The sequence below is a fragment of the Burkholderia sp. PAMC 28687 genome (assembly GCF_001577465.1).
In the GTDB taxonomy this organism is placed as follows: domain Bacteria; phylum Pseudomonadota; class Gammaproteobacteria; order Burkholderiales; family Burkholderiaceae; genus Caballeronia.
The window spans coordinates 855820-912685 of the sequence record NZ_CP014507.1 but is presented as its reverse complement, the minus strand read 5'-3'; the positions used below and the strand labels follow the sequence as shown (position 1 = coordinate 912685).

Sequence of the window (56866 nt, the reverse complement as noted above, 5' to 3'; positions counted from 1 at the left end):
CGCTGGGCTACGGGCGCGAGGCCGACTTGCCCACGCAGTTGCCCGCGGTTGCGATCTATCATCCGGCGCGGCAGATTGCGACCATCGACGACTGGAAGGACAGATGGACGCAGGGCGCCCCTGTCGTTGCCGTGCTGTTCTACCGCGCGCATCTGCAGTCTGGCAATACAGACGTATTCGACGCATTGATCGATGCGCTCGAAGCGCAAGGCCTGAACCCGTTGCCGATCGCGATGGCGTCGCTGAAGGACCCGTTGAGCCGCGAAGTCGTGCAGACATTGTGCGCGGATAACAATGCGTCGCTCGTGTTGAACACGACCTCGTTCGCGGCCGGCGTGATCGATGACCCCGCGCCATTCGAACTCGCTGGCGACGCGCCCGTGCTGCAAGTGATCCTCAGCGGCGGGAATCGCGAGGACTGGGTCAAGGACAACCACGGGCTGACGTCTCGCGACATTGCCATGCACGTTGCGCTGCCGGAAGTCGATGGGCGCATCATCACCCGCGCGATCAGTTTCAAGGGCCTGGCGTACAGATGCAAACTGACGCAAGTGGATGTCGTGCGTTATCAGCCCGACCTCGAGCGTGTGCGTTTCGTCGCCGAGCTGAGCAGGCGCTGGTGTCGCCTGAGGCAGCTTCCGAACGCCGGCAAACGCATCGCGCTCGTGCTCGCGAATTATCCGCTGAGCGAAGGGCGCATTGGTAACGGCGTGGGTCTCGATACGCCGGCATCGGTCGTGAATATTCTTTCGATGCTCGCACGCGAGGGATATACCACGCAGGTTATTCCCGTTAATGCCGACGCGCTGATGCAGGCGCTGACATCGGGCGTGACCAACGATCCCGTCGTGCGCGATATGCGTCCTGCGCTGCAGAGTCTCGCGCTCGATGATTATCTCGATGCATTCCGCAAGCTCCCCTCCGACGTTCAGCAAGACCTGAACGCCCGCTGGGGTCCGCCCGAAGCTGACCCGACTGTGCGGCGCGGCCGCTTCATGATCGCGGGCTGGCGGTGCGGCCATGTGTTCGTCGGCATTCAACCGGCGCGCTCGCGAGAACGCGGCGATTACGCAAGTTATCACGACGCCGAACTCGTGCCGCCGCATTCGTATCTCGCGTTCTACTTCTGGCTGCGTTTGCGCTTCAACATCGATGCAATCGTACACGTCGGCAAGCATGGCAATCTTGAATGGCTGCCGGGGAAAAGCGTGGCGTTGAGCGCGTCGTGCTGGCCCGACCTGACGCTCGGCGCCATGCCGCATTTATATCCGTTCATCGTCAACGATCCGGGTGAGGGCAGTCAGGCGAAGCGGCGCGCGCAGGCGGTGATCATCGATCATCTGATGCCGCCGCTCACGCGCGCTGAAAACTATGGGCCGTTGCAAGACCTCGAACGTCAGGTCGATGAATATTATGAAGCGCTGATGGTCGATCCACGCCGCGCGAAGCTCTTGCGAAAGACGATTCTGGCGAGCATCGTGGAGCATCGGCTGCATGAAGAACTGGGACTCGAGAAACCGCGCGACTCCGATACGGAGGACGCGTTGCTCAACCGTGCCGATGCCTATTTGTGCGAGCTGAAGGAAGCGCAAATCCGCGATGGACTGCACGTGTTCGGTGCTTCGCCGCAAGGCGTTCAACGCCGCGATACCTTGCTCGCATTGGGCCGTTATCCGACAGGCGACGGACTCGGCGCCAATGCGAGCGTGCTCACGGCGCTGGCTCGTGACCTGCAGCTCGGCGACACATTCGATCCTTTGGACTCCGACTGGACTGCGGCATGGACGGGGCCGCGTCCTGCTCGACTGATGCAAATGATCGATGCCCCCTGGCGTCATCATGGCGATACGCGCGAGCGTCTTGAGTTGCTTGCAACGTCGCTGCTGGACGGTCCCGCGAATACGGTCGGCCCAAACACATCGCAGGTGCTCATGCGATTGAACGGCGATCTTTTATCTCGCCTCGATGCATGCGGTCCGCAAGAGCTGCTGCAACTTCAGCGCGGCCTCGACGGACGCTTTGTGCCGCCGGGTCCGAGCGGTTCGCCTTCACGTGGACGACCCGATGTCCTTCCCACCGGACGCAACTTCTATTCCGTCGACACCCGCGCCGTCCCCACGCGCGCAGCCTGGACGCTCGGTCTGAAGTCCGCGAACTTGCTGATCGAACGACATCTTCAAGAGCACGGCGATTACCCGCGTGCGATTGGTTTGTCGGTGTGGGGAACGGCCACGATGCGCACGGGCGGCGACGATATTGCGCAAGCCATGGCGCTGATCGGCGTGCGTCCGAAGTGGGCCGCGGGCAGCAATCGTGTGACGGACTTCGAGGTCTTGCCTATCACGATCTTCAACCGGCCGCGTATCGATGTCACGCTGCGCGTTTCGGGTTTCTTCCGCGATGCCTTCGCGAACCTGATGCATCTCTTCGACGCAGCCGTTCAGGCCGTCGCCGAACTCGACGATGAAGACGAAGACATCAATCCGATCCGCGCACGCATCATGCGCGAACGTGATGAACACATCGCTCGCGGACTGGACGAAAAAGAAGCGCGTCTGCGCGCGGGCTGGCGCGTGTTCAGCACGAAACCCGGTGCCTACGGTGCGGGGTTGCAGGAGATGATCGACGCGAAGCAATGGCAGAACGATGCCGACCTCGCGCGTGGATTCCAGGACTCGGGCGGTTACGCGTACTCGCAAATGGGCGCTGGCGTCCATGCACGCGATTCATTTGGCGCGAGGTTATCGACTATTGACGTGGTGGTGCAGAACCAGGACAACCGCGAACACGACCTGCTCGATTCCAACGACTATCATCAGTTCCAGGGCGGCATGGTCGCGGCCGTGCGGCATCTTTCGGGCGCGCAGCCGCAGGCGTACAACGCCGATCACAGCAACCCCGCGTCGCCGCGCATACGCACCTTGCAGGAAGAGATATCGCGCGTGATCCGCTCGCGCGTGGTCAATCCAAAATGGATCGATGGCGTGAAGCGGCACGGCTACAAGGGCGCATCGGAACTCGCGGCCACGGTGGATTATCTCTTTGGCTACGACGCCACCGCACGCGTGGTGTCGGATCATCAATACGCGCTCGTCGCCGATGCTTACGTGAACGACGCCAATACCCGCGAGTTCATGCAGCAGCACAATCCGCATGCGCTGCATTCCATCTGCGAGCGTTTGACGGAAGCCATGCAACGCGGTTTATGGCAAAGCCCGGGCGACTACCAGACGCAGATCGAACGCCATCTGCTGGATGCCGAACAGCAACTCGAAGGGCAACGAACGTGAACGACATTCTCTTTCCTTTCACCGCATTGGTCGCGCAGGAGCCCTTGCAACAAGCACTTTTGCTCGCTGCGGTCGACCCCGCGCTGGGTGGCGTGCTGGTGAGCGGCCCGCGCGGCACGGCGAAGTCCACCGCAGCGCGCGCACTGGCCGAGCTGCTTCCCGAAAGCCGCTTCGTCACCCTGCCGTTGGGCGCGAGTGAGGAGCAACTGATCGGATCGCTCGATCTTGAAACGGCGTTACGCGACGGCGGCGTGCATTTTTCGCCGGGCTTGCTTTCGAAGGCGCATGAAGGCGTGTTGTATGTGGATGAAGTCAATCTGCTGCCGAATCAGCTCGTGGATCAATTGCTCGATGTCGCTGCAAGCGGCGTGAACTTGATCGAGCGCGATGGCATCTCGCATCGGCATGACGCGCGGTTTGTGTTGATTGGCACGATGAACCCCGAGGAAGGCGAACTCAGGCCGCAGTTGCTCGATCGGTTTGGGCTTGCGGTGGAGTTGCAGAATTGCTTCGATGCCAACGTACGTCGCGAGATCGTCAAGGCGCGGCTTGCATTCGACGCAAACCCTGATGCGTTCCGTTCGCGGTTCGCGGCGCAACAAGAAGCGTTGGCGCAAAAACTTCAACGCGCACGTTCAGCTCTTCCCGCCCTCGAATTCGATGACTCCGTTCATGCGCGTGTGAGCGAGCTTTGCATCGAGGCAAACGTCGACGGCTTGCGCGCCGATCTGGTCATGCTGCGTGCGGCGCGTGCGCTGGCTGCATTGGAAGAGGCCGATGCGGTCCGGGTGGATCATGTCGAACGCATTGCGGAGGCGGTGCTCCTGCATCGGCGGAAAGTCGGCAACGAACCTTCAGGCAAACGCGAACAGGAAAAGCAGCAACCCCAATCGCAAGACACCGATGAAGCCAACTTCGGCTACATGCCGCCCGAGCCCGTCGATATAACCGCCGTAAAAAACGTGAGGCCGCTCACGTCAAAAAAATCCTGAGCCATCGAAGGCCGGAAACATGCGCCGACCCCGGCCGCCTTCGATGGCTCGATCCTTTCGCTCCCGGCAAAGCGCGGTCACGCGAAGGCGAGAAGAGCGGGCGCATCGACTGGATGCAAACGCTGCTCGCGAAACGCAATCAGATGCTCGACGCGGCGCATCTGCGGTTTCATCGCGAGGAAGGCGAGGCGAGCGCGCTGCATTGTTTCGTGCTCGATTGTTCAGGTTCGATGCTTGGCGGCAAGCGGCTCGCGCTCGCGAAGGGGCTGGTTGTTGCGTTGTTCGATCGCGCATACCGGGAGCGTGCGGAGGTGGCGCTCGTGTGTTTTGGCGGCGCGACGGCCGAGGTGCGCCGCGAGCCAGGCGCCGCGCACTGGTGGAACGACCGATGGCTCGCGCCGATCGGCGGCGGAGGCGGTACGCCGCTCGCGTTGGGCGTGCGCACGGGCGCCAACGTATTGCTGCGCGCTGCGCGTCGCAAGCCTTCGCAGCGTCGCATTCTCTGGTTGCTCACCGATGGGCGAAGCGCCGAAACGCCAGCGCGTCCCGATTCGGCGGATCAGATCGTTGTCGTCGATTTTAAAAGCGAGGCCGTGAGTCTTGGCCGATGCGCGAAACTGGCCGAGTCGTGGCATGCGGATTACCGCACGGCCGCTGACATGACATCGGCTTAGTGGCTCATCAGCCGCTCATTCGTACCAGCGGGGCGTGTACGCCCACTCGCCATTGCCATCGCCGCGCGGAAAGCTTCGCGTCGTCGATGATCCGACGATCACCATGGTACGCATATCGACCTGATCAGAATGCAGGTTTGCGAGCGTGGTCGTGATCAACGTTTCACCCGGCCTGCCGATGTTCCTTCCCAGCACGACCGTGGTCGTTCCATCGCGATACTCACGTACGATCTCAAGCGCACGATCCAACTGCCAAGGCCTTGCACGCGAGACCGGGTTGTAGAACGCCATCACGAGATCGGCTTGAGCGGCATGTCGCAGACGTATCTCGATGACGGCCCATGGTTTCAGGTTATCGGAAAGCGAGAGCATGCAGAAGTCGTGACCGAGCGGCGCGCCGGCACGCGCGGCAGTCGCCAGCGCAGCCGACACACCGGGCAGGATGTTCAGGTCTACGGAAGACCACGCCTCGTTGGATTGTCCTGCGTCAAGTGCTTCGAGCACTGCGGCGGCCATGGCGAACACGCCCGGATCTCCTGACGACACAACCACGACCCTGCGCCCCGTGCTCGCCAGTTCCAACGCATGACGCGCGCGCTGCATTTCTTCGCGGTTATCGGTGCAATGGAGGATTTGATTCGGCTTGAATGGACCGGCCATGCGCACGTAGGTCTCGTAGCCAAGGATATCGTCGGCGAGGGACAACACGTATTTGGCCGCCGGTACCATCAAGTCCGCGCTGCCGGGACCCAGGCCGATCACGGTCAGCGTGCCGCGTGCTTGTCCGAGGTTCGTGACATCAACCGGATGCGATGCAATCGATATCGCGAGGTCTTCATCATGCGATCTCAGCGTTTCGAACCCGTCCGGAAAGGTGCCGAATCGCAGGGGTACATCGAGGACATGCGCAGCTTCGATCAGGCGCGCCGACGTCATCATGGACACGGGCGCAAGCATGGCGGCGACCGACAGCGGCGATATCTTTGCCTCAAGCAACGCACGGCGGATGCGTTCGGCGATCGGATCATCCGAACGCACCGCGTTCACGCAAATGATGACCGAGCGCGGGTGAATCATGAGTTCGCCGGCGTTTTCACTAACATGCGGCGAGATCCGGATTGCGCGGTTTGCATCGGAGGCACGGGGCAATTCGACCTGATCCAGCCACGGTGCGGTGCCTTCGATGCGCGTTGTGCTTCCCGCCAGAAGATCGGACACGAAGCGCTTTCCATGTTCGATATCCGCAAGCACATACCCCGCCGGAGGATTCAGCAGGCATGTGCCGAAACGCAATTCGCCGCTCGTCGTGATCGCGGGCGCGACCTGCAGGACCGCCGCGATTTCGCGCGCCATGACGTTGACGCCGCCAAGGCCGCCGAGCAGCGGCACGACCGCGCTGCCATCTTCGGCGACGGCAAGCACGGGCGGTTCGACGGTTTTATCGGCTAGAAGGGGAGCCAGGCAACGGATCACTATTCCCGCCGCGCACAACGCGACGATCGGCGTGTTGCTCGAATAGAGCTCGCGCAGATGAGCGCTCAGTTCAGTGAACGCGACATCGGCTTGCACGCGGTTCGCGAGGCCGTGTATCAACGCGCCGGAATAACGTGCCTGGATTCGCCGCGCAGTCTGCGATGCGCCCGTACCGAGCACCACGATTGCCGGCGGCTTCGCGTCGATCAACCCCGCCATTTTTCCCCCGGCACGACCAGCAGCGAGAAGTAGGGCGACGCCATAGGATCGACATCCTCCAGCGGCACGATGCGCTGGTTCGCCATGGTCGCGCGTTCGACATAGAGCGCGCGTTTATCGAGTCCGAGGTCTTTCAACACGCGCCGGACCTTGTCGAAGTTGCGGCCGAGTTTCATGATCACGGCGGCGTCGGTGGCGGCAAGCCTGTCACGAAGATCCGCCTCCGGCAGCACGCCCGATAACACCGACAAACTCTGGTTCCGGTACACGAGCGGCACGCCGAGCACGGCGACGCCGCCGAGCATCGAACATACGCCGGGTACGACTTCAGCTTCGAAGCGCTCGGCGAGCCGGTCGTGCAGGTACATGTACGAGCCATAGAAAAACGGATCGCCTTCGCAGATCACGGCGACATCGCGGCCGGCTTCGAGATGATCGGCAATGCGGATGGCGGATTCATCGTAGAAATCGCCGATGATCGTTTCATAGCAAAGCGGCGGTTCGAGCGCTTCGGTCGTCACGGGATACACGAGCGGCATGCGCGTCTGCGTGTCCTTCAAATGCCCTTCGATGATCCCGAACGCGTTGCCCTTCTTGCCTTTCGCCACGAAGTACGCGACCACCGGCGCGGATGTCAGCAAACGCAGCGCCTTCACCGTGATCAGTTCGGGATCGCCCGGACCGACGCCCAGGCCATAGAGACGTCCGCTCATCTATTCAGTCTCCGAAGCCAGCGCGTTCACTGCGGCCGCCGCCATCGCGCTGCCGCCGCGCCTGCCGCGCAACGCGACGAACGGGACGCCGCGGCTGTCGGCAGCAAGCATCGCCTTGGATTCCGCCGCGCCGATGAACCCCACCGGAAAGCCGAGGATCAACGCGGGCTTTGGTGCGCCGGCGTCGAGCATGTCGAGCAGATGGAACAGCGCGGTCGGCGCATTGCCGATCACAACCACGCTGCCTTCAAGATCCGGACGCCACAATTCGAGCGCGGCCGCCGAGCGCGTATTGCCGAGTTCGCGTGCGCGTTCGGGCACGGATGCGTCGTTGAGCGTGCAGATCACGCGGTTATCAGCCGGCAGGCGCGCGCGCGTGATGCCTTCGGCGACCATGCGGGCATCGCAGAGAATGGACGCGCCTTGCTTGAGCGCTTCGCGGCCCGCTGTTCCGGCGTCATTCGAGAACACGAGGTCATCGATCACGTCCGTCATGCCGCATGCATGGATCACGCGCACAGCCAGTTTTTCGAGGTCGGGGGGAATCGCGTCGAGGTTCGTTTCGGCGCGAATGGTCGCGAACGACGCACGATAAATCGCCTGCCCGTCGCGGATGTAATCAAGCATCGGTGGTGCTCCGGGCGAGCCAGCGGGCCGCCTCTTCAATGGTTATGCGCCGGGCGACCGGTTCAGACGCTTGCGTGTATAAATCGTAGCGGCCGGGCGCGACGGCGAGCAGGGTTGTGTCGACGTGATGAGCCGCCGCGCAGGAACGCGCGCAACCGCTCAAGTGGACGTTGCCTGTTTCGGGCATCAAGGACGCAAGTCGATGCGCGTCGGCTTTGGTATCGGAAAAACCTTTGGCGCAGCCTTGCGAACCCGTGCATGCGATGAGCCGCGCGAAGGGCTCGTTCGGCGTGGTTGCGAGGTCGAGCGCCTTGAGCCTGTCGATGGTCGACGCGGCGTCTGCCACAGGTACGTCGAGCAACATCACGCTTTGCCACGGCGTCATGCGCATGCGTGGCGCGATCTCGGCGAGCGCCCGGAGCGTGGTTGCATCCAGACGGCCCAGCGGTATCTGCGCACCGATGCACACCGCGCCTTCGTTGCGTCGCGGATGCACGCCGAAACGCAGTTGTGCATTGGACGAAGGGCGACGCCAATCTTTTGTGTCTTGCTTGAGCTGGAAATCGAGTTTCTGCTGCACGCGGTCAAGAACCGCTTCGGCTGAATACGTCTGCAGCAAGTCCCGCATTCTCGTCTGCTCCGGCAGCGCAAGATCGAGGAATGTATGCAACACCGCGTTCATCAAGTCGGGGACGTGCACGGACTCGACCGACGCGGCCGCAGGCAAATGCTCCGCGGAAGTCGGTGGACAACCGCCAAGTCCGAATGCAAACCGGTGCGCCGATAGCGCCGAAAACCAGACATCGTGAGGATGATCGAGCATGGCAAGACACTCGCCGCCGTCGAGCATGATTGCAAATTTCGGCGATAACTCGCGCAGACGCGCATCGTGCTGCATTTGTTCGAGCAACACGCGAGCGATCGGCGTGACGTCCACAATGGCATGCGGATCGAGACCGGCGAGCGGGCTGAGCATGAGGTTGCGCAGATCGTCCGCGTCCTGCGTGGCGGGCCCCAGTCCCGCTTCGATCAAACGGGATATCAACGCATCTTCAGCGTCCGGCCGCACGCCTCGAATCTGCAAGTTTGAGCGATTGGTTGCATCGATAAGACCCGATCCGCACGTCTTCGCCACATCCGCCACCACACGCGCCTGCGCCGCGCTCATCTCGCCGCCGGTCAGTCGAATGCGGCACAGGCCGCCGTCGCGCGCAGGCACGATCCGCATCAGGCCGGGACATGCCGATGGCCTCGATGCCGGTACCGACCCGCCTTCAGTAGTGAGTGTTTGCGATGCGTTCAAAGCGTGACCCGTCCGGTCTCGCGCGGCGCCTCGACCTTTGCCTTGTCAGCAGCACATGAAAACAGGCAGGATCGCGGCATCGGTACACCCCGCCCGATGTTGGCTTGCACGAAGAATTCCGGTCGGCAGGTCTCTTGGCTGGCAGGTCGCCGCCCGCGCCGGCCTTCCCAGTCGAAACCAGTGGCAGTGGAGCGCGGACTCGCTGCGTACAATTGCGGGGGCAGCCACAGTTTCGCTGTGTTCCCTGTTAGGCCCGTGAGGGCACCGACTAAACGCGATATTATGCCCGTTTTTGCAGCCGACAAAACCAATCGCCGCATGGCTCGGCAAGCGGCCGGGCAGCGTAACCTGCAAATGAATCATGCGAGGATCGGCGGATGGCAACGTGGTTGACGGTAGTGGGAATCGGCGAGGACGGCTGGCATGGGCTCAGCCGGACGTCGCACGAAGCGTTGCTTGCCGCCGATATCATCTTCGGTGGCAAGCGCCATCTCGACCTGTTGCCGGAGCAGATTTCCGCTGAGCGCCGCGCGTGGCCCACGCCGTTTTCGATAACGCCGGTGTTCGACTATCGCGGCAAGCGAGTCTGTGTGCTCGCAAGCGGCGACCCGATGATGTTCGGCGTCGGCGCCACGTTCGCGCGCGAACTGGAGCCCGGTGAGTTCACCGTATTGCCTGCGCCGTCATCGGTGTCGCTTGCTGCAGCGCGTTTGCGTTGGGCGATGCAGGATGTGGCCGTGGTCTCGCTCGTCGGGCGTCCGATCGCAGCGCTTGGCGTTCGCCTTCATTCCGGCACGCGCATGCTCGTTCTCAGCAGCGATGGTTCAAGCCCTTCCGAAGTCGCGCAGTTATTGAACCGGCGCGGCTTCGGCGCCAGCCGGATGAGCGTGTTCGAACATCTGGGCGGCGAGCGCGAACGTCGCACTGATGGCATCGCAAACACGTGGAACCCGCAAGCCGATATCGCTGCGCTGAACCTCGTGGCGATCGACTGCATTGCGGATGCCAACGCCTTGCGTCTGCCGCTCACACCCGGTCTTCCCGACGACGCATACCAGCACGATGGCCAGCTCACCAAACGCGACGTCCGCGCCATCACCCTCGCGCGGCTCGCCCCCGAACCTGGCGAATTGCTGTGGGACGTGGGCGCGGGATGCGGTTCGATCGGCATTGAATGGATGCGCTCGCACGCTGATTGCCGCGCCATCGCGATCGAAGCGGATAGCGGACGTCAGCGTTTTATCGAACACAATCGTGATGCGCTTGGTGTGCCCGGACTGCAACTCGTGGAGGGCGAAGCGCCGGCCGCGTTGATGGGGTTGCCATCGCCGGATGCGATCTTCATTGGCGGCGGTGTAACCGCGCCCGAGATGCTCGATACATGTTGGGCGCGTCTGAAGAAAGGCGGCCGGATGATCGTCAACGCAGTGACGATCCAAAGCGAGGCGGCGCTCGTCGCGTGGCGGGCGGTGCATGGCGGCGAGCTGACGCGTATAAGCGTGGCGCACGCGCAACCGCTCGGCGCCTTCGATACATGGCGTCAGGCGCTCCCCATCACGCTGCTGCATGCAGTGAAATCATGACGCGCGTCCTGCTGCTCGGCGGCACGGGCGAAGCATTGACGATCGCGCGGCGTCTCAGTCCGGAACACGTCTATAGCCTTGCTGGACTGGGACGCACGCCGGGCGATCTCGTGTGTCGCGTGCGAGTTGGCGGGTTCGGCGGAGTGGAAGGGCTGGCGGCTTTTATAAAAGCAGAATCAGTTGGTCTGATCGTCGATGCAACTCATCCCTTCGCCGCGCAAATGAGCCGTCATGCCGCCGCTGCTTCAGTGATGACGAGCGTCCCATGCTGGGCGCTTCGCCGTGCGCCGTGGCAACCGGGACCCGACGATGACTGGCGGAGCGCCTTTGATTTTGCATCGATCATGGCAGCCATCGCGCCATACAAACATCCGTTTTGGACGCTCGGCCGCGAGCCACTCGATCATCTCGACGAGATCCCCTCCGGGCAACACTGGACCATCCGTTGCCTCGATCCCCATGTTGGCCACGCACGCGCGACGATCATCGCGGCGCGCGGGCCGTTTTCGCTGGACGGCGAGCGCGCTTTATTCGACCAGCAAGATACCGATGTCCTCATCAGCAAGAACAGCGGCGGCGCGGCGACCGAAGCGAAACTCGCGGTCGCGCGTGAACGCGGTCTGCCCGTCGTGATGCTGCAACGTCCGTCACTTCCTCAAGTCGAACGCGAATTCACCGATATGGCCTCACTCCTGAACGCGCTCGACGCTTTACGGAAAGCCCCTTGAATGACGGTCTATTTCATTGGCGCCGGACCCGGCGATCCCGAACTCATCACCGTGAAAGGGCAGCGTCTCGTGCGCTCATGTCCCGTCATCCTGTATGCCGGGTCGCTGGTGCCGGAAGCGGTGTTGAGCGGCCATCGCGCGGAAATCTGCGTGAACACCGCCGATCTTCACCTCGATGAAATCATCGCGTTGCTCGAAACCGCGCATGCCAAAGGGCAGGACGTGGCGCGCGTTCATTCGGGCGATCCGTCGCTGTACGGCGCGATCGGCGAACAGATTCGCCGTCTGAACGCGCTTGCCATTCCCTATGAAATCGTGCCGGGCGTGACGGCAGCGGCGGCATCGGCGGCGGCGCTCGGGTGCGAATTCACGTTGCCCGGCATCTCGCAGACCGTGATCCTCACGCGCTTTGCGACGAAGACATCGATGCCTGAAGGCGAGCAACTCGCCGATCTCGCGCGCCACCGCGCAACCATGGCGATTCACCTGGGCGTGCGCCATATCGAGCGCATCGTCGCCGACCTGATCCCGCATTACGGCGCGGATTGTCCCGTCGCCGTGATCTTCCGCGCGAGTTGGCCCGACGAAGAGAAAGTGCTTGGAACGCTCGCGGATATCGCTGTGAAAGTGCTTGAAAAAGGCATCGAAAAGACAGCGTTGATCGTGGTCGGGTACGTGCTGAATGCCGAGGGATTCACGGATTCTTCGCTGTACCGGAAGGAACCTTGAGACATCGAAAAAACGCCGCGCGGTTTCAATGGCGCGCGGCGTTCCCACGGTCAACGCACCAGACTCAGCACGTCAGGCGCGTTTCTTCTTCGCCCTGCGCGACAGCATGTTCAACCCCTCGACCAGCGCCGAGAACGCCATCGCCGCGTAGATGTAGCCCTTCGGCACGTGAGACCCGAACCCTTCGGCGACCAGCGTCATCCCGATCACCAGCAGGAAGCCGAGCGCGAGCATCACCACGGTCGGGTTTCTATCGATAAACCGCGACAACGGACCCGCCGCGAACATCATCACGGCCACCGCTGCAATCACGGCGACGAACATGATGGGAATGTGTTCGGTCATGCCGACGGCGGTCACGATGCTGTCGATGGAAAACACCAGATCCAGCACCAGGATTTGCCCGATCGCCGCCAAGGGTGTGATCGAAGCGGTCTTGGCCGGGCCGCCGGATTCGCCGGAATCATGCGACACATGATGATGGATCTCCGTGGTCGCCTTCCATACCAGGAACACGCCGCCGGCAATCAGGATCAGGTCGCGCCACGAAAAATCATGCCCGAACGCCGTGAAAATCGGCGCCGTCAGCCGCACGATCAGTGCGACCGTGCCGAGCAAGCCAAGCCGCATGATGAGCGCAAGCCCGATACCCAGACGCTGCGTGCGCGCCCGGTGCGCTTCTGGCAATTTGTTCGTGAGAATGGAGATAAAAATCAGGTTGTCGATGCCGAGCACGACTTCCATGACAACGAGTGTCGCCAGGGCCGCCCAGGCGGTGGGGTCACTGGCAAGCGCTACGAGGTAATCCATGAGATGTGAGGGTTGTCCGGTTATAGGTCACGAATTTCACGCAATCATACGCGACGTTCGCATCGATAATGTAAGCTTATTGAAATGTTGAGAGTAGTTCGAGCTGAAAAAAGTTCTCCACCATTTCCGAGCGGGCACCGGCTTCGAAAAACTTTCTCGCACAAATACGGGTAAACTCTCGGTGCCGCACGCTATTCCTCAGTTGGAAGTTGGAATCGCGCCTTTCACGTTCGCTGCCTGATCCGGCAGTCTTTCGGGTTACGCATGCAGGGAAAATCGCAACGACTGGTTGAGCTGGACTTTTTTCGCGGCCTCGTCCTGCTCGTGATTCTTGTTGATCATATTGGCGGCAGCATGGTGTCCCGCATGACCCTGCATGCATTCGCACTTAACGATGCCGCCGAAGTCTTCGTTTTCCTCGGCGGTTTTGCGACTGCCACCGCGTATGTATCGATGTGCGCGAGGCGCTCGGAATCCGCCGCCCGCGCAAGATTTCTCCGCCGCGCTTTCCAGATATATAGAGCATTTCTGGTCACCGCTGCGCTCATGCTGCTCACGAGCTTCGTGTTGCGGCCGCTGTTCGGCAGCGCGCCGAATCTCGCCACGACCGACCTCGACGCGTTCATTGCCGCACCGTTCACGGCGCTCATCGATATCATGCTGTTGCGACGCCAGCCCTATCTCGCATCCGTCCTGCCGATGTACGTGTTTTTCGCGCTTGCCGTGCCGCTCGTGTTGCCGCTCGCGCGCAGCAAGCCGTGGCTTCTGCTCGCCGCGAGTATTGCGTTGTGGGCGCTCGCCCCTCCTGTCGCCGAGTATTTGCCGTCGGCGGAAGATTTGTTGTGGGACTTCAACCCTGCCGCATGGCAACTGATGTTCGTGATCGGCGTGATTGCCTGTTGCCAGCCGGTTTATCCGCGGGTGGGCGGGCACCGGTTCGGATGGATCGTTAGCGTGGCCGCGCTCGCAGTTGTCCTGGGCATGGCGTACTACAAGCTGCTCGTGCTCCCGACTTCCTTCGATGGCGATTTCAAGCGCAATCTGGCGGGCGCGCGCATTGTCAATTTCGTGGCTATCGCGTGGCTCGCCAGCGATCTGACGCGTCGCGGCGCGGTCCGGCGGATCGCGCAGCTTGCGCCCTGGGTGGGCGCGGTTGGACGCGACGGCCTCGTGTGTTTCGTGGCGGGCGCGGTGATCTCGCTGATCGTGGATTCGGTGTTGTTCACGCTGACGGGCGGTTTGCTCGACGTGCCGTATGGTTTCGCCGCCGATGCCATTGCGATCGGCTTGCTGCTTGCAATCCCGCACCGTCAGCGTCTGTTCGACGCGTTGGGCTTTGGATCGATGACGTCTGCGGCGAAGGCGAAGGGGTAGCGCGGCGATTTTCTGAGCTTCAGCCAGCTCATCTAAAACGCTACTAACGGTCTACATTTACCCCATCCGCCTGCTGGTTCGAGTGTCGATCCGCTTTCAAGAAACGTCCGGCAAGAACAAGCCGGGCATAGGCTTTGCTAAACCGTTGCGACTTCAACCATAACAACGGATTTACCATGCTCAAGCTTGCCATTCTCTTCGCGGTGATATCGGTTATCGCTGGATTCTTCGGCTTTGGACGCGTGTCGTCGGGCGCGGCGGGGATCGCCAAGATCTTCTTCTTCATTTTCCTCGTGCTGTTCGTGATCTTCCTGGTCGTGGCTATCTCGGCAGGTTCACTGGTGCTCTAACGGCTCACACACAGCACGCGTAGTAACGAATCGGGGCGCTTGCCAAGGCGCCCCGATTCGTTTTTAACGCCACTCAAATCATCAGGCCGGCGGCAGCGTGGTGCGCTCGGACGCCGACAACAGCGCATCGCTATCGTCCTTGAGGCTGACGCCGGTCAGCTTCAGACGGACCGCTTCGTTGAGCAGGTAAAGCAGCTTGAACGCGGCGGCATCGTAGGGAAGACCTTCGGGCCGGACGTTAGAGATGCAGTTGCGCTCGGCATCGCTCCGGCCGGCTCGCGGCTCGTAAGTCAGGTACACGCCAAGGCTGTCGGGCGAACTCAAACCCGGCCGTTCGCCGATCAGCACGACTACGATCCGCGCCCGTAAAAGCTCACCGATACCGTCGCCCAGCGCCACCCGCGCCTGCCGCGCCACGACGACAGGACCGATGCGCACGCCATCCAGCTTCGAGCGCATGCGCTGCAGCAACGGCACGGCATGGCGCGTTGCAGCGTAGGCCGACAAGCCGTCGGCGACGACGAACACCACATCGAAACCCTTGCCTTCGTGATCGCGAAGACGTGCCGTACTTTCATCGTTGAGCTTGCGGCCCAGATCCGGGCGACGCAAATAATGATCGCGATCGGGCGCTGCGCTCTCGGCATCGAGCGTATCGAAACCGGCTTCTTGCAGTGCTGCATGCAGCGCGTCCACATCGAGCGGCTGATGCACGGCGTCACGAGCCTGCGCGTGCGATAAATTGAACGCAAGCAAGGGCGCCGTCGGCAGGCTGCTGCCGGCGCGGCCCAGCGCGATGCGCGCGTTCGTGAAACGGCGCAGCGCGTCCCAGGGACTGGCGTTGGATGGCGCAGGCGCGTCCTTTGGATCTGCGTCGGTATCGGCCATTACGTCGTGATCCATTCAAGCAAGGGTTGCGGTGCGGACGGGCTGAGCAGGGCGCCGCGTGTATCGATGATCTGCATCGATTCAAGCCATGCCTCGAACTCCGGGGCGCGGCGCAGCCCCAGCACATTGCGCACATATAACGCGTCATGGAACGATGTGCTTTGGTAGTTGAGCATGATGTCGTCAGCGCCCGGTACGCCCATGATGAAGTTGACGTTGGCTACGCCAAGCAGCGTGAGCAAGGTGTCCATGTCGTCGGAATCGGCTTCGGCGTGGTTCGTATAGCAGATGTCGCAACCCATCGGCACGCCGAGCAGCTTGCCGCAGAAATGATCTTCGAGACCGGCGCGAATGATCTGGCGTCCATCGTAGAGATACTCCGGGCCGATGAACCCCACCACCGTATTCACCAGCAACGGCTTGAACTTGCGGGCGACCGCATAGGCGCGAACTTCGCAGGTTTGCTGATCGACGCCGTGATGGGCATCGGCGGAAAGCGCGCTGCCCTGGCCAGTCTCGAAGTACATGAGGTTGTCGCCGACCGTACCGCGCTTCAGCGACAACCCCGCCTCATACGCTTCCTGCAGCAGCGCGAGCGACACGCCGAAACTCGCGTTGGCTTTTTCCGTGCCCGCGATCGACTGGAACACGAGATCCACGGGCGCGCCTTTCTCGATCGCAGCGATCGTGTTCGTCACATGGGTCAGCACGCAGGATTGCGTCGGGACTTCGTAGCGTTGCCGGAAGTCATCGATCATCACGAGCAGTGTCGTAATTGCATTGAGCGAATCCGATGCCGGATTGATGCCGATCACCGCATCCCCGCAGCCGTACATGAGCCCGTCGAGCATGGACGCGGCGATGCCCTTGACGTCGTCGGTGGGATGGTTCGGCTGCAGGCGCACGGACATGCGTCCGGGCAACCCGATGGTATTGCGAAAGCGCGTGACCACCGGCCGTTTCTTGGCCGCGAGAATCAGGTCCTGATTGCGCATGAGTTTCGAAACGGCGGCGACCATTTCCGGCGTGAGCCCGGGCGCGATGCGCACGAGCGCGGCGGTATCGGTGGTGTCGGCGAGCAGCCAGTTGCGGAAATCGCCCACCGTGAGATGCGATATCTCCGCGAAGGCCTGCGCGCAATGTTCGTCGATGATCAGCCGCGTCACCTCATCGCTTTCGTAAGGGATCACGGTTTCGCTGAGGAACGTGCGCAGCGGCACTTGCGCCAGCGCCATCTTCGCGGCGACGCGCTCTTCCTCGGTGGCGGCCGCGACGCCCGCAAGCTGATCGCCGGAGCGCTGCGGCGTGGCTCGGGCCAGCAGGGTTTTCAGGTCGTCGAAACGATACGTCCGATGACCGATGGTCTCGTTGTAGCTCATCGCGTGATCCTTGATTTCGGGGCGGCCATCCAATACTGAAGTATGCGACGTATCCGTGCATGGTCAAAAATGCGGACCATCCACTGTCCGTTTTGCCCATGCGATAATCCGAAACCTCCGGTTTGTCCACCGTATTTGTTCACTTTGTAGCGTCGCACCTTGAAAAACCTGCTTGTTCCGCTCGACCGGCTGGCCGATTTCGACGAAATAATCGACGTCCGCACACCACTCGAATTCACCGATGACCACATTCCGGGCGCGTTGAACGCGCCGGTGCTGAGCAACGAAGAGCGTGTGCGCATCGGCACGATGTACAAGCAGGTTTCGCCCTTCGAAGCCGCCCGGGTGGGCGCGGCGCTGGTCGCGCGCAATATCGCGCAGTATCTGGATACGGTCTTCGCCGCCCGGCCCCGCAATTGGCGCCCGCTGATTTATTGCTGGCGCGGCGGTACCCGGTCCGGCTCCATGACGACCATGTTCAACATGATCGGCTGGCAGGCGCGGCAACTGGAAGGCGGATACAAGACCTACCGGCGCGCGACGATCGAGACGCTCGAGCGTCTTCCGGCGGCGTTTCGCTATATCGCGCTGACGGGCCCGACAGGCAGCGGCAAGACGCGCTTGCTGCATGCTTTGAGCGTTGCCGGGGCGCAGACGCTCGACCTGGAGCAGCTTGCGGCGCATCGCGGATCGCTGCTCGGCGCATTGCCTGGTGAGCCGCAGCCATCGCAGAAATGGTTCGATACGTTGCTGGTCAGCGCGCTGCGAGGCTTCGATCCGGCGCGGCCTGTGTTTGTCGAGGCGGAAAGCCGGCGGATCGGCGCGGTGGCGTTGCCGCTCGCGCTGGTGGACACGTTTCATCGCGGCGATTGCATCCAGGTCGAAGCAAGCCGAGACGACCGCGCCGCGTTCCTCCTGCATGATTACGCGCATCTGTTCCACGATCCCGACTTGTTCAAGCAGCAGTTATCGAAGCTGATCGGTTTGCATAGCCGGGAGCGGGTGCACAACTGGCACAAGCTGATCGATGAAAACCGGGGTCCCGAACTCGCTCGCGAACTGATCGACCAGCATTACGATCCCGCCTATACCCGCAGCAGCGGCGCGCATTTCACCGAGTTGCCGCGCGCTACACGTGTGCTGTTCCGCCCGAATGACGCCGATGTCGTCGAGCAGGCGAGGGCGCTGCTCGCGCAGATCGAGACCTCCGCGAGCGCGGCGTGACACCTTATTTTTCTTAAAAACCAAGACCAACCATGCAATCCACTCTTCGACAACCCCGCGTAGCGGCCGGCTGGATCGTCTTCCTGCTGATCGCCGTCGTCGGCCTGTTCTACGTCAAATGGTTTCCGTACTACAACCGTGCGTTCGTTGCGGCCAGCCAGCATTCCATCGGTAAATCGATCCTGATGGGCACGGCCGCGAGTGCGCCCGAGCCGTCGTGGAAAGCGGCTATCGATTACGCGTTTGCGTACGGCAAGGCGATCTGGCAAGCGATGGTCCTGGGCCTCTTGCTCGGCTCCGCAGTGCAGGCGCTGATTCCGCCGCAATGGGTCGCGCGTGCGCTGGGAAAAAGCGGCTTTGGCAGCGTCGTGAACGGCGGCCTGATGTCGCTGCCAGGCATGATGTGCACCTGCTGCGCGGCGCCTGTCGTCGCTGGCTTGCGTGCGCGTCAGGCGGCGCCGGGGGCGGCCATCGCGTTCTGGCTTGGCAATACCGTGCTCAATCCGGCTACGCTGATTTTCATGGGCTTCGTGCTCGGCTGGCAATGGATGGGCTTGCGTCTAGCCCTGGGGGTCCTGATGGTGTTCGGGCTCGGCTACGCCGTGAACCGCATGGTGACGCCGAAGGAAGCAGAGGCATCGCGCGGCGAGATGGCGAAGCTGGTGGCCGCTGAGGATCCGGGGACTGCGTTCACGCGCTGGGTTCGCATTCTCGGGCGCATGACCATCCGGCTGGTGCCGGAGTACATCGTTCTCGTACTGGTGCTTGGGGCGGCGCGTGCGTGGTTGTTTCCGCATATCGGACCGAACATCGACAACAGCGTGTTGTGGATCGTTGGTCTTGCCATTGCCGGCACCTTGTTCGTGATTCCGACGGCCGGCGAAGTGCCGATCATCCAGGCGATGCTCTCGCTCGGCATGTCTGTGGGGCCGGCAGGCGCGTTGTTGATGACGCTGCCGCCGATCAGCCTGCCGTCAGTCGCCATGCTGGGGCGCTCGTTTCCACCACGGGTGTTGACGATGGTTGCAGTTGCCGTGGTCGGGTTCGGGGTCCTCGCGGGATTGCTGGCAGTGGCGCTGGGGTTCTGAATCTGGTTGGCGACACGGGGCGATCGCTGTCGCCTCGCTTTCGTCATGCCGTCCTTTCGTCATGCCGTCATTACGCATGGGTATCGAGTGAGGGCTGCGGGTCGCGCGATTCCGTGCCATTGATACTTGAACGCGGCTTGTCGTCTTCTTTCTTGTACTGGAGCAGCACGCACAGGACACGGTCCAGTGCGTTGCCAGGACGCTTCAGCATCAGCATCGACTGCGCAATGCCGAGCGTGTCCAGGCGGACATGCCGATCCTGGCCATATTCGACCGTGTAGCTGAGTAACAGCCGCACTTGCCGCGCGAGACCGTCGGGAAATTCCGGGGCAACATCATCCACTCGCTGGCGAAGAGCGGCATGCCGCTCGAAGAGGCCGTTGAGGGTAGTCAGAGCGCTTATGGTCATGGTCCTAATCCAGTTATGAAATCTTGCGATTCGGGGCGTGGTTCTCGTCGCTCACTGCATTGATTGCTTCGGTCGCATCAGACTTCAGCGCTCACTTCCTTCGTGCAAAGGCCGCGCTTGCGCACGCTCGCCGTGCGCACCGACATCTGTCTGAATTCGATGACAGTAAGCAGCAGACCGACGAGCAGCAGCGAAAAGATGGCTACGGCCGGGTAGAGCAAGGGGAACGTCATGTCTTTCTACCCAACAGGAAACACAGTTTGAAATAGATCCCGAAGCTCAGGATCGAAGGCACCCAGATTGCAGTGAAGATCGCCTGCTCCCGGTCCTTTAGAACGAACCAGAGATAGCCGGAAATGAGGAAGGACAAGAGAACAGCGGAGATGATGAAAAAGTCGGATTTTCTGAACATGCGTATTCCAGAGGTGAGTTTTAAATATTCTCTTTGAGGCCATATCCGATGGCGCTAAGCAAACACCCGGCAATGGCAACGGAACCCACGATCCGAACGCCAGCAGACAGGCCAAATGCAAAACGCTCTACATTCACTACGCCCAGGAAACCAAGCGCGAGCACGCCTATCCCGGTGCAAGCGAGAACGCACCCAAATCCAATCAGGAATTGAATAAGCTTTTTCAACATAGGCGGTCCTGGTTTTCACTCGTTATTGACGGTATGTCGTGTTCTTTGATAGTGAGTGCGCTCGTGAGATGACTCCCTCATTCATCAACCAGGCACAAGCTAATCGTCTGAACTACTTTTTGTTCGCAATACAGCGAAGACTTTGGTGTGAACCACATGAGATGTTGCTGAGAGTGAAGTGCAATCGGCAGTCCTGATCGTTGCTGATTGACTGATTCGCCGCGAGGCTGACGAGCGCATTGTGCGTGCACCTGTCACTGCAGACCCGATCACGACACCAAAGCACTCAAGACAGGATCGACGAGGTGGAGTAGGGTTGGGGTTCTACCACGTGCAGAGGAGCATCCATGAAAGATATCACGCGCCACTCAGCGGGCTATAAACTGGCACGTCAACTTTGGATGACCCGCTTCGAAATGGCGCTGATCGTCTACAAACCGGAGGCAGCGGTGGGTATCGATTGGAACACGGCAGGGTTGTTATACGAGGCTGACTTTCCCGAACAGACGGCTGCGCCCAGATACTGCGAACTGCTTGAGGCTGCGTGAGCGCCGTAACGTGCCATTTGGCTGACACAGGCTTGGCCCGGTGAGGATGGGGTACAGTGTCCGAATCGTAGCTTTGAATGACTTCAGTCTGAGGGCAAAATGCTGATTGCGCTTGGCGGACTGCCTGGAACGGGAAAAACGAGCATCGCGCGAAAGCTGTCACGTGAGCTGTGCGCGGTGCACTTGCGCATCGATTCAATCGAACAGGCGTTGAGCGACGTCTTATCGCGCTGCCGCCTGAATCAGCAACTTGAACGGCAGCGCCAGCAACATTGTCCCCGCCACACCTACGCCCCAAAGCGCGATAAACCAAAGCGTCTTTTTAAGTGCAGAACGCTTCCGCGGCTCAACGCGTGTTTCAGTGATAGTGATGTTCGCCATGGCGCACCTTGCCTCTGAAGACCCAGTAACCGAGCGTCGTATAAGCGATGATCACCGGCAAGATCACCGCCGCCCCTATCAGCGTGAACTTCTGGCTCGAATGCGGTGCAGCCAGTTCCCAAAGCGACACGCCAGGGAAAATGGCGTGAGGCGAAATGCTCAGGACCAGACCGCTATAACCCAGCAGCACGAACGCGAGCGCCATCATGAACGGCCGCGTTTCGTGACGTGAGAGGATGGACCGGCGCATCAGCCAGGCACAGCCGACCACTAGCACCGGCACTGGCAGGAACCGATAAAACCAGGGGGTATCGAACCAGCGCGACGCGATGCCCGCGTCCTGCAGCGGCGTCCAGATACTGACGACCGCAATGGTCCCAAGCTGCAACAGCGTGAGCGGCCAAACGATCCGGTAAAAGCGCCGTTGCAGGTCGCCTTCGGTCTTGGCAATCAGCCAGCAGCAGCCGAGCAGCGCATAAGTGACCACGAGCGCGAGCCCGGTGAACATGCTGAACGGTGTGAACCACGTGAAGGCATCGCCGGAATAACGGCCGTCGGCGACCGGTATGCCATTGAGAAACGCGCCGAGCGCCACGCCCTGGAAAAACGTCGCCCCCGCTGACCCGCCAATAAACGCAAGATCCCACATGGGCTTCGTGCGCGTTGCCTTCGAGCGGATCTCGAACGTGACGCCGCGAAAGATCAGGCAGACCAGCATGAAGATCAGCGGCAGGTAAAGCCCGGAAAGCACAGTGGAATAGATCATCGGGAACGCGGCGAAGAGACCCGCGCCTCCGAGCACCAGCCACGTTTCGTTACCGTCCCAGACGGGCGCGACGGTGTTCATCATCACGTCGCGGTCATATTCGTCCGGGAAGAACGGAAACAGGATGCCAATGCCCAGGTCGAACCCGTCCAGCACCACGTACATCAGCACGCCCAGCGCAATGATCGCGGCCCATGTCAGCGATAAATCCATCTCACGCTCCTTCTATCGAATGCGTCGCGACCGAGAGCGGCCGGCGCGCGGTGTGGTTGTCATCGTCCATGCTGGGCGCGTGCGTGATCGTGCCTGGCAACGCCGGCCCGGTCTTGAGCAGCTTGAGCAGGTAATAGATGCCCGTGCCGAACACGAGCGTATAAACGATGACGAAGATCAGCAGCGTCACGCCGACTTGCTGCGCGGTCACGGGCGACACGGCCTCCGACGTGCGCATCACGCCATAGACCACCCACGGTTGCCGCCCGGCCTCTGTCGTCACCCAACCGGCAAGCAGCGAGATGAAACCCGTCGGCCCCATGACAAGCACGAAACGCTGAAACAGCTTCGACTCGAACAGCTTGTCTTTCCGCCTGAGCACCCATCCCGCAGTGCTCATCAGGATCATCAGGACGCCCAATCCGGCCATGATCCGGAAGCTCCAGAACACGACTGTCGAGTTGGGCCGGTCTTCCTTCGGGAAGGACTTGAGCCCGCGGATCTCGCCGTCCCAGCTATGCGTGAGAATCAGGCTGCCCAGATGGGGAACGGATAGCGCGTACTTCGTGGTCTCGGCTTCCATATCCGGAATGCCGAACAGATTCAGCGCCGTGCCGCCTTTCTCGGTTTCCCACAGGCCTTCGATTGCGGCGATCTTCGCAGGCTGATATTTACGCGTGTTCAGTCCGTGCTGGTCGCCGACCATCGCCTGGAGGGGCGTAAGTACGAGCAAAAGCCAGAGCGCCATCGAAAACATCTTCTTGATCGCCGGGTCGCGGCGGCCCTTCAGCAGGTGATATGCGCCCGATGCCGCGACCACCAGCCCCGCGACAATGAACGCCGCGATGGCCATGTGTGCAAGCCGATAAGGAAACGATGGGTTGAAGATGATCCGGAACCAGCTCACCGGTACGACATGATCGCCTTCGATCCGGAACCCTTGCGGCGTCTGCATCCAGCTATTCGATGCCAGGATCCAGAACGTCGAGATCAACGTGCCGATCGCAACCATCAGCGTGGCGCCGAAGTGCGCTTTCCGGCCGACCTTGTTCCAGCCGAACAGCATGATGCCAAGGAAACCGGCCTCGAGGAAAAACGCGGTCATCACTTCGTAGGCGAGGAGTGGGCCCGTGATCGGACCGGCGAAGCTCGAAAAGCCGCCCCAGTTGGTGCCGAACTCGTAGCTCATCACCACGCCGGAGACCACGCCCATTCCGAAAGCAATGGCGAACACTTTCGACCAGAACAGGCACAGCTCCTTGTAGACCGGTTTCCCGGTTTGGAGCCACGCGCCTTCGAGCGCGGCGATAAAGCTCGCCAGCCCGATACTCAACGCCGGAAAAACGATGTGGAACGAAACGGTGAAGGCGAACTGGATACGCGCCAGGTCGAGCGCTTGTTGAGTGGCATGCATGACAGGTTGTGCAGCCATCGCGGGCGCACTCTGATGGAGTCGCGGGCGGGCGCTGGTTGGTTGGACTGGTTACTTCAGAGGCGACTGTAAGCCAATTTTTGAGACGTTTGCTGCGACGCGGCAGGCGCGGTCCAATGTGCGTAAATGTCGCGCTATCGGGCATGATTTCTCGATAACTTGCGCTTTATCAAGCACTTGCTGCCCTTCACGGAGTAGGCGCTCTCAACGTTTCAGGTGGAATTTACGCGACAATCAACCGCACTGCGTCAATCGGGCACCTTGTCTTCCGAAAGGTGTTTCGATTCGCGCGTGCCGAACTGAAGCGCACGATGTTTTACACGTTTCGTAACGCTTGCTGCAGCGCGCCGGGTACCATGGCGTCATCACGGCTGGCCCGTGTCGTGCTCGATCAGCGCATCGACAGCAGGGCCGCAAACGGAAAACGAGTCGAACAAGGTGAAGGGAGAAATATCATGCGTCTGGACGACGAACGAGAGAGCCAGAATGTCGAAGACCGGCGCGGCTCGGGAGGCGGGGGCGGCGGTTTCCGCATGGGCGGTGGTTCGATCGGTATTGGCTCCGTCGTCATTGCGCTCGCAGCGTCGTATTTTTTCGGCATCAACCCGATGGTCGTCCTGAATCTTCTGTCGGGGGGATCGGGCGGCTCGTCGAGCGCTTCTTACACGCAGCAGCAACAGCGTCCGGCGGACTCGAACGGGCAGCCACAGGCCGCTGCGAGCGACGCGGGCGCGGTGTTCGTGCGGCGCATTCTCGGGAACACCGAGCGTACGTGGCAGCAAATCTTCAAAACGCAATTCAACCAGGACTATCCGGCGCCCAAGCTCGTACTGTTCAGCGGAGGCACCGCGACCGCTTGCGGGACGGGCCAATCCGCAATGGGTCCGTTCTATTGTCCGAACGACCGGAGCGTATATATCGACTTGTCGTTTTATAAGGAATTGCGCGACCGCTTTGGCGCGGGCGGAGACTTTGCACAGGCGTATGTGATCGCGCACGAGGTCGGTCATCACGTGCAGAACGTGCTCGGCATCATGACCAAAGTCGATAACGCCCGCCGCCGCATGTCGCCGGCTCAGGCGAACCAGTTGTCGGTGCGCGTGGAATTGCAGGCCGACTGCTTCGCGGGCGTCTGGGCGAACGTGGCGCAGAAGAACAACGCGAAGCTGATCGAGCCCGGCGATTTCCAGCAAGGCTTGAACGCGGCGGGCGCCATCGGCGATGACCGGTTGCAAAAGGAAACGCGGGGACGCGTGGTGCCGGAAGCGTTCACGCACGGCACGAGCGCGCAGCGCCAGCGCTGGCTCAACCGGGGACTGGCAACGGGCGACCTGGGGCAGTGTGATACCTTCGGCGCCCAGTCGCTGTGAGCTTCTGGGCGGCATCGGTAAAATGCGGCTAGAGTAAAGCGCCATTTCGACGGATAATTCCGTCCGAAGATGTTGCGACAGGCGCGGATTCGCTTTCAGCGCTCCGCGCGCCAGTTCGTGCAATTCTGCCGTTCATAACAGATCGCCGCCGAGCCGCTTTTTGATCCGCAGAAAGCGCGCCGGTCAGGCGAGTCAGCCTCCGGCAGCCCGTCCCGCGCGTTGATCATGGCGCGCGTGAGCGCCGGCCGCCGGATGAATTAAAGGTCCCCCTGCATCCCCATGAAGCGAATCCTGATTGTCAAAGTGACGTCATTGGGCGATATCGTAGAGACGCAACCGGTCGTCTCCGATCTTCGCCGCGCCTTTCCTTCGGCCAGGATCGACTGGGCCGCTGACGCAGCGTTCGCCGATATCATCCGCTGGAATCCCGCCGTTGATCGCGTCCTGTGCGCGCCGTTGCGAAAGTTCAAGAAGGCTCGCGGCTGGGCCGACCTCAAGGAAATCGCAGCGTCCATCGGCGAATTGAGGGCCGAGAAGTACGACGTCGTGCTGGATATCCACGGCGTCTACAAGAGCGCGATCATCGCGTTTCTGGCGCGCGGACGTCGCCGTTATGGCTACAAGAACAAGGACCTGGGCGAGCTTGGCGCGGCGTTCGCGTATAACGCGCGCTTCGGGCCGCGCCCCCGCACCGATGCATGGCGCGGCATGCGCGTGAGCGTAGCGGACGCGCTGGGCTATACCTTCGACGATACCCCTGACTTCAACCTGCATCTACCGCCGCTCGCAACGCCATCGGCGTTGCCTCAGGGCGCGCGGGTCGCGATGCTGTTCCACGCTACATCCGCCGATGAAAAAAAATGGCCGATCGAGCGTTGGGCCGAAACCGGCCGATGGCTCACCGGGCGCGGCTACCGGATCGCGCTGCCGTGGGGCACGGAAGGCGAGCGCCGGGAGGGCGAGCAGATCGCCGCGCTCGTGCCCGGCGCGGTGGTGTTGCCCAAACTGAGCGTGACTGAATGCGCGCATTGCATCGATGAATCGGCGATCGTGGTCGGCATGGATACCGGTCTGGTTCACTTGGCCCACGCGCTTGGGCGGCCCACGGTCATGATCTTTACCGCAACCTCGCGCGAGCATTTTGGCTTCAGCGCGCCGGGACGCTCCGTATCGGTCGGCGATCACTTTGCACCGCCCGATGTCCCTGCAGTACTCAGCGCAATCGAAAGCGTGATGCCGGGCGCAGAAAGGTCGTCCGCAAGCCCGGCAAGCTTGATCGCTGCCGGTCAGGCAAGCTCGTAGCACCGCGGCACTTGACGCAGTCGCGGACTCATTAGACGATTGCCGCTTCCAGGCGGCCAGATCGACCCAAGCGACCCAAGCGATCCAAGCGACCATGTCCGAAGAAGAATCCGTTACGTTGACTCAAGCGTCTCCCGTCCGTCTCTCGCTGGCGGACGTTCCGATTGGCGAGCCGCTTGCATGGCCGATCGTCGCCGCCGACGGAGCGTTGCTCTTCAATGCCGGCGCTGTCGTCGCCGGCGTCCCTGAGCGCGCCTTCCTGTTTGCGCACTTCGAACCGCACAGGCTGGATGATTCGATCGAACCGGTCGCTCCGGAACCGCCGCCGGCGGATTCGTCGTCCGCATCGGCGGAATTACTCACGCTCGATACCATCGGTTCGACCATCGGTGCGCGTCTCGGTCTGCGCGGACCGGCCGGCTCTGCGACGTATTCCGCCCGCGTGATCGGGTTTTCGACGCCGGGATCGCATCGCACGCGGGCGGTGTTCATCACACAGCCGGTGATGGCGGGGCATGGGCCGCTGGCTTTGTCGCAAGGCGAGCGCGTCGAAATCGTCGCGCTCGGCACGCGCGCGGTGTTCCAGTTCGCGTGCACCGTCAATGCCGTCTGCCGCGAGCCGTTCAGCTACCTGGTGTTGTCGGAACCCGGCGCGATCCGCCGTTTGCGGGCGCGCAAGTTCGTGCGGATGTCCACGCGTTTGCCGGCCCGTTTTTCGGTGATCGACCCGGCGCAAAGCCATGAACCCGCATCCCAGCTCGGCTTGATCCGCGATATCAGCCCCTTCGGCATGTCGCTCGCAGTGACCGAGGCGCACGCGAAACTGGGCGACCGTCTGCGCTTAACGTTCCGTTTCAATACGGACGATACGGATGTCGATATCGATTGCCACGCGATCGTGCGGCACCTTCATGATGCCGATGCCCACGGCAGGAACGCCGGGTACGGGCTCGAGTTCGAGACGCTCGAGCCGTCGCAGCGCATTGCGCTGAAGTCGTTCATGGCGGAGCAGGTCTACTAGTCCGCCACGTCAGTCTGTTGCGTAAATTACGGCAGGTTCGCGCCGCTTGCGCCCGGAGGAAAACCATCGGGGAAAAGCCGCTCGACCGCGGCCTGGAAGTGCTCGATCGGCGCCGCGCCACGCAGTGCGATGGGCGGCGGCGGTTCCTGATCGCCCACGCCATCGCGCGACAGCACCACGAACGGCACGCCCGTCACGCCCAGCTTCTGCGCGAATTCCTCGTCTTCTATCACCGCGTCCGTGAGCTCGTCGCCAAGCAAAACTTCTTCCAGCGATTCCGGATCGATTCCGCACGTGGCCGCGATGTCGAGAAGCGCATCGGTATCACCGATATCAATGCCGTCCTCGAAAAACGCCTTGAAGATCGCCCGATGCACAACGTCGAACCGTCCCGACTCACGCGCAAAAAACGCGGTCTCGAACGCCTTGCGGCTGCGCGGTTGAACCGGCGGCAGGCGCATCAGCAGGCCGCGGTCGATCGCCATCGGATAAACGGAGCTGTCCCAGCTCTGTTGCAGAAGGTCGCTATCCGGTTCGAGCGGCGGCGTGGGTTCCGGGCGCAACTCGAACGCATGCCAGCGGACTTCGACGGCATCGCCATAAGCGTTCTGGAACTGGTCGATGACCGGCAGTTCCAGATAGCAGAACGGGCAAACATAGTCCGACCAGACGTCGAGGTACAGCGTGGGGCTTGTCATATGAGGCTCGTTGAAAATTCGTGCGAAATTTTACCCCGCATTCGGTTTTGTCTCAGGCGCCACGCAACAAGCGGCAACCCGGCCGCAATCGGGCCGTTTAAAACCCGCCGTCAAGTTCGATTTTCGATCCATCGCGAAACCGCGCCAGCCGAAACGCGTGCGGATTGACCAGCGGGGTATCGTTTGCAACGATGTCCGCCATCAGTTTCCCCGCGCCCGGCCCGATCCCGAAGCCGTGACCCGAAAACCCGGTCGCGACGAACATACCGCGCAGCGTGTCCGCCGGCGAGATGACCGGCACCGCGTCAGGCGTGACATCGATATACCCCGCCCACGCCTGCGCAACCTTCACGTGCGCAAGGGCCGGAAAGATCGCGCGGAATTCGTCGATGGCGGTCCGGTTGTACTTTTGCGTCGGCGCCGGATCGAGGGTTCGGACCGATTCGAAGATCGTCGGTTGATCGAGCTGCCATGAGCGTGGCTGGCGCAGCGCATCGAAGAAACGCTCGCCGAGGGCGAAGTCCATCGAACGGAAGTTGCTTTTGAGTGCCGGGAGGAACTGATCGAACAGCCGGAAGCTGTCGGGGGTGAGCTCGGCGAGACTGCGAAATGCGTTGGCGATCGTGTAGCCGCCATCCATACGTTTGCGATATCCAACAGTGTCCGTGCAGGCGCTGACTTCCGGGCCGCCGTCGATGGGCTCCGTGCGCAGCACCGACGAGCGTACGGTCAGTTGAGACACATCGATACCGAGGTTCCCGGCGAACAATCGCGTCCATGCGCCGCCCGCGACTACGACGCTTTGGCATCGGATCGTGCCGTGTTCGGTCACGACTGCGCTGACCGCGCCGCCACTTGTTTCAACGCCGCGCACGGCGCATGGCGTCAGTATTTTCATGCCGCGCGCACGCAACGCATTGGCGATCGCGGGTGCCGCGCGCTGCGGTTCGGCGCGGCCATCCGAAGGCGTGAAAATGCCGCCGGCGAACATGCGCGATGCGCCTCGCATGAGCGCGGCGGTTTCGCTGCCGGACGTGATGCGTGAATCGATGCCATCTCGACCCACCCGTTCCACCGCGCGGGCGAGCCAGCTTTCGTGATCGGCGAGCGCTTCTTCGTTATCGGCAGCGTAGAGAATGCCGCTTTGCCAAAAGCCGGTGTCTATCCCGAGCGTTTGATCCAGCCTTCGCCACAGCTTGAGGCTTTCAATGCTCAACTCGAGCTCACGCAAATCGCGATGCGTCGCGCGGCACCAACCCCAGTTGCGGCTCGACTGTTCTCCGCCGATATACCCCTTCTCGCAGACGGCGACCGAAATCCCTTTCTCGGCGAGGTAGAGCGCGGTGCTCACGCCGATGATCCCGCCGCCCACGACAACGACATCTACCTGCTCCGGCAACACCCGGTCTTCATCGACAACCACGACTTGCGGACCCATCCATTCTCCTGAGTGATTTGATGTTCGACGATCAATCAACCTGCCCGATGCGCTTTCGGGCATTCTGTGTGCTTGGTCCAACCCGATGGCACGCCAAGCCGGTTCGTACTGAATGCAGGCTTTGCGGTCGAATCCTTGCTGCGGCGGCACTGCGCGGCAATCCACCCTGACTTACTGGAGAACACTCGTGCAAAAGACAGCATCTGCAAAATGGAGTGGCGGCATCAAGGACGGTAAAGGTTACATTTCGACGCAAACCGGCGTACTGAAGGACGCGCCCTACGGCTTTGCGGCGCGGTTCGAAGGCGGTCCGGGAACGAACCCGGAAGAACTCATCGGCGCGGCGCATTCTGGCTGCTTCACCATGGCCTTGTCGCTGCAGCTCACGCAGGCTGGTCTCACGGCGGAAAGCATCGAAACGAAGTCTACCGTGACGCTGGACAAGGACGGCGAGGGTTTCTCGATCACGGCTTGTCATCTTGACGTGAAGGCCAAGGTCCCGGGCACTGACAAGGCCACGTTCGAAAAACTGGCGACCGCCGCGAAGGAAGGTTGCCCGGTATCGAAACTTTTCGCCGGCAACGCGAAGATCACGATGAATTCGGAATTCGTCGAATAAGTTCGTTAAACTGGGTATGACAAGAAGCGCGACTCATGAACTGGTCGCGCTTTTTTATCGTGATAGATAAGCCGCTCAAGCGCTCGAACTTAGAAAACCACAAAGCGTGGCATTTCGTGCATCAGCGAATGAACGCAACGTCCGAAGGTTGTCCACAGATTTTGTGGATAGCCGTGTGGACAACATGCTGAAGTGCTCATCAACTCACTGACGCGTAACGGTTTGTAGCTCTCCGGCAGATTGCGTGCAGTGATGCCTGTCTTTGCCCGACACGCATTCAACCCGCATTCCCGCAAGCGTTCAATTCGATTAATTTGAAGGAGGAACCTGTAATCTGACGGCTCTTCCGGCATTCAAGCCCGGCCACAAAACGTGATCTTTCGGACGCGTCATGTTTGAACCCGCCGGCCGCTTCTGCCACCCCTCTATCTGCATTACCGCTCTGGAGCATCGATGAAATTCAAGCTGGACTGGACGGGCATCGCACCATTTGCCGCACTCATCATCCTTGGACTTGCAGTCGCCATGCCGAACGGCTGGATACTCGGTCTGGCCGCAATCACCCTGGCCGCAGCCGTGTTTGCCGCCGTGCATCACGCGGAAGTGGTGGCGCATCGAGTGGGCGAGCCATTCGGGACCCTTGTACTGGCGATTGCGGTAACGGTCATTGAAGTGGCGCTGATAGTCTCCGTGATGCTCACGGGCGGTCCGGAAAAAGCTGCGCTTCCCCGCGACACCGTGTTCGCCGCGGCCATGATCTGCTGCAACGGAATCGTCGGAATCTGTTTGCTGGTCGGCGGCTTGCGCCATCACGAACAGAATTTCCAGCTAAGCGGTGCGAGCGCTGCCCTTGCCATTCTCTGCGCGCTGTCGGTGCTGACCATGGTGCTGCCGAACTTCACGAGTACTGTTGTCGGACCGGGTCTTTCGACATCGCAACTGGTGTTCGTCGGGGTGACATCGCTCGTGCTTTACATCGTATTCGTGTTCGTCCAGACCGTCCGGCATCGCGACTACTTCCTGCCGCCGGTGCCCGCGCTCGATCCCAACCGTCCCGACGATGTCCACGCGCCGCTGCCAACGAACGGGCACGCGCTGGCTTCGGGCGGATTGCTGTTGCTGTCGTTATTGGCCGTGGTTGGACTGGCCAAGATTCTTTCTCCGACGGTCGAAGCGGGCGTTGCCAGCGCAGGCGCACCGGAAGCGGTGGTTGGCGTGGTGATCGCGGCGCTCGTGCTGTTGCCGGAAGGCGTGGCCGCATTGCGCGCTGCACGACTGAACCGGCTGCAGACAAGCTTGAATCTCGCGCTTGGATCGGCGCTGGCCAGCATCGGCTTGACGATTCCAGCGGTCGCCGTCGTGTCGATTGCGATCAGCCAGCCAATTTCACTTGGCCTGGGCTCGAAGGAGATCGTATTGCTTGCGCTGACCTTGCTGGTCAGCATCCTCACGCTCGGAACTGGCCGTTCGACCGTACTGCAGGGCGTCGTCCACTTGGTGATTTTTGCGACGTTCCTGTTCTTGTCCGTTGTGCCGTAAGAGGGCCGCAGGGCGTGGCTTTGCTGTTGCATCGACACGACCCTGGCCACAATTTCCTGAAACTTTTTTGCAATGCAGCACGAAATGCGTATAATTAAGGGTATTCCCTAAGGGTAAATACCCTAACTACGCAAAGGTGCTCTATGAAAACCGCCGCTCAAGGTTCAGTTCTCGTCTCTTTCGGTTCATGGTTTCGCAAGACGAAAGCAGTTGTTCGCCGCGAAGCTGTTCGCGCATTGAACCTTCACCTGCAGAACTGCGCTGTTATGGCAGAGGCGTATCGTCGCAAGTAAATCCGTTTGCATTGGATCGACGCGCTGATCGAGCTTTTCACCGGCTCTCGCACGTCGATTTGCACAGATTTACAGGCTGAACGCAAAAAGCAGGGAGCTTGCAGGCCGATTAGCTGAGCGTCAGATCGCCCAGCCGCCGAGATAAAACGCGGCGAGTACGACTGCAATCACGACCGTACCCACGTTCAGCTTGCGGTATTCGCCCGCAATCACGCGTCCGATCACGAGCGTGCAGAAGCCGAGCATGATGCCGGTGACAATGTTCGCCGAAAGCACGATAAACACTGCGCAGACCAAGCCGGACATGGCATCGACGAGATCGTCCATGTGCAGTTTGCTCACGCTTGAAAGCATCAGCAAACCGACGTACATCAGCGCCGGCGCCGTCGCATACGAAGGCACAAGGCCCGCGATCGGCGAGAAGAACATCACGGCCAGGAACAGCAGGCCCACGGTCGCGGCAGCCAGGCCCGACTTCGCGCCCGCCGCTACACCTACCGTCGATTCAATATAAGCCGCAGCCGGCGCACCGCCCAGGCAAGCGGCCACGATCGAGCTCACCGAATCCGCTGTCAACGCGCGTCCGCCATTCACAATTCGGCCGTTTTCATCGATCTGACCCGCCTGGCCCGCGACTGCGCGAATGGTGCCGGTGGCATCGAAGACTGCGGTCATCACGAGTGCAAGAACGCTCGGCAGCACGGCCATGGAAAGCGCCCCACGAATATCCATTGCCCCAATCAACGAGGCATGGCCCGGCGCGCTCAGCGACGGCAGCGCGAATACCCCCGTGTAGTGAACGGACGGATCGAAGGCGAGACCCAGCACGGACAAGCCGATCACCACGATCAGAATCCCGCCCGGCACGCGGCGCCGCTCCAGGCCGAGAATCGCAGCCAACCCGAACACGGACATCAGCACCGGAAACGCGGTGATATTGCCGAGGGATATGGGCATGCCCGCGCCCGGGTTCTTCACGATCAGCCCGACATCGTTCGATGCAATCAGCAGCAGGAACAAGCCAATTCCAATTCCCGTCCCATGAGCGACCCCGGCCGGCAGGTTACGCAAGATCCACGAACGCACGCCGGTCACGGAAATCGCCGTAAAGGTGACACCCATCAGGAATACGGCGCCGAGCGCCACGGATGGCGAGAGCCCTTTGCCCAGCACAAGCCCGAATGCGGTGAAGGCGGTCAGCGAGATTGCGCAGCCGATTGCGATCGGCAGGCGTGCCCAAACGCCCATCAGCAGCGAACCGAAGGCGGTCGTGAGGCAGACGGCGACGAAGACGGCGCGGGTATCGAATCCGGCTTTTCCGAGCATGGCGGGGACGACGAAGACGGAATAAACCATCGCGAGAAACGTGGTAATGCCGGCGATCACTTCGCGCCGCTGCGTGCTGCCGCGTGCGCTGATCTGGAAATAGCGGTCGATTGCGCCGCCTTGCGTTTTGCTTTGCGTCTCGTCTTGAGTTCGGCCGTGAGCGGACGGGGATTCGTCCTGTTGAATATCGATGCCGCGAAGCGGCTGGGCGTGGGGTTCCATCATGAGCTGTTCTCCTTTATCAGCATGCTGAAACGGGCCGGGAACAAGCCGGAGAGCCGTCTTCAGGGGTCGTCTCGAAAGTCGTATTTTTAGTAGTGGCCAGAAAACGATGCGCTGGACTGGGCCAGGACAGAGACTAGGCGATCAGCACGCCGCATCCAATCTCAAAAATGGGATTCCAGTCATGCCGCGATCCTTATAAGCTTGATTTCAGGGGCTTATGGGCGGGTTTTATCGTGCGGCGGAAAATGCAAAGGCCAAGTCCGAAGACTTGGCCTTTGTGCTTGTCGAGGCTTCTTACAAGGCTTACTGGATCACGCGCGTCACGCCGCGGCCGCGGGGATCGGCGACGGGTTCAGGCGTTTTATCGTTGATCTTGATGGCCTGGATGTCTCCGTTGAAACCCTGCTTCTGCAGCGTATAACCCTTCGCTTCGAGCTCCTTCGCCAGATCACCGTCGATAGGCTTGTACGGCTCCCAGAAGATCGTGTTCGGCGGCAGCAACTGGTGATGCCAGCGCATCGCGGCGACGGCCTCGGGCAGCGGCATTGAGAAGTCGTACACGTTGTTGATCACCTGAAAGATCGAGGTGAAGATGCGCGAGCCGCCCGGCGTGCCGATCACCATTGCGACCTGATCGTCCTTCGTCAGGATGGTCGGCGACATGGAGGAGAGCGGACGCTTGCGCGGTTCGATTGCGTTGGCATCGCTGCCGACCACGCCGAACATGTTCGCGACACCCGGTTTCGAGGAGAAGTCATCCATCTCGTCGTTGAGCACCACACCCGTACCGTCGGCAATTACACCCGCGCCGAAATAACCGTTGATGGTGTACGTATTCGATACCGCGTTGCCCCATTTGTCCACGATCGAAAAGTGCGTGGTCTCGGCTTTCTCGGGCATTGTGGTGCCCAGGCCCGGAACAACACTCTTCGTGTCTGACGGCGTGTCCGGATTCACTTCGGATGCACGCTTCAGGATGTAGTCGTCGTTGATGAGTTGCGCGATCGGCACCTTGTAGAAATCAGGATCGCCGAGATACTGCGCACGATCGGCAAAGACGCGTTTCTCGATCTCTGCCGTCAGGTGGATGTATTGCGCCGAATTGAGCGGAACGTTTGCGTACTTGTCCTTGAGATCGGCCTTCATCTTGAGCAACTGGACGAGACCGATGCCACCCGAACTCGGAGGCGGCGCGGTGATGATCCGGTAGCCGTTCCAGCTTGCGAGAACCGGCGTGCGCCAGACCGCCTTGTACTCTTTCAGATCCTGTTCCGTGATGAGGCCGTGGCCCCGCATGGAGTCGGCAATCAGGCTTGCAGTCTGACCTTCATAAAAGCCCTTCGCGCCCTTGTCCGCAATGCGCTGCAACGTGGCAGCCAGTTCTGGCTGCTTGAAGTTCACGCCTTTATTCAGGGTTCCGAAGTAACTGTCGAAGTTCGTCTTGCCTGCAAATTCCTTGGATGCCGCGTCCTTGCGTTCCTGCAACTGGTCGCTGACTTCGAAGCCGTCCTGCGCGTACTTGATCGCGGGCGCGACCACTTGCTTCCACTTCAGCTTGCCAAAGCGCTTTTGCGCCTCCCACATGCCCGAGACCGTGCCCGGCACGCCGACCGCGCGATGTCCGTAAAGGCTCATGCCCTTGATGACTTCGCCTTTGTCGTCGAGATACATGTTCTTCGTGGCCGCGATCGGCGCGCGCTCACGATAATCGAGGAAGTACGGACGATGATCCACGTACAGCGTCATGAAACCGCCGCCGCCGAGATTGCCTGCTTCCGGATACGTCACGGCCAGCGTGAAGGCGACGGCAACGGCGGCGTCGACCGCGTTGCCGCCTTGTTTGAAGATCTGCTCGGCGGCATCAGCGGCGAACTTGTCCGCGACAGCAACAGCCGACGCCGTCAGCACCACCGGTTGCTGTGCAACCTTGGCGTATGCCGGCGTGCTTTCGACAAATCCCATCGATACCGCAAAAATCGCCGCCGCTACACTTCCAAGCGCAAACGAACGCGTGCGATGCAGTGAATTCATGGACATCTTCATTGCCATCTTTCTCCTCCTCTTGATTGGGTATTCGTCTCGTCTCGTCTCGTCTCGTCGTCACTTCCCGGTAGACAGCTTCACGGGAAGGGCATCCGGGCTTATACCACGAGGCGGAATTCTTTTGAAAGGCTGGCAAATCCGGTGTTTTTATGCGTCGGCGAGCACGGGGGCTTCATCGAGGGAATACGTTGCCACCACGCGCAGGACGGACTCGCGAAAAGAAGCGACCAGATCCGAACGGATGCCGCTGCTCGGATACGAAAGCACGTACTCGTATTCAATAGCCGCTTCGAACGGCCGCACGATCACGCCGTGCATGCGCCACACCTTCGCGGCGAACGGTTCGACGATCGACACGCCCAGGCCGCCCGCGACCATGGCGTATCGTGTATGCGCGGTGTCGGTCATCACCGTATAGTTCGCGCGATCCTCGCCGGCCGCGAACAACGATTGCTCGGCGGCATACGGTTGACGCGAATTCGGCAGCCATCCAATGATGCGTTCGCCACGAAGATCCGACGTACGCACGACCTTTTTCCTGGCCAACCGATGCGACGCCGGCATCGCGCATTGACCGCGCGCGCTCAGCAGTTTTTCCACTTCGATACCTGCAACCGGCGCGAACGCCTGGCTGATTGCCACGTCGGCCTTGTGGTTCTGAAGGATGGTAAGCACTTCGGGCACCTTTACCGAGTCCACGCGGATGGGCACGCCCGGATGACGCTCGACAAAATCGGCGAGTATGGGCGGCAGCAAGGTGCTTGCAAGCACCGGCAAGCATGCGACGGTCAGTCCTTCTGAGGCTTCATCGCGGATGAGTTCGGCCACTTGTTTCAAGCGGTCGAGCCCCAGGAAATTCTCTTCGACCGACTTGAAGAAACGCAATCCGGCATTGGTTGGATTGAGCCTGCCGCCAGTGCGGCTGAACAGACTGAAACCGAGGTCAGCCTCTAAATCTGCAATCAGACGGCTAATGGCGGGTTGCGTGACGTGCAAAGCACGCGCAGCGCCCACGCTGGTGCCGGTCATGATCAACGAACGGAATGCTTCTATCTGGCGAAAACGAATCATCGTAGCGAGCCTGCTGGTGAACCGTGAGGACGCCGATGGTAGCGCGATACGCCCATGCTTGCCGACCGAAGAAATACGCTCGTGCGAAAACACAAAACTTATGCACGGCGGTCACTCAGTCATACACAAAACACATGGCCTATAAGCACATGTGAGTGGATTCCACTTTATTGCTCTGAAATACTCCCGGCGAATTCGAATTTGTTGTGGATTCGTAGCGTCGGTAAAGCAGTTTGAAAGATAAGCAAAACAGCCACTGCGGATTGGAGACACACGCAGGGAGGCTGCAACGTCGTTCCTGATTCAGACGCAGACGCTGACACATTTCTGCACAGAACGCGCCGCCAAATAAGGTAAAAGCAGGCTTTGTCGGCGCGTGCATGCCTCGCTGCGCCGTTGTACAGATAAATAAAAAGGATTCCCATGATGTTGTTTGCAGGACTCGTTGCTCGTAGCGCACGCGTTGACGCTTTTTTTCGTCCGGGCGATGCTGTCGATCGCCGCATCTTCGGCACAAGCGGTAAATGGCTGCCGGCACTGGCCGCGAGCGTCGTTGTCGCCGCCAGCACGATTCCTGTAGCGCATGCGGCAAACGTGCCGGCCGGCGTGCAGCTCGCCGCCAAGCAGGAGCTGGTCCGCAACAACGCGTCTGAAGTCGAGACGCTCGATCCGAACCTGGCCGAAACCGTGCCGTCGAACAACGTGACTCGCGATCTTTTTGAAGGCCTGACCGCGACGAATGCCGATGGCGAAGTCGTCCCGGGCGTGGCGGAAAAATGGGAACAGAAAGATGCCACTACATGGGTCTTCCATTTGAGAAAGAACGCGAAGTGGTCCAATGGCGAACCTGTGGTCGCCAATGATTTCGTCTATGGATGCCAGCGTCTTGTCGACCCGAAGATCGCGTCGCCTTACGCAACGACGTTTGGCATCTTCCTGCTCAATGGCGCTGAGATCATCGCGGGGAAGAAGCCGCTGGATTCGCTCGGCGTTCGCGCGGTCGACGCCTATACCATCGAAGTCAGGACGCCGGGCCCTGTGTCGTTCATTCCCGAACTGATGTCGAATACGAACCTGGGTCCGGTCAACAAAGCCGCCATCGATAAATTCGGCAAGGACTGGACGAAGCCCGGCAAGCTGGTCGGCAACGGCGCGTTCGTGCTGAAGGACTGGCAAGTGAACAGCAAGCTGGTGCTTGCGCGCAACCCGAACTACTGGGACGCGGCGCACGTGCAACTGACGCAGGTTACGTATCTGCCGGTGGAAAGCGAAACCACCGACATCAAGCTGTTCCAGTCAGGCGACAACGACTGGGTCTACCAGTTGCCGTCGGGAACGTACGCGAAGTACAAGCAGGACTTCCCGAACGACATCAAGCTCTCGCCCATGCTCGGCCTGCGCTATTACTCGTTCAACAACAAGGACCCGCTGCTCAAGGACGTGCGCGTGCGCCAGGCGTTGTCGATGGTGATCGATCGCGACATCCTCGCGCAACGTGTCACCGCCGACGGCCAGATCCCGGCGTATGGCGTGATCGTGAAGGGTGTGAAGGGCGCCGACGTCACGGCCTACGACTGGTCGACGTGGCCGATGGCCAAGCGCGTGGAAGAAGCGAAGAAGCTGCTCGCGCAAGCGGGCGTGAAGCCCGGCACGACGATTCGCTTCGCCATGAACTCGAGCGATTACCACAAGAAGATGGCCATTTTCGCGGCATCGGAATGGAAGACCAAGTTGGGTCTCGACACGCAGATCGACACCATGGAATTCAAGGTCCTGACCAAAAAACGTCATTCCGGTGACTTCCAGATCGCGCGCAATGGCTGGGTTGCCGACTACAACGACGCGACCACGTTTCTCGGGCTCGTCTCATGCGGGTCGGAGCAGAACGACAACTTCAACTGCAATCCCAAGGCCGACGCGCTGATCAAGGAAGCGAACTCCACCACCGATCAGGCAAAACGCACGCAATTGCAGACGCAGGCCGCGAAGCTCGTGATGGACGACTATCCGATGTTGCCGCTGTTGCAATACACGATCGCGCGGCTCGTGAAGAGCTACGTGGGCGGGTATTCACTGAAGAACCCGATGGACCGTTATCGCAGCAAGGATCTGTATATCGTGAAGCACTGAGCGAGGCGCCACGCTTTCGCTACCGTTCCCGCAACACCCATGAGGCGGCCGTCGCGACGCACACTGATCGCGACGCCGCCAGGAGAGAAGTTCCATGTGGTCTTATACGTTGAGGCGTGTACTGCTGACCGTGCCGACGCTGCTGATTGTCGTCACGGTGTGTTATCTGCTGCTGCATGCAACGCCGGGCGGTCCGTTCGATGGCGAGCGCAAGGTCTCGGCCGAAGTGCTTGCGAACCTGCAGGCGAAATACCATCTCGGCGAACCGCTGTGGAAGCAGTATCTGCTGTATCTCAACAGCCTCTTGCATGGGGACCTGGGTGCATCGTTCAGATACGCCGACTGGAGCGTGAACGACCTCGTGCTGCGCGCTTTGCCGGTCTCGCTGACCATCGGCGGTGTGTCGATGGTGCTCGCGATCATGCTCGGCGTGATACTCGGCATCTTCGCGGCGCTCTACAGGAACAGCCCGGCGGATTACCTGCTGATGATCGTGGGGAATGCGGGCAGTGCGTTTCCGTCGTTCGTGATCGGGCCCGTGCTCATTCTCGTGTTCGCGATTCTTCTCAAGTGGCTTCCCGCCGGCGGCTGGAATGGCTTTCATGTGCGCTACATGGTGCTGCCCATTGCGCTCCTGACCATCATCAATGTGGCGACCGTCGGACGCGTGACGCGCGGCAGTCTGATCGAAGTAATGAACACCAACTACATTCGTACCGCCTATGCCAAGGGCCTGTCGCAATGGACCGTCGTGCTGCGCCATGCGCTGCGCCCGACCATGATCCCGGTGGTGTCGGTGATCGGGCCGCTTGCCATTGGTTCGATCACCGCGGCTGTTGTCACGGAGTCCGTGTTCTCGCTGCCGGGTATCGGCAAGCTGATCGTGAACGGCGCCGCAAATCGCGATTACACGCTGGTGCTCGGACTCGTCGTGCTGGTGACCGTGGTTGCCGTCCTGCTCAATCTGCTGGTCGATCTCGCGTACGCGTGGCTCGATCCGAAAATCCGCTACTGATCAGTTAGCCCATGCGCATGAGGTCTGCAATGAAACAAGGAACGCTCGCCCCCGCGCTCGAAAGCGTGCTGGCCGTGCCGGTTGAAGGGCGCAGCCCGTGGCAGGACGCGCGCTTGCGCTTTGCGCGCAACAAGGCGGCCGTCGCGAGCCTCGTGATTCTTGTTCTGATCACGCTCGCCTGCATCATCGGTCCGATCGTATTGCCCAACGCCTTCGATTCCACCGACTGGAACATGATGAGTTCCACGCCGACGTTTGCCAACTGGCATTTGTTCGGCACCGATGAAACCGGCCGCGACCTGCTCGTGCGGTGTCTCGTGGGCGGACGTGTGTCGCTGATGATCGGCGCGTTGGCGACGCTCACGTCCGTGACGCTCGGCATTGTATGGGGCGCGATTGCGGGGTTCGTGGGCGGACGCGTGGACAACGCGATGATGCGCATTGTCGACATGATGTACGCCATTCCTTACCTGCTGATCGCGATCCTGATGGTGACGCTGCTTGGCCGCGAGTTCTACCTCGTGGTGTTGACCATCACCGTATTTTCGTGGATGGACATGGCGCGGGTGGTGCGTGGCCAGACCCTCGCGATCCGGTCGAAGGAATACGTCGAGGCGGCGCGTGCGATCGGTGTATCGACGAGCGGCATCATCTTGCGGCATATCGTGCCGAACCTGCTGGGCATTGTCGCGATCTATACGACCGTGACCGTGCCGGGCGTGATTCTCACGGAGTCCGTACTATCGTTTCTCGGGCTCGGCGTGCAGGAACCCATGACAAGCTGGGGCGTGCTGATCCAGGACGGCGTGGGCGTGATGGAAACGTCGCCGTGGATTCTCCTGTTCCCGGCGGCGCTGTTGTCGGTGACGCTGTATTGCATCAACTTTGTCGGCGACGGTCTGCGTGACGCGCTCGACCCAAAGGATCGGTAAGCATCATGTCATTGCTCAAGGTACACAATCTCGAAGTCGCATTCGATACACCCGACGCCGTCGTTCGCGCGGTGAACGGCGTGAGCTTCGATCTGGAAGAGGGCAGCACGCTTGGCATCGTGGGCGAATCGGGCTCGGGCAAGAGCCAGAGCGTCCTCGCCATGCTCGGACTGCTCGCGCGCAACGGCCGTGTCAAAGGTAACGCGATCTATCAGGGCGAAGACCTCTTGACCATGCCGTCGAAAAAGCTGAACCGGATTCGCGGCAACCGCTTGTCGATGATCTTCCAGGACCCGATGACATCGCTCAATCCGTATCTGACGATCGAACGCCAGATGACGGAAGTGCTCGAACTGCACAAGAACATGACGCGGCGGGCCGCGAAAAAGCGCGCGATCGACATGCTCGAAGCGGTGCGGATTCCGGAAGCGGCGCATCGTATCGACCAATACCCGCACGAGCTTTCCGGCGGCATGCGCCAGCGGGTGATGATCGCAATGGCGCTCCTGTGCGAGCCGCAAGTGCTTTTCGCCGATGAACCCACGACCGCGCTCGACGTCACCGTCCAGGCGCAGATTCTTCAACTCCTGCGCAATCTGCAGCACGACTTTGGTACAGCAATCGTCCTGATCACGCACGACCTGGGCGTGGTTGCCGGCCTGTGCGAGAAGGTCATGGTCATGTACGGCGGCCGTGTGATGGAGCATTGCAACGCGGACGATCTGTTTGCGCGTCCGTCGCATCCTTACACCATCGGTTTGTTGCGGGCGCTGCCGCGTCTCGATCAAAGCGACGCGCCGCTCGTCGGCATTCCGGGCAATCCGCCGAACATGGCGCATCCGCCCTCGGGTTGCCCGTTCCAGGAGCGGTGTATCGATGCCAGCCAGGGCTGCGCCGAATCAACGCCGCCGCTCGAAGCGTTCGCCGGCGATCCCACCTGGCTGCGCGCGTGTTATCGCCCGGTCGAGCAAATGAAGTCGTTGCACGAGGTCGCCCATGCCTGAGCAAACCATTCTGTCCGTACGCGACGTGCAGGTCCACTTCAGCGTCAAGGCAAAGAGCAAGCTGCCGTGGGCGCCGAGGCGCACCTTGAAGGCCGTCGATGGCGTGAGCTTCGATCTGAAGGCGGGCGAAACGCTCGGCGTGGTCGGTGAGTCGGGCTGCGGCAAGTCGACGTTGTCGCGCGCAATCCTCAACCTGATCCCCGCGACGCACGGCAAGATCGTGTGGATGGGGCAAGACCTGAGCGGCGCGACGGTCAAACAATGGCACGGCGTGCGGGCCGACATCCAGATGATCTTCCAGGACCCGCTGGCATCGCTCGATCCGCGCATGACAGTGGGACAGATCATTGCGGAACCGTTGCGGGAACATCGGCCGGGGATCTCGAAGGACGAGATGAACCAGCGCGTGCGCGCGATGATGGCGAAGGTCGGCCTGCGCGAGCAGATGATCAACCGCTACGCGCATGAGTTCTCCGGCGGACAGTGCCAGCGGATCGGCATTGCGCGTGCGCTGATCGTGGAGCCGAAGCTGATTGTCTGCGACGAGCCTGTATCCGCGCTCGATGTGTCCATCCAGGCGCAGATCGTCAACTTGCTCAAGTCGCTGCAGCAGGAAATGGGGCTCGCGCTGATTTTCATTGCGCACGATCTGGCCGTGGTCAAACACATCTCGGATCGCGTGATGGTGCTGTATCTCGGCCACGTCATGGAGCTCTCCGATAAGCATTCTCTCTATGCCCGGCCTCGCCATCCCTACACACGCGCGTTGCTGTCCGCCGTGCCGGTGCCGAATCCGGCCATCGAGCGGACGAAGGTCGTGCAGATTCTTTCGAGCGATATCCCGAGCCCGATCAACCCGCCGACCGGCTGTGTGTTTCATACTCGATGTCCGATCGCGGAGCCACGCTGTTCGCAGGAAGTACCGGCATTGCGAACCCTTGAACATGGAGTTGCCGCCGCCTGCCTGCTCGCCTGATCCACGACTGATTTCGTCCATTGCCTAGACATCGCTCGTTTCGCCGTTTTTCAACGGCGGAATGCGGCGGTGCTTTGCTAACCCCGTATTTCCCGCGGTAACCCTCCGATGCTTCGCTCCTTGAACAGGCGCGTTTATAAACTCGCGCCGGTTTTATTGAGATGGTTGTCGGCCTTTAATCACAATCCATAACAAGTCAGAGACAACAATAATGAAAATACAGAAACATTCGCTTGCACTCACTTTAACTGTCGCCACCGCGTTGATGGGTCCGTCCATTTCCGCTTTTGCGGATGATGACGATATCTCAACGCGTCATACCGAAGCACCACCGAGTTCCCCGCCTAATACAGAAGCCGACGCGCCTATCAGCAATCAGTCGAAATCACAGGGGTTTATCGAAGATTCACATTTGAAGCTGCTCTTCCGCAGTTATACCGAGCGCCTGGAATCGGATGGGGCGAAGAACAAGGACGCGTGGGTATTGGGTAATCAGGCAGTATTTGAATCGGGGTATACGCGTGGATTATTCGGCGTCGGCTTGGATGCGTCGTTGTTCAGCGATTTGAAATTGAATGGCGGACAAGGCGCGGGTAACCGCGTGCATTTGAATCACGATGGCCAAACCGGGCAGAACCAACTGGCGTGGACTTATCCGGGAGTGTGGGATGTGAAGGCACGCGTATCGAATACCGTGCTCAAGTACGGCTTGCAACTCTTCGATGACCCCTTCCTCGTTCCCCACGATAACCGCGCGTTGCCGCCAAGCTATCGCGGCTTCTCTCTTGCCAGCGAAGAGATCAAGAACGTGACGCTCAAGGCGGGAAGCGTGGACGGCGTGATGGCCCGCGGCCAGACCAGCGTGACCACGTTGAAGACGGAATACGGCGGCACCCGGTTCAGCCGCTTTACGTTTGCGGGCGGCGATTACGCGCCCAATGACGACACGTCCGCGTCGTTATATGGAAGCCGCGCAGAGAACGTATGGGACCAGTATTACCTGACGCTCGGCCACAGTATTGGCGATCCGGCCCAGATTCGCTGGACCGGCAACCTGACTTATTACTACACGCACGATGTCGGACAAAGCAGGAATGGTCCCATCAATAATCATGCGTATAGCTTGTTGCTGTCGGGTACGCACAACGCGCATACCATTTCCGTTGGTTTCCAGCAAATCGCGAGCAACCAGTTCTTCGATTATGTCGGTCAGTCGGCGGGCGATTATCTGGCGAACTCGCTCGATGTGGACTACAACGCGCCGCATGAAAAGTCGTTGCAACTCGGTTATACGTTGAATCTCGCCGGCTATGGTTTGCCCGGCGCGAAGGTGACGACGTGGGGTGCGTACGGCTGGGGCGCGGATGCATCGACCATGGCAGACCGTTATGCCGATCCCGCCAGTTCGCTTCACGATTTGTACTGGAAAAACGGCGAACCGGTTCACGGGACGCATTATGAATTTGGCGTCATTCCGTCCTATACCATCGGCTCGGGCAAGCTGAAAGGCGCGAGCGCCAAGTTCTATTACATGCATCACCACGGCGGCAAATACTATTCGGATTCGTCAAGCGATGTGTATCGCCTGATGGTGAACGTGCCGGTCAACGTGTTCTAAAGTCATCACGCGTAAAAAAGCCCGCGAGACGCAATCCTGCGGGCTTTTCCATGTCTGTGATCAAAATATCAATCGAAACGCTTACCGCTGTACGCCCCAGCGGCGCACTGTCAGGCGCTCGAAAGTATCGAAGACGAGATGTTCGACGACCAGGCCGATCACGATCACCGCCGCGAGTCCCGCGAACACCCGATCCGTATAAAGCTCGTTGCGGTTCTGGAAGATGTACCACCCGAGGCCGCCGTTGCCTGAGCTTGCACCGAACACAAGTTCGGCTGCGATCAGCGTACGCCACGCGAATGCCCAGCCCACGCGCAGCCCCGCGAGAATCGAGGGCAACGCTGCAGGCACGAGAATCAGCAGCACATGCCGAATCCCTTTCAGTCCGTAATTGCGTCCTGTCATGCGCAGCGTTTCTGGCACGGATTGAAAGCCCGAATACGTGTTCAACGCGAGCGGCCAGAGTACGGAATGCACGAGCACGAACAGCAGGCTTCCAGTGCCAAGACCGAACCACAGCAACGCGAGCGGCAACAGCGCAATGGACGGCAGCGGGTTGAACATCGCGGTCAGCATGGAGAGCAGGTCGCGTCCAAATCGCGTCGATACCGCCAGTGAAGTCAGCACGAACGCAAGCACGACGCCAAGCAGATACCCCCGCAAAAGCACGGACAAGGAGATGGCGGTTTTTGCAATCAGCTCGCCCGACCAGATGCCCTGCACGAAGGCCTTGAGTGTATCGACGAACGTGGGGAGCAACAGATCGTTGCCGACTGCACGCGCCGCGATTTCCCAGATGCCGATCAGCACCAGCGCAATCAACGTCTTGCGCAACCAGGTCTGGTTCGTCACCCGCTTGGCGAACGGCAGCGGCGCTTCAGCGGCGACATCGAGCAGCGGCTCGGGAAACCGCTCGTATTCTTCGCGCACGGGCGGCGCCAAAGGCTCGGCGATGTGATCCACGGTGCTCATTGAACCGCCTCCGTTTCTTCGAACAGCAACCTGTGAATACGCGCGACGCTTTGCTGGAAGTCATTGCGGCCCGAGCTGTCTTTCGTGAACTGATGACTGTTCAGCTCGGCGCGGACACGGCCGGGATGCGGCGTCAGCAACAGGATCCGGTTGCCAACGATCAACGCTTCTTCAATCGAATGCGTGACGAACAGAAGGGTAAAACTCGCCTCCTCCCACAAGCGCAGAAGTTCTTCCTGCATCTTGCGGCGGGTGAGGGCGTCGAGTGCGGCGAAGGGTTCGTCCATCAGCAGCACGCGGGGTTGCATTGCGAGCGCGCGGGCGATCGCCACACGCTGCTTCATGCCGCCTGAGAGCGTGTGCGGATAGGCATCGGCGAAAGCGGCGAGGCCGACCTTGTCGAGGAAATGCAGCGCGCGCTCGCGGGCTTCGGCGCGGCTGAGTTTCTTCGCGACGCGCAACGGGAACGCCACGTTCTGCAGCACTGTTTTCCACGGCGGCAACTGATCGAATTCCTGGAACACGACAATGCGATCCGCGCCCGGACCACTGACGGCTTTGCCATCGATTTGAATCGTCCCCGCCGTCGGTTCGATGAACCCGGCCACCGCCTTGAGCAACGTCGACTTGCCGCAACCCGACGGGCCGAGCAGCACGAAACGATCGCCGCCATAGACGTCGAAACTGACCTGATGCGTCGCCCGCACGATGCGCTCGCGCGTGCGGTACTCCAGGCTGACGTGATCGACGGTGACCAGCTTGCCGCTCGTCGCCGCTGCCAGACTGGGTGTGATCGGCGGGTATAAAGCTGAAGGATTGGCGGCCATGGCGGTGGGTTCAGGCATAAAACACGACCTTAGCTGTGCGTTCTCGCCGCGTGAACCAATCATTGCGCATATTCAAAACACGCCGACGCATAAGCAGCGTTTTTGCGGTTTCAGTGGACGGATAAAAAAACCCGCCAGGCGGCGGGTTCGATGACTGACGTGCGGCTAACTTCCCGCGCCCAGCGCCGGGTCAGTGAAGAAATAGTCCTGCCATGACTTCGGTTCGTTCTTGATCGCACCCACGCGATACATGAACTGCGCGAGCCCCAGCGTGTTCTGCGGGGTGATCTTGAACTGCGTCTGCGGATTCTTGATGATCCCGAGCAGCAGGTTCCGGTCGATCTTCGCGTTGTTCACACGAATGTAGATGTCGGCCGCGGCTTCAGGATTGGCCGACACGAACTTCGCCGCGTCGGACAGCGCCGCGATAAATGCGCGATACGTCTTTGGATTGCTGTCGCGGAATTTTTCGGTTGCATACAGCACGGTCGACGAACTCGGGCCGCCGAGCACGTCGTAGGAGTTCAGCACGATATGCGCCTTCGGGTTGCCCGCCAGCTCCTGTTCCTGGAACGGCGGATTGCCGAAGTGGCCGCTGATCTCGGTGCCGCCCGCGATGATTGCCGCTGCGGCATCAGGATGCGGGACGGCCTGCGTGAATTTATCGAGCCGATCGTATTCCTTGTCGCCCCAGCGCTTTGCGGCGGCGTATTGCAGCACGCGCGACTGGACGGATACCGAAACGGCCGGCACGGCGATACGGTCTTTCCCGGTGAAGTCGGCAATCGTCTTCACGTTCGGATTATTCGATACCAGGTAATACGGAATGTTGCCAAGCGACGCCACGCCCTTGACGTTCTGCTTGCCGTGCGTACGGTCCCAGATCGTCATCAACGGGCCAACGCCGGCGCCGGCTATATCGATGGAACCGGACAGCAGCGCGTCGTTCACGGCCGCGCCACCGGAAAGCTTGAGCCAGTCGACCTTGATATCGACGCCTTCTTTCTTGCCTTCCTGCTCGATCAGTTTCTGATCGCGTGCAACGTTGAGGAGCAGATACACCACGCCGAACTGCTCGGCAATGCGGATCGTGCCTTCGGCTTGCGCCGGAACGGCCGCGCCAAGCGACATGATTGCTACAGACAGCGAGAGAAACGCCGCGCCAAGGCGGCGCGACGGCGTGCTGGTAAAAAGCGGCATCGTAAGTCCGAGGAAGGTTTTTGGAATTGGATCGAACTGGAAGCGCGGGATCAGAACGGCGTGTCGCCTTCAATCGTGGTCCGGTACATCTTGCGGCGCAGATGATCGGGCGTGCCGGCTGCGAGGTGCATCAACGAGCGGTTGTCCCAGAACACGAGATCATGTTCCCGCCATTGATGCCGGTACAGATGTTCTTCGCGCACGCTGTGGTCGAAGAGCGCTTGCAGCAGGTCGCGGCTTTCGTCCTCGGGCATGTCGATTACGCGCGTGGTGAAATGCTCGCTCACGAACAGAGCCTTGCGCCCGGTTTCCGGATGCGTGCGCACGATCGGCTGCACCACGGGTTTGACCTGCGCGATCTGTTCAGCCGACAAATTCGGACGCCACGGGCTGCGTTTCTGCAATTCCGCGTATTTCGCAAGATAGGTATGTTCCGCGAAGCGGCCCTCGACGGCATCGCGCAACGCTTGCGGCAAGGTATCCCACGCCAGATGCATGTTCGCGAAGAGCGTATCGCCGCCTTCGGCTGGCAGTTCCTGCGCGTGCAGGAGCGAACCCAAGCTGGGCGTTTCCTTATACGAAAGGTCCGAATGCCAGAAATGCCCGGCGTCGCCGAGACCGATCGGCTTGCCGTTTTCCATCACATTCGAAACGATCAGGATCTCCGGGTGGCCACTCAACTGGAACTGGTGAAGCACGTGGGTTTGCAGCGGACCAAAGCGGCGGCTGAAGGCAATGTGCTGCTCGGGCGTGATGCGCTGGTCGCGGAACACGATCACGTGATGATCGAGGTGCGCACGGTGAATGCGCTTGAAATCGTCGTCGGCAAGAGGCCGGCTCAGGTCGAGCCCGGTTACCTCGGCGCCTACGGGGCCTTGGAACGGCGTGATTTCAATGGTCTGGCTGAGAGTTTGGGTCGTCACGCGGGACTCGTTATTCGATTGGGAAATTGCTTTTGCAGATTATCGAATCTAAGTTTCCGCGCGTACAACGTCAACGAACCAAATCCCATACGCTTATCTGTTTTAGCGATAAACAAGCCGCTCCAGTGGAGGAACGGCTGTCGGGGCGAGCGCGCAGCTCAATGATTGTGCGATGCATCGCTGCAATGCGCACAGGAGCCCGGGCTGTCGTTCCACGCGGAGCCCAGAATCAGGCTGCAGAAATTCAAGCGTTTGTAAGTCGGGTCTTTCAGCGCGAGGACATCGGCTTTCACGTTGCCGAAGGTCGTTTCCGGCTTCTGGATCGTGCCGTGCGCGAATGCATCGATGATTCCTTCCTTGAAATTCACTTCACGCGGATGCACGGCAATGACCTGCTTGCGTTGTGTGTCGCTGAATTCGTCGTATGCAAGACCCAGCACGTCCATTTCCACGCCCGCCGTGACCAGCGCGACGACCGGCTTCTTGTGCTGCGGAATGCCCGGCGTCGTGTGCAGCGCGATCGAATCCCAGACCTGTTCAATGTCGTGTTCGCCAATGCCATAGCCCTTCAGGAAATCGCGCGCCGCGTTGGCTCCATCGACTTCGAAGCGGTCGTGCTTGCTGCTGTAGGCATCGATCAGGCCCATGTCGTGGAACATCGCGCCGATGTAGAGCAGCTCGGCGTCGTAGTCGAGCTTGCGGCGCTCGCCCGTCAGCGCGCCGAACAGGAACACGCGGCGCGAGTGGTTGTAGAGAAGGTCCGGCTCGGTATCGCGGACGAGTTCTGTGGCGGCGCGCGCCATGGCGCTGTCGGGGATGCGGATGCCGGCGATCGTGGTAGTCATGTTCGGTGCTCCTTGGTGTGAGGTTTGCCGCGGACGTCTTGTTAAACTGCGTGGGTTCGCCGGGCAAGCTGAAGAGGTTGGACGACCAGATCAGTGTCGCCCCGGCGGGTTGCTGCGGCAATCGATGTCATCCGTCGAAGCCTGCCAACCGCACGGCGTCTGCTGCCAAGCACCGAAAAACCCCCGCAAATTCTTGAGGAGCACGACTTCATGCGCAGCGTCGCCATCGCGATCTTTCCGCAAGTGCAGGCGCTCGATGTAGCCGGTCCACTCGATGTTTTCGCCGAAGCGAACGGGTTTGTCGCGCCGGACGACGGATACGCAATCACGCTGGTCGGTGTCGACGACACGCCGGTGCGCGCGTCGAACGGCACGCGCATGCTTGCGGATCTCACGTGCGATGCAGCGCAGGGCGGCTTCGATATCGCGCTGGTCGCGGGCGGCCCGGCGCTTCCCGTCGATCAACCCGACCCGCGCCTGACATCCTGGTTGCGCGATGTCGCGTCCCGCTGCGATCGCTACGGGTCGATCTGCACGGGCGCATTCGCCTTGGGTCATGCGGGTTTGATCGATGGCCGTCATGTGACGACGCACTGGCAGAACGCGCCGCAACTCGCACGGATGTTTCCCAAGGCTAACGTGGAGCTCGACCGCATTCATATTCGCGACGGAAACCTCGTCACGTCGGCGGGGGTGACGGCGGGTATCGATGTCGCGCTTGCACTCGTCGCAGAGGATCATGGCTCGACGGTCGCGCTGGCGGTGGCGAAACGGCTTGTGGTGTTTGCTCAGCGACGTGGCGGCCAGTCGCAATTCAGTCCTTACCTGAGTGCACCCGCCGACGAAACCTCACCCGCCGCCCGGGTCCAGGCTTACGTGATGGAGCATATCGGCGAGCGGCTCACGGTCGAGAAGCTCGCGCAGATCGCTGGCATGAGCGAACGCAATTTCGCCCGCGCTTTCGTGGAGGCGACCGAACTGACGCCGCATGATTTCGTGGAACGCGCGCGTATCGATGCCGCGCGCAACGCGCTCGAAAGCACGGTCACGCCGCTGAAGACCATCGCGTACGAGTGCGGCTTTGGGACAGCGGACCGGATGCGGATCGTGTTCCGGCAGCGGCTGGGCGTGTCGCCGAATGATTATCGGGTGAGTTTCCAGAAGCGCGAAAGCTGATCCTTGCATGGACGAACGCTGGACCGGTTCGTGCTCCGGTTTGTGCTCGCATCCACTCGCGCAATCACACGAACATTCCGGAGACGTTGATGAAAGATGATGCTTACGAACGACGTGCGCTGCTCCTGCATCTGGGCGATGTCCTCGAAGCGCTCTCGTGCCTGTCACGCAGCGGCGCACGGCACGCGACGCTTGGCGAGGCGCTGGTCGCGGAAGATTCGCTGGTGAGTTTTACATGGCTGGGTTTCATCGATTCCGCAATGTCGCCGCGAACCGTATCGGATCGCGCAGCCAGCGCGTTCTTTCTCTGGCCGAAGTCGTTGCTCGACGAAAACCTGAACCGTCCTTTATTGGCATCGACAGTGCAGCACGACCTTTTTGCCGGCAATCCGCAAGGGTGGTCCAGATACGTGGCCGAGCGCAGGAAAGACGTCGCGTGGTTCGCGGAAGGCCTGAAAGCACCTCCCGCCGAAGGCGAACCTGAACCGGAAGCCTCAGAGGCCTCGGGCCTCACCCGCTGGCCCTGGCCCGAAAAAACCTGAAAGCATTCAGGGCTTCTTGCTCATGCTGCTTGCGCCAGCATCGAGCCCCATTCCGTTCTCGCGGCCGCTGGGCGGTTCCTTTCCCGCCGACACCTTGCCCGGCGCGGGCTTGAGGGCGTTGTCCCGCGCCACGGACGAACTCGTGGCGCTCGCGGGCGACGTGGTGTTGTGCTCGTCGTAGGCTGGCGTGCTGTCGGACTCGAGCTTGTTGGGCTTTTGCTGCTGGCCATCGGCGTAAAGTGGGACAGCCGATGCCGCGATCAAACTGCCGATCATCAAAAGAACGCGTGGGGAGAATGTCATTGTTATTCGGCTGGAGTCGCCGCCCGGTTTTATCGATGAATTGAGTCAAGCAAGTAACGCTCCCGGCAAAAACGTCCTGGGTGCTTGGAACACGGCTTGCTGTGGACTTGTGACCTCAACCAGGACGCGATCATGAGCAATCAACCGAATCAGCCAGCCGATGAAAACCCCAAGAGCCATCCCACTTCAAACGCCGAAAAAGATCCTGCCGACTGGGTCACGGGCGACGAAGCAATGACCGGCGCGCAGGCATCGTATTTAAAGACGTTGTCGGAAGAAGCGAAAGAACCATTCGATGCATCGCTGAATAAAGCGGAGGCGTCGCGAAGAATTGAAGAGCTTCAGGCGAAGACCGGCCGGGGCACCTGAATCCATTTCAACCGAGGACTGAACCATGGCAACAGAATCATCACGCGACACACCGCCCAAACAACGTGACGACGATGCCACTGCAGCAGACCGGCAACTGAGCGACGCGGAGAAGGACTCGCCCAAGGGCGAGCCCGCACCGCCCAAACCCGGTAGCGGCACCGACTTGCCCGACCCGAAAGACGTTGGCGAGGCCGGCTGAAATCTTTGAAACCGAGGACCGAACCATGGCATCCAAACCCAAGCAGGCCGACGACTCCGCTCCGGCGAGCCTCGCGGCAAGTCTCGCTTACACCTTCAAGTTGTTCGCAACCGACCATCGCGTTCTGGCGCAAAACGGCGATGGCAAACTGATCGACATCGGCGCGATCGAGCATCGTGAAAAGAAGGGCTTTGTCGTGTCGCTGGACGTCGACGAACTGGAATCGGAGCCGGAAGCGAGCGAGAAAAAAGCGCTGCAGAACATTGCGTCGCAGATTACGTTTGATTACCTCGATGGTCTTTTCACCAGCGAGGATGTCACTGAATTCCACGGCAAGCTGGCCGACCTGCCGCATATTGAACTGACGCTCGATGAAACCCTTCCACGCAGCCTGACCGACCGCACGCCACCCCATCTTTTCTAAGTCACAGGCAAGCCAGTCTTGCCATTCCAGTCCAAATCCTGGATTTGCCGCACAATCCCGACGACGCCCGCGCCCGACATCAAGATTGAAACGCGCGGCTTTCTCAAGGATCGAGCGATGGACTATCTGACAAGCCTGAAAGTGTTCCGGGCGGTCGTGGAGGCGAAAAGCTTCACGCGCGCCGCCGATCTGCTTGGCGTCTCGCCACCGGTTGTATCGCGTGCCATCTCCACGCTCGAGCAGCGGCTCGGTAACCGGCTTTTTCATCGCACGACCGGACATATTTCGCTGACGGAAACCGCCGAGAAGTTTTTCGAGGGTTGCTCGCGCGTGCTCGATGAACTCGATGCGCTGGAAACGCAGGCGTCGAACCGTGCCAGCGATCCAAGCGGCAACCTGCGTGTGGTTTCCCATACCACGGCGACATTGAGCCGCCTCGTGCCGCTGCTCGCCACCTTTCGACGCCGCTATCCGCTGGTCGGCGTGGATGTCACCTTGACGGAGCGTCCCGTCGATCTGGTCGCCGACGGTTACGATCTCGGCATCGTGCTGCCTTTCATGCTGACCAGCGACACCACCGTCACGCGCCTGCTTGAACGCATCCCGCTCGTGATCGTGGCCACGCCCGAATACCTGGCGGACAAGCCGCGGCCCATTCATCCCGCGGACCTGGCCGGACATGAGTTCGTCGCAATGCATCCGTCCATCCGCAAGCATATGCTGACGTTCCGCTTGGGCGACGGCGACGAATTGACGGTGCAGACCAAGGCCGACATGACATCGAATAATGCGCTGCTTAACCGCGGCCTCGTGTTGCAGGGACTTGGCGTGGGCGTGCTGCCTTCCGCGCTGGTGCGTGACGAGCTTGCGGCCGGCACGCTGGTTTCGCTGATGGACGACTTCGAGATAATCGATGGCGCCATCGAGATCCGTCTCGCCTATAGCAGCCGGACCTTGTTGCCGGCCAAGGTGCGGGCGTTCATCGAGCATGCATCCGAGTTCTTCGAAGTCTGAAGCGTCGGTTTTCATCCTCCTTTTGCATCGATTCCATTCCATTGTTGACTGATTCAACATCAATTTGATGTGCGCGATGACGGTTAACTAGGTGCATATACACACTTAGTCTGTGCACATGCACACCCGTCCACCCCGACATGATGACTGTTTTGCCCTCCGGCAGGCCGCACGCCATATCTCGCAGCTTTACGAGCGGCATCTCTCGGCGGCCGGCATGACGCCGACGCAATTCAGCATCGTGTCGGCGCTGGAACGCGCGCCCGACATGACGATGGCCGAGCTTGCGCAAGCGATGGTGATGGAACGCACGACGGTCGTTCGCGTGCTGCAGCCGTTGTTGCGCAACGGTCTGGTATCGGCGGAACTGGGCGGTCCGTGCCAGAGGAGGCTGCAACTCACGCTCACACAGATTGGCCAGGCCAGGCTCGCCGATGCACTGCGCTACTGGCATGCGGCGCAGGAAGAATTCGAAGCGAAGTTCGGGCGGCGTCAGGCCGCGCGCCTGCGGCGCGAACTGTTCCGGCTGACGAGCGAATGACCACGCGCTTAAAAGATATCCGATGCAACCAACAGGAAACGACATGACCACGCCTTCCACGCCGCTTGCGTCCACCGCATCTCCCGCCGTTGAAGGAGGCGCCCGGCGCTCGTTCCGGATCGGCTGGATGCCGGCGGCGATCATCGTCGTGCTGGTCGTGGTGGCCGCTGCCACCACTTACTGGTACACCGTGCTGCGTTTTGTCCAGAGCACCGATGACGCCTATGTAGGCGGAAACGTGACCGTCATGGCGCCGAAGGTGAACGGTTTCGTGACCGAGTTGCTGGTCGCCGACAATCAGCGCGTGAAGGCCGGACAAGTGCTGGTCCGCCTCGATTCCCGCGACTACGATGCCCGTCTCGCCCAGGCCGACGCCGACCTGAAGAGCGCACGTGCATCGGTTGATGAACTGGTTGCGCGGCAGCAACTGCAGGCTGCCGTGATCAACCAGAGTCAGGCGCAGGCGCGGGCGTCGTCGGCGGAAGTCACGCGCAGCGCGTCGGATCAGGTGCGTTATCGGCAACTGGTGAAGGACGAGGCGGTATCGAATCAGGTAGTCGAACGTGCCGATGCCGACTTTCTCAAGGCCCGCGCGACGCTTGACAACAGCAACGCCGCAACGCTTGCCGCCACCCGTCAGCTCGCCGTGCTCGCCGCACAGGTCGAAGACGCGAAAGCAAAGGTGGCGACCGCCGTCGCGTTGCGTCGCGTTGCCGAGTTGAATGTGGAATACACCACCATTCGCGCGCCGGTCGATGGCTACGTAGGCAATCGCACGGCGCGCGTCGGCATGCTGGCAAACACGGGCGCGGCGCTCCTGACCGTCGTCCCGGCGGACGGCCTTTGGGTCGATGCAAACTTCAAGGAGGATCAACTCAAGAAGATGCGCGTGGGTGATCGGGTCGACGTGGCGCTCGATGCCGCGAGCGACGTGATCCAGGGTCACATAGAAAGCCTGGCGCCCGCGACCGGCGCGACGTTCAGCGTGCTTCCGCCCGAGAATGCCACGGGCAACTTCACGAAGATCGTGCAGCGCGTACCCGTGCGAATTCGCCTGGACGTGCCGCCCGGCAAGGAGAACGTGCTGCGCGCCGGACTCTCGGCAACGGTCACGGTGCACCTCGGCGGCGTGAGCCATTCATGAACGCCGCGCCCCTCACTCCCGCCGACCAGCCGGTCAAGCAACGCATCTTCGCCTTCGCGCTGATGTGCCTGGGCTTCTTCATGGCGACGCTCGATATCCAGATCGTGGCGTCGTCGTTGAAGGACATCGGCGGAGGCTTGTCTGCAAGCCAGGACGAACTCTCGTGGGTGCAGACGTCCTACCTGATCGCGGAAATCCTGGTGATCCCGATGTCGGGCTGGCTCTCGAAAGTCTTCTCCACACGATGGTTGTTCGTAGCCTCGGCGGTCGGCTTCACTATCACGAGCATGCTCTGCGGCCTCGCATGGGATATCAACTCGATGATCCTCTTTCGCGGTCTGCAAGGCGCGCTCGGCGCCGCGATGATTCCCACGGTTTTCACCACGGCGTTCGTGTTGTTCCCGGGTAAGCAGCGCGTGATTGCATCGACGACGATCGGCGCGCTTGCATCGCTCGCGCCGGCCATTGGCCCGGTGATCGGCGGCTGGATCACATCGCAATGGTCGTGGCACTGGCTGTTTTATCTGAACCTCGTGCCGGGCCTTGTCGTTGCCATTCTGGTGCCGAAGTTCGTTCATATCGATGAACCGAATCTGGCCTTGCTCAAAAAAGGCGACTACCTGGGCATTGCGCTGATGTCGGGCTTTCTCGGCTGCCTGGAATACGTGCTCGAAGAAGGTCCGCGCAAGAACTGGTTCGGCGATGACGTGATCGTCACCTGTACATGGATCTCCGCCATCTGCGCCTTTCTGTTCCTCGTCCGCGCGTTTACTGCAAAGGATCCTGTCGTCGACCTGCGTGCGCTCGCGGTCCGGAACTTCGCGATCGGCTGCCTGCTGTCGTTCGTGACGGGCATCGGCATCTTCGTTTCGGTGTTTCTCACGCCGTTGTTCCTGAGCCGTGTGCGCGAATTCGATTCGCTGCAGATCGGCATTGCGTTGCTTTCGGTCGGTGTGTTCCAGTTGATGTCGCTGTGCGCATACGCCTACATTTCCCGTCTCGTCGACATGCGCTGGTGCCTTATCTTCGGCATCGTGTGTTTTGGTGTCGGCTGTTATTTCTATGTGCCGCTGACCAACGACTGGGGCTGGCAGCAGTTGTTATTGCCCCAAGCGCTGCGCGGAATCGGACAGCAGTTCCTCGTGCCGCCCGTGGTCACCATGGCGCTTGGTTCGTTGCCGCAATCACGCCTGAAGTCGGCAAGCGGTTTGTTCAACCTGATGCGCAATCTCGGCGGGGCGATCGGCATTGCAGTGAGCGCGACCATGCTCAACGACCGCCTGAATTTCCACTACGAGCGCCTGAGCGAAAGCGTCACGACCGGCAACCCGCAAACCGAGGCATTCCTCACGCGCCAGTTCGCGCATTGGGGGTCGGCCGCCGGCGACGCGTTGAATGCGACCAGCGCCAGCCTTGCGAACCTGCATGCGCTCGTGATGCGCGAGGCGCTCGTCCTCACGTTCTCCGACACGTTCTTCGTACTCTCGATGTGCTTTGCCATCGGCGCAATCAGCGTGATTTTCGCGCGGCCAATCGGCGCTGCTCCGCCTTCTCCTGACGCTCATTAAGGTCGATCATGCATAAAAGATTGCTGGCGCTGATGGCGCTGATACCGGGGCTGATGCTCGCGGCATGCGCCGTTCAACCCGCGCAGCACGCGGACCTGCCATCGACGGTAAAGACGGTTGCACCCGAAAACTGGAGCGTCGATGCACCCCAGGACAACGCCGATACCGCCGCATGGTGGCTGCAATTCGGCGACCCGGTGCTGCACGAACTGGTGGCGTCGGTGCTGAGCCAGAACCTCGATGTGCAAGCGGCGATCGAGCGCGTGAAACAGGCGCAGGCCGTCACCACGCAACGTCGTGCGGTGCTCTTGCCCGAGCTCGACGCCACTGCGACGGCCGCGAACACCCGCCAGAACGCGCC

57 protein-coding genes and 1 riboswitch (2 of these 58 running past the window's edge) are annotated in these 56866 nt (G+C 60.9%); of the genes, 33 read left to right on the top strand and 24 right to left on the bottom strand.

What is annotated here, in order from left to right; translation table 11 throughout:
* The 3 genes from cobN to AX768_RS27010 all read left to right on the top strand — a co-directional run.
* A protein-coding gene (cobN, locus tag AX768_RS27020) for a cobaltochelatase subunit CobN (protein ID WP_062003137.1) crosses the window boundary here: on the top strand, positions 1–3290 show its 3' portion. The gene continues 484 nt to the left of window position 1, outside the view; only the last 3290 of its 3774 coding nucleotides appear in the window; the start codon falls outside the window, past its left edge; its stop codon occupies positions 3288–3290.
* Positions 3287–4282 carry an ATP-binding protein gene (locus tag AX768_RS27015; RefSeq protein ID WP_062003136.1) on the top strand — a complete coding sequence of 332 codons (996 nt, stop codon included), beginning with the start codon at positions 3287–3289 and terminating at the stop codon, positions 4280–4282. The genes cobN and AX768_RS27015 overlap by 4 nt, the downstream gene beginning before the upstream one ends.
* Positions 4283–4395: 113 nt before the next feature.
* Entirely contained in the window at positions 4396–4956 is a 561-nt protein-coding gene (locus tag AX768_RS27010) for a vWA domain-containing protein (protein WP_062003135.1), read from the top strand.
* A gap of 15 nt (positions 4957–4971) precedes the next feature.
* Here the strand turns inward: AX768_RS27010 and cobJ are convergent, their stop codons facing one another.
* From cobJ to cobG, 4 genes are read right to left on the bottom strand one after another with little or no spacing between them, the layout of a single operon-like run.
* Positions 4972–6648, bottom strand: coding sequence for a precorrin-3B C(17)-methyltransferase (gene cobJ, locus AX768_RS27005; RefSeq protein WP_062003134.1), 1677 nt, complete (start codon positions 6646–6648; stop codon positions 4972–4974).
* Positions 6636–7361, bottom strand: coding sequence for a precorrin-2 C(20)-methyltransferase (locus tag AX768_RS27000; RefSeq protein ID WP_062003133.1), 726 nt, complete (start codon positions 7359–7361; stop codon positions 6636–6638). Before AX768_RS27000 ends, cobJ begins: the two co-directional genes overlap by 13 nt.
* Positions 7362–7988, bottom strand: a complete 627-nt coding sequence (locus tag AX768_RS26995) for a precorrin-8X methylmutase (protein WP_062003132.1) — start codon at positions 7986–7988, stop codon at positions 7362–7364.
* Positions 7981–9291, bottom strand: a complete 1311-nt coding sequence (cobG, locus tag AX768_RS26990; protein ID WP_231941563.1) for a precorrin-3B synthase — start codon at positions 9289–9291, stop codon at positions 7981–7983. Before cobG ends, AX768_RS26995 begins: the two co-directional genes overlap by 8 nt.
* A gap of 107 nt (positions 9292–9398) precedes the next feature.
* Positions 9399–9575: riboswitch (cobalamin riboswitch) on the bottom strand.
* Positions 9576–9668: 93 nt separating this feature from the next.
* On the opposite strand from cobG, the gene AX768_RS26985 reads away from it, so the two are divergent.
* Genes AX768_RS26985 through cobM form a run of 3 tightly spaced genes read left to right on the top strand, consistent with a single transcriptional unit; the run spans position 9669 to position 12331 of the window.
* Positions 9669–10874, top strand: coding sequence for a bifunctional cobalt-precorrin-7 (C(5))-methyltransferase/cobalt-precorrin-6B (C(15))-methyltransferase (locus AX768_RS26985; protein ID WP_062003130.1), 1206 nt, complete (start codon positions 9669–9671; stop codon positions 10872–10874).
* On the top strand, positions 10871–11602 hold the full coding sequence (locus AX768_RS26980; protein WP_062003129.1) for a cobalt-precorrin-6A reductase: 732 nt from the start codon (positions 10871–10873) through the stop codon (positions 11600–11602). The genes AX768_RS26985 and AX768_RS26980 overlap by 4 nt, the downstream gene beginning before the upstream one ends.
* Positions 11603–12331, top strand: a complete 729-nt coding sequence (cobM, locus tag AX768_RS26975; RefSeq protein WP_062003128.1) for a precorrin-4 C(11)-methyltransferase — start codon at positions 11603–11605, stop codon at positions 12329–12331.
* 72 nt (positions 12332–12403) lie between these two features.
* On the opposite strand, the gene AX768_RS26970 is transcribed toward cobM, so the two are convergent.
* Positions 12404–13141 carry a TerC family protein gene (locus AX768_RS26970; protein ID WP_062003127.1) on the bottom strand — a complete coding sequence of 246 codons (738 nt, stop codon included), beginning with the start codon at positions 13139–13141 and terminating at the stop codon, positions 12404–12406.
* 264 nt (positions 13142–13405) lie between these two features.
* On the opposite strand from AX768_RS26970, the gene AX768_RS26965 reads away from it, so the two are divergent.
* Positions 13406–14515, top strand: coding sequence for an OpgC domain-containing protein (locus AX768_RS26965; protein ID WP_062003126.1), 1110 nt, complete (start codon positions 13406–13408; stop codon positions 14513–14515).
* Positions 14516–14691: 176 nt separating this feature from the next.
* Positions 14692–14865, top strand: coding sequence for a DUF1328 family protein (locus tag AX768_RS32250; protein ID WP_069638391.1), 174 nt, complete (start codon positions 14692–14694; stop codon positions 14863–14865).
* An 81-nt stretch (positions 14866–14946) separates the two neighbouring features.
* On the opposite strand, the gene eutC is transcribed toward AX768_RS32250, so the two are convergent.
* Together eutC and AX768_RS26955 are read right to left on the bottom strand one after the other, a co-directional pair.
* Positions 14947–15753: an ethanolamine ammonia-lyase subunit EutC gene (gene eutC, locus AX768_RS26960; RefSeq protein ID WP_062003125.1), complete on the bottom strand. Its 807-nt coding sequence runs from the start codon at positions 15751–15753 to the stop codon at positions 14947–14949.
* Positions 15753–17132 carry an ethanolamine ammonia-lyase subunit EutB gene (locus AX768_RS26955; RefSeq protein ID WP_062003706.1) on the bottom strand — a complete coding sequence of 460 codons (1380 nt, stop codon included), beginning with the start codon at positions 17130–17132 and terminating at the stop codon, positions 15753–15755. Before AX768_RS26955 ends, eutC begins: the two co-directional genes overlap by 1 nt.
* A 159-nt stretch (positions 17133–17291) precedes the next feature.
* On the opposite strand from AX768_RS26955, the gene mnmH reads away from it, so the two are divergent.
* Both mnmH and AX768_RS26945 read left to right on the top strand, forming a co-directional pair.
* Entirely contained in the window at positions 17292–18356 is a 1065-nt protein-coding gene (gene mnmH, locus AX768_RS26950) for a tRNA 2-selenouridine(34) synthase MnmH (RefSeq protein WP_062003124.1), read from the top strand.
* Between the two features lie 32 nt (positions 18357–18388).
* Complete coding sequence (locus AX768_RS26945; RefSeq protein ID WP_062003123.1) at positions 18389–19444, top strand: permease; 1056 nt, start codon at positions 18389–18391, stop codon at positions 19442–19444.
* Positions 19445–19514: 70 nt separating this feature from the next.
* On the opposite strand, the gene AX768_RS26940 is transcribed toward AX768_RS26945, so the two are convergent.
* The 4 genes from AX768_RS26940 to AX768_RS26930 form a co-directional block, all read right to left on the bottom strand.
* Entirely contained in the window at positions 19515–19853 is a 339-nt protein-coding gene (locus tag AX768_RS26940) for a hypothetical protein (RefSeq protein WP_155524348.1), read from the bottom strand.
* 77 nt (positions 19854–19930) lie between these two features.
* Positions 19931–20086, bottom strand: coding sequence for a hypothetical protein (locus AX768_RS33030; RefSeq protein WP_155524347.1), 156 nt, complete (start codon positions 20084–20086; stop codon positions 19931–19933).
* The gene (locus AX768_RS26935; RefSeq protein WP_062003121.1) at positions 20083–20265 is read right to left on the bottom strand and encodes a hypothetical protein; all 183 of its coding nucleotides are present in this window, start codon (positions 20263–20265) and stop codon (positions 20083–20085) included. The genes AX768_RS33030 and AX768_RS26935 overlap by 4 nt, the downstream gene beginning before the upstream one ends.
* 20 nt (positions 20266–20285) lie before the next feature.
* The gene (locus tag AX768_RS26930; protein WP_062003120.1) at positions 20286–20495 is read right to left on the bottom strand and encodes a hypothetical protein; all 210 of its coding nucleotides are present in this window, start codon (positions 20493–20495) and stop codon (positions 20286–20288) included.
* 347 nt (positions 20496–20842) lie between these two features.
* On the opposite strand from AX768_RS26930, the gene AX768_RS26925 reads away from it, so the two are divergent.
* Both AX768_RS26925 and AX768_RS34310 read left to right on the top strand, forming a co-directional pair.
* Complete coding sequence (locus tag AX768_RS26925; RefSeq protein WP_062003119.1) at positions 20843–21043, top strand: hypothetical protein; 201 nt, start codon at positions 20843–20845, stop codon at positions 21041–21043.
* A gap of 99 nt (positions 21044–21142) precedes the next feature.
* A complete protein-coding gene (locus AX768_RS34310) occupies positions 21143–21442 on the top strand; it encodes an AAA family ATPase (RefSeq protein ID WP_119024667.1) in 300 nt (99 codons plus the stop codon).
* Here the strand turns inward: AX768_RS34310 and cydB are convergent.
* Positions 21402–22403 (bottom strand): cytochrome d ubiquinol oxidase subunit II, encoded by a 1002-nt coding sequence (gene cydB, locus AX768_RS26920; protein WP_062003118.1) that lies wholly within the window; start codon positions 22401–22403, stop codon positions 21402–21404. The two genes, AX768_RS34310 and cydB, sit on opposite strands and share 41 nt — an antisense overlap.
* 1 nt (position 22404) lies before the next feature.
* Positions 22405–23817 (bottom strand): cytochrome ubiquinol oxidase subunit I, encoded by a 1413-nt coding sequence (locus AX768_RS26915; protein ID WP_062003117.1) that lies wholly within the window; start codon positions 23815–23817, stop codon positions 22405–22407.
* A 473-nt stretch (positions 23818–24290) separates the two neighbouring features.
* Here AX768_RS26915 and ypfJ point away from each other — a divergent pair, with 473 nt between their 5' ends.
* From ypfJ to AX768_RS26900, 3 genes are all read left to right on the top strand, one after another.
* Entirely contained in the window at positions 24291–25205 is a 915-nt protein-coding gene (gene ypfJ, locus AX768_RS26910) for a KPN_02809 family neutral zinc metallopeptidase (protein ID WP_062003705.1), read from the top strand.
* 279 nt (positions 25206–25484) lie between these two features.
* Positions 25485–26507: a lipopolysaccharide heptosyltransferase I gene (gene waaC, locus AX768_RS26905; protein WP_062003116.1), complete on the top strand. Its 1023-nt coding sequence runs from the start codon at positions 25485–25487 to the stop codon at positions 26505–26507.
* Positions 26508–26601: 94 nt separating this feature from the next.
* Positions 26602–27528, top strand: a complete 927-nt coding sequence (locus AX768_RS26900) for a flagellar brake protein (RefSeq protein WP_062003115.1) — start codon at positions 26602–26604, stop codon at positions 27526–27528.
* Positions 27529–27554: 26 nt separating this feature from the next.
* On the opposite strand, the gene AX768_RS26895 is transcribed toward AX768_RS26900, so the two are convergent.
* Together AX768_RS26895 and AX768_RS26890 are read right to left on the bottom strand one after the other, a co-directional pair.
* Positions 27555–28226 carry a DsbA family oxidoreductase gene (locus AX768_RS26895; RefSeq protein WP_062003114.1) on the bottom strand — a complete coding sequence of 224 codons (672 nt, stop codon included), beginning with the start codon at positions 28224–28226 and terminating at the stop codon, positions 27555–27557.
* A 97-nt stretch (positions 28227–28323) separates the two neighbouring features.
* Positions 28324–29664, bottom strand: a complete 1341-nt coding sequence (locus AX768_RS26890; RefSeq protein ID WP_062003113.1) for an NAD(P)/FAD-dependent oxidoreductase — start codon at positions 29662–29664, stop codon at positions 28324–28326.
* Between the two features lie 187 nt (positions 29665–29851).
* Between AX768_RS26890 and AX768_RS26885 the strand changes: the two genes are divergently transcribed.
* Complete coding sequence (locus AX768_RS26885; protein WP_062003112.1) at positions 29852–30283, top strand: OsmC family protein; 432 nt, start codon at positions 29852–29854, stop codon at positions 30281–30283.
* A 453-nt stretch (positions 30284–30736) separates the two neighbouring features.
* Entirely contained in the window at positions 30737–31822 is a 1086-nt protein-coding gene (locus AX768_RS26880; RefSeq protein ID WP_062003111.1) for a calcium:proton antiporter, read from the top strand.
* A 413-nt stretch (positions 31823–32235) separates the two neighbouring features.
* Here the strand turns inward: AX768_RS26880 and AX768_RS26875 are convergent, their stop codons facing one another.
* From AX768_RS26875 to AX768_RS26865, 3 genes are all read right to left on the bottom strand, one after another.
* The gene (locus AX768_RS26875) at positions 32236–33666 is read right to left on the bottom strand and encodes an NCS2 family permease (RefSeq protein ID WP_062003110.1); all 1431 of its coding nucleotides are present in this window, start codon (positions 33664–33666) and stop codon (positions 32236–32238) included.
* 303 nt (positions 33667–33969) lie between these two features.
* Positions 33970–35628: a gamma-glutamyltransferase gene (gene ggt, locus AX768_RS26870; RefSeq protein ID WP_439823410.1), complete on the bottom strand. Its 1659-nt coding sequence runs from the start codon at positions 35626–35628 to the stop codon at positions 33970–33972.
* A 228-nt stretch (positions 35629–35856) separates the two neighbouring features.
* Positions 35857–36780: a LysR substrate-binding domain-containing protein gene (locus AX768_RS26865; RefSeq protein ID WP_062003109.1), complete on the bottom strand. Its 924-nt coding sequence runs from the start codon at positions 36778–36780 to the stop codon at positions 35857–35859.
* A gap of 423 nt (positions 36781–37203) precedes the next feature.
* Here AX768_RS26865 and AX768_RS26860 point away from each other — a divergent pair, with 423 nt between their 5' ends.
* The 6 genes from AX768_RS26860 to AX768_RS26835 all read left to right on the top strand — a co-directional run bounded on the left by AX768_RS26860 (position 37204) and on the right by AX768_RS26835 (position 44455).
* On the top strand, positions 37204–38910 hold the full coding sequence (locus tag AX768_RS26860; RefSeq protein ID WP_231941561.1) for an ABC transporter substrate-binding protein: 1707 nt from the start codon (positions 37204–37206) through the stop codon (positions 38908–38910).
* 94 nt (positions 38911–39004) lie between these two features.
* Entirely contained in the window at positions 39005–39925 is a 921-nt protein-coding gene (locus AX768_RS26855; RefSeq protein WP_062003108.1) for an ABC transporter permease subunit, read from the top strand.
* A gap of 29 nt (positions 39926–39954) precedes the next feature.
* Positions 39955–40857 carry an ABC transporter permease subunit gene (locus AX768_RS26850; protein ID WP_062003107.1) on the top strand — a complete coding sequence of 301 codons (903 nt, stop codon included), beginning with the start codon at positions 39955–39957 and terminating at the stop codon, positions 40855–40857.
* 2 nt (positions 40858–40859) lie between these two features.
* Positions 40860–41861 carry an ABC transporter ATP-binding protein gene (locus AX768_RS26845; protein ID WP_269465470.1) on the top strand — a complete coding sequence of 334 codons (1002 nt, stop codon included), beginning with the start codon at positions 40860–40862 and terminating at the stop codon, positions 41859–41861.
* Positions 41854–42837 carry a murein tripeptide/oligopeptide ABC transporter ATP binding protein OppF gene (gene oppF, locus AX768_RS26840; RefSeq protein ID WP_062003105.1) on the top strand — a complete coding sequence of 328 codons (984 nt, stop codon included), beginning with the start codon at positions 41854–41856 and terminating at the stop codon, positions 42835–42837. The genes AX768_RS26845 and oppF overlap by 8 nt, the downstream gene beginning before the upstream one ends.
* Before the next feature lie 211 nt (positions 42838–43048).
* Complete coding sequence (locus AX768_RS26835) at positions 43049–44455, top strand: OprD family outer membrane porin (RefSeq protein WP_062003104.1); 1407 nt, start codon at positions 43049–43051, stop codon at positions 44453–44455.
* A gap of 81 nt (positions 44456–44536) precedes the next feature.
* Here AX768_RS26835 and AX768_RS26830 read toward each other — a convergent pair whose 3' ends face one another.
* The 5 genes from AX768_RS26830 to AX768_RS26810 form a co-directional block, all read right to left on the bottom strand.
* Positions 44537–45427 carry an ABC transporter permease gene (locus AX768_RS26830; protein ID WP_062003103.1) on the bottom strand — a complete coding sequence of 297 codons (891 nt, stop codon included), beginning with the start codon at positions 45425–45427 and terminating at the stop codon, positions 44537–44539.
* A complete protein-coding gene (locus AX768_RS26825; RefSeq protein WP_062003102.1) occupies positions 45424–46254 on the bottom strand; it encodes an ABC transporter ATP-binding protein in 831 nt (276 codons plus the stop codon). Before AX768_RS26825 ends, AX768_RS26830 begins: the two co-directional genes overlap by 4 nt.
* Before the next feature lie 165 nt (positions 46255–46419).
* The gene (locus AX768_RS26820; protein WP_062003101.1) at positions 46420–47454 is read right to left on the bottom strand and encodes an ABC transporter substrate-binding protein; all 1035 of its coding nucleotides are present in this window, start codon (positions 47452–47454) and stop codon (positions 46420–46422) included.
* Positions 47455–47504: 50 nt separating this feature from the next.
* Positions 47505–48377: a TauD/TfdA dioxygenase family protein gene (locus AX768_RS26815; protein ID WP_062003100.1), complete on the bottom strand. Its 873-nt coding sequence runs from the start codon at positions 48375–48377 to the stop codon at positions 47505–47507.
* A 158-nt stretch (positions 48378–48535) separates the two neighbouring features.
* Positions 48536–49222 carry an HD domain-containing protein gene (locus AX768_RS26810; protein ID WP_062003099.1) on the bottom strand — a complete coding sequence of 229 codons (687 nt, stop codon included), beginning with the start codon at positions 49220–49222 and terminating at the stop codon, positions 48536–48538.
* Between the two features lie 210 nt (positions 49223–49432).
* Between AX768_RS26810 and AX768_RS26805 the strand changes: the two genes are divergently transcribed.
* Together AX768_RS26805 and AX768_RS26800 are read left to right on the top strand one after the other, a co-directional pair.
* On the top strand, positions 49433–50398 hold the full coding sequence (locus AX768_RS26805; RefSeq protein ID WP_062003702.1) for a GlxA family transcriptional regulator: 966 nt from the start codon (positions 49433–49435) through the stop codon (positions 50396–50398).
* 89 nt (positions 50399–50487) lie between these two features.
* Positions 50488–50940, top strand: a complete 453-nt coding sequence (locus AX768_RS26800) for a hypothetical protein (protein WP_062003098.1) — start codon at positions 50488–50490, stop codon at positions 50938–50940.
* 6 nt (positions 50941–50946) lie between these two features.
* On the opposite strand, the gene AX768_RS26795 is transcribed toward AX768_RS26800, so the two are convergent.
* Entirely contained in the window at positions 50947–51243 is a 297-nt protein-coding gene (locus AX768_RS26795) for a hypothetical protein (protein ID WP_144022073.1), read from the bottom strand.
* A 132-nt stretch (positions 51244–51375) separates the two neighbouring features.
* On the opposite strand from AX768_RS26795, the gene AX768_RS26790 reads away from it, so the two are divergent.
* From AX768_RS26790 to AX768_RS26760, 8 genes are all read left to right on the top strand, one after another.
* The gene (locus AX768_RS26790; RefSeq protein ID WP_062003096.1) at positions 51376–51612 is read left to right on the top strand and encodes a DUF3072 domain-containing protein; all 237 of its coding nucleotides are present in this window, start codon (positions 51376–51378) and stop codon (positions 51610–51612) included.
* 25 nt (positions 51613–51637) lie between these two features.
* Positions 51638–51814 carry a hypothetical protein gene (locus AX768_RS33355; RefSeq protein ID WP_172812028.1) on the top strand — a complete coding sequence of 59 codons (177 nt, stop codon included), beginning with the start codon at positions 51638–51640 and terminating at the stop codon, positions 51812–51814.
* Positions 51815–51839: 25 nt separating this feature from the next.
* A complete protein-coding gene (locus tag AX768_RS26785) occupies positions 51840–52238 on the top strand; it encodes a hypothetical protein (RefSeq protein WP_062003095.1) in 399 nt (132 codons plus the stop codon).
* Between the two features lie 117 nt (positions 52239–52355).
* Entirely contained in the window at positions 52356–53252 is an 897-nt protein-coding gene (locus AX768_RS26780) for a LysR family transcriptional regulator (RefSeq protein ID WP_062003701.1), read from the top strand.
* A gap of 217 nt (positions 53253–53469) precedes the next feature.
* A complete protein-coding gene (locus AX768_RS26775; RefSeq protein ID WP_335340482.1) occupies positions 53470–53793 on the top strand; it encodes a MarR family winged helix-turn-helix transcriptional regulator in 324 nt (107 codons plus the stop codon).
* A 43-nt stretch (positions 53794–53836) separates the two neighbouring features.
* Positions 53837–54937 carry an HlyD family secretion protein gene (locus tag AX768_RS26770; RefSeq protein WP_062003093.1) on the top strand — a complete coding sequence of 367 codons (1101 nt, stop codon included), beginning with the start codon at positions 53837–53839 and terminating at the stop codon, positions 54935–54937.
* A complete protein-coding gene (locus AX768_RS26765) occupies positions 54934–56505 on the top strand; it encodes a DHA2 family efflux MFS transporter permease subunit (protein WP_062003092.1) in 1572 nt (523 codons plus the stop codon). Before AX768_RS26770 ends, AX768_RS26765 begins: the two co-directional genes overlap by 4 nt.
* 8 nt (positions 56506–56513) lie before the next feature.
* A protein-coding gene (locus AX768_RS26760; protein WP_062003091.1) for an efflux transporter outer membrane subunit crosses the window boundary here: on the top strand, positions 56514–56866 show its start. 1060 nt of this gene lie beyond the right edge of the window; 353 of the gene's 1413 nt are visible here — the first part of the coding sequence; its start codon is at positions 56514–56516; the stop codon falls past the right edge of the window.

Bases quoted from the DNA above. Each gene is read 5' to 3' on its own strand.
- AX768_RS27010 (WP_062003135.1), top strand. From the start codon at position 4,396: ATGCAAACGCTGCTCGCGAAACGCAATCAGATGCTCGACGCGGCGCAT.
- cobJ (WP_062003134.1), bottom strand. From the start codon at position 6,648: ATGGCGGGGTTGATCGACGCGAAGCCGCCGGCAATCGTGGTGCTCGGT.
- AX768_RS27000 (WP_062003133.1), bottom strand. From the start codon at position 7,361: ATGAGCGGACGTCTCTATGGCCTGGGCGTCGGTCCGGGCGATCCCGAA.
- AX768_RS26995 (WP_062003132.1), bottom strand. From the start codon at position 7,988: ATGCTTGATTACATCCGCGACGGGCAGGCGATTTATCGTGCGTCGTTC.
- AX768_RS26985 (WP_062003130.1), top strand. From the start codon at position 9,669: ATGGCAACGTGGTTGACGGTAGTGGGAATCGGCGAGGACGGCTGGCAT.
- AX768_RS26980 (WP_062003129.1), top strand. From the start codon at position 10,871: ATGACGCGCGTCCTGCTGCTCGGCGGCACGGGCGAAGCATTGACGATC.
- cobM (WP_062003128.1), top strand. From the start codon at position 11,603: ATGACGGTCTATTTCATTGGCGCCGGACCCGGCGATCCCGAACTCATC.
- AX768_RS26970 (WP_062003127.1), bottom strand. From the start codon at position 13,141: ATGGATTACCTCGTAGCGCTTGCCAGTGACCCCACCGCCTGGGCGGCC.
- AX768_RS26965 (WP_062003126.1), top strand. From the start codon at position 13,406: ATGCAGGGAAAATCGCAACGACTGGTTGAGCTGGACTTTTTTCGCGGC.
- AX768_RS32250 (WP_069638391.1), top strand. From the start codon at position 14,692: ATGCTCAAGCTTGCCATTCTCTTCGCGGTGATATCGGTTATCGCTGGA.
- eutC (WP_062003125.1), bottom strand. From the start codon at position 15,753: ATGGCCGATACCGACGCAGATCCAAAGGACGCGCCTGCGCCATCCAAC.
- AX768_RS26955 (WP_062003706.1), bottom strand. From the start codon at position 17,132: ATGAGCTACAACGAGACCATCGGTCATCGGACGTATCGTTTCGACGAC.
- AX768_RS26945 (WP_062003123.1), top strand. From the start codon at position 18,389: ATGCAATCCACTCTTCGACAACCCCGCGTAGCGGCCGGCTGGATCGTC.
- AX768_RS26940 (WP_155524348.1), bottom strand. From the start codon at position 19,853: ATGACCATAAGCGCTCTGACTACCCTCAACGGCCTCTTCGAGCGGCAT.
- AX768_RS33030 (WP_155524347.1), bottom strand. From the start codon at position 20,086: ATGACGTTCCCCTTGCTCTACCCGGCCGTAGCCATCTTTTCGCTGCTG.
- AX768_RS26935 (WP_062003121.1), bottom strand. From the start codon at position 20,265: ATGTTCAGAAAATCCGACTTTTTCATCATCTCCGCTGTTCTCTTGTCC.
- AX768_RS26930 (WP_062003120.1), bottom strand. From the start codon at position 20,495: ATGTTGAAAAAGCTTATTCAATTCCTGATTGGATTTGGGTGCGTTCTC.
- AX768_RS26925 (WP_062003119.1), top strand. From the start codon at position 20,843: ATGAAAGATATCACGCGCCACTCAGCGGGCTATAAACTGGCACGTCAA.
- AX768_RS34310 (WP_119024667.1), top strand. From the start codon at position 21,143: ATGCTGATTGCGCTTGGCGGACTGCCTGGAACGGGAAAAACGAGCATC.
- cydB (WP_062003118.1), bottom strand. From the start codon at position 22,403: ATGGATTTATCGCTGACATGGGCCGCGATCATTGCGCTGGGCGTGCTG.
- AX768_RS26915 (WP_062003117.1), bottom strand. From the start codon at position 23,817: ATGCATGCCACTCAACAAGCGCTCGACCTGGCGCGTATCCAGTTCGCC.
- ypfJ (WP_062003705.1), top strand. From the start codon at position 24,291: ATGCGTCTGGACGACGAACGAGAGAGCCAGAATGTCGAAGACCGGCGC.
- waaC (WP_062003116.1), top strand. From the start codon at position 25,485: ATGAAGCGAATCCTGATTGTCAAAGTGACGTCATTGGGCGATATCGTA.
- AX768_RS26900 (WP_062003115.1), top strand. From the start codon at position 26,602: ATGTCCGAAGAAGAATCCGTTACGTTGACTCAAGCGTCTCCCGTCCGT.
- AX768_RS26895 (WP_062003114.1), bottom strand. From the start codon at position 28,226: ATGACAAGCCCCACGCTGTACCTCGACGTCTGGTCGGACTATGTTTGC.
- AX768_RS26890 (WP_062003113.1), bottom strand. From the start codon at position 29,664: ATGGGTCCGCAAGTCGTGGTTGTCGATGAAGACCGGGTGTTGCCGGAG.
- AX768_RS26880 (WP_062003111.1), top strand. From the start codon at position 30,737: ATGAAATTCAAGCTGGACTGGACGGGCATCGCACCATTTGCCGCACTC.
- AX768_RS26875 (WP_062003110.1), bottom strand. From the start codon at position 33,666: ATGATGGAACCCCACGCCCAGCCGCTTCGCGGCATCGATATTCAACAG.
- ggt (WP_439823410.1), bottom strand. From the start codon at position 35,628: ATGGGATTTGTCGAAAGCACGCCGGCATACGCCAAGGTTGCACAGCAA.
- AX768_RS26865 (WP_062003109.1), bottom strand. From the start codon at position 36,780: ATGATTCGTTTTCGCCAGATAGAAGCATTCCGTTCGTTGATCATGACC.
- AX768_RS26860 (WP_231941561.1), top strand. From the start codon at position 37,204: ATGATGTTGTTTGCAGGACTCGTTGCTCGTAGCGCACGCGTTGACGCT.
- AX768_RS26855 (WP_062003108.1), top strand. From the start codon at position 39,005: ATGTGGTCTTATACGTTGAGGCGTGTACTGCTGACCGTGCCGACGCTG.
- AX768_RS26850 (WP_062003107.1), top strand. From the start codon at position 39,955: ATGAAACAAGGAACGCTCGCCCCCGCGCTCGAAAGCGTGCTGGCCGTG.
- oppF (WP_062003105.1), top strand. From the start codon at position 41,854: ATGCCTGAGCAAACCATTCTGTCCGTACGCGACGTGCAGGTCCACTTC.
- AX768_RS26835 (WP_062003104.1), top strand. From the start codon at position 43,049: ATGAAAATACAGAAACATTCGCTTGCACTCACTTTAACTGTCGCCACC.
- AX768_RS26830 (WP_062003103.1), bottom strand. From the start codon at position 45,427: ATGAGCACCGTGGATCACATCGCCGAGCCTTTGGCGCCGCCCGTGCGC.
- AX768_RS26825 (WP_062003102.1), bottom strand. From the start codon at position 46,254: ATGGCCGCCAATCCTTCAGCTTTATACCCGCCGATCACACCCAGTCTG.
- AX768_RS26820 (WP_062003101.1), bottom strand. From the start codon at position 47,454: ATGCCGCTTTTTACCAGCACGCCGTCGCGCCGCCTTGGCGCGGCGTTT.
- AX768_RS26810 (WP_062003099.1), bottom strand. From the start codon at position 49,222: ATGACTACCACGATCGCCGGCATCCGCATCCCCGACAGCGCCATGGCG.
- AX768_RS26805 (WP_062003702.1), top strand. From the start codon at position 49,433: ATGCGCAGCGTCGCCATCGCGATCTTTCCGCAAGTGCAGGCGCTCGAT.
- AX768_RS26800 (WP_062003098.1), top strand. From the start codon at position 50,488: ATGAAAGATGATGCTTACGAACGACGTGCGCTGCTCCTGCATCTGGGC.
- AX768_RS26795 (WP_144022073.1), bottom strand. From the start codon at position 51,243: ATGACATTCTCCCCACGCGTTCTTTTGATGATCGGCAGTTTGATCGCG.
- AX768_RS26790 (WP_062003096.1), top strand. From the start codon at position 51,376: ATGAGCAATCAACCGAATCAGCCAGCCGATGAAAACCCCAAGAGCCAT.
- AX768_RS33355 (WP_172812028.1), top strand. From the start codon at position 51,638: ATGGCAACAGAATCATCACGCGACACACCGCCCAAACAACGTGACGAC.
- AX768_RS26785 (WP_062003095.1), top strand. From the start codon at position 51,840: ATGGCATCCAAACCCAAGCAGGCCGACGACTCCGCTCCGGCGAGCCTC.
- AX768_RS26780 (WP_062003701.1), top strand. From the start codon at position 52,356: ATGGACTATCTGACAAGCCTGAAAGTGTTCCGGGCGGTCGTGGAGGCG.
- AX768_RS26775 (WP_335340482.1), top strand. From the start codon at position 53,470: ATGACGCCGACGCAATTCAGCATCGTGTCGGCGCTGGAACGCGCGCCC.
- AX768_RS26770 (WP_062003093.1), top strand. From the start codon at position 53,837: ATGACCACGCCTTCCACGCCGCTTGCGTCCACCGCATCTCCCGCCGTT.
- AX768_RS26765 (WP_062003092.1), top strand. From the start codon at position 54,934: ATGAACGCCGCGCCCCTCACTCCCGCCGACCAGCCGGTCAAGCAACGC.